This is a genomic window from Pseudomonas sp. P2S-1 (assembly GCF_057197725.1).
This window is the reverse complement of sequence record NZ_CM170068.1, coordinates 1196097-1253087: the sequence shown is the minus strand read 5'-3', so window position 1 is coordinate 1253087 and position 56991 is coordinate 1196097. Positions and strand designations below refer to the sequence as shown.

General features: G+C 64.3%; 50 protein-coding genes and 2 pseudogenes (2 of these 52 running past the window's edge). 32 read left to right on the top strand and 20 right to left on the bottom strand.

Annotation, left to right across the window (positions count from 1 at the left end):
- Positions 1-715, top strand: the 3' portion of a protein-coding gene (locus AC2CQI_RS05700) for a LysR family transcriptional regulator (protein ID WP_484579469.1). Its footprint begins 206 nt before the window's first position; only the last 715 of its 921 coding nucleotides appear in the window; the start codon falls outside the window, past its left edge; the stop codon is at positions 713-715.
- Positions 716-718: 3 nt separating this feature from the next.
- Here the strand turns inward: AC2CQI_RS05700 and AC2CQI_RS05695 are convergent, their stop codons facing one another.
- Together AC2CQI_RS05695 and AC2CQI_RS05690 are read right to left on the bottom strand one after the other, a co-directional pair.
- Positions 719-2044 carry an ATP-binding protein gene (locus AC2CQI_RS05695; RefSeq protein WP_075803337.1) on the bottom strand — a complete coding sequence of 442 codons (1326 nt, stop codon included), beginning with the start codon at positions 2042-2044 and terminating at the stop codon, positions 719-721.
- Positions 2041-2709 (bottom strand): response regulator, encoded by a 669-nt coding sequence (locus tag AC2CQI_RS05690; RefSeq protein ID WP_075803336.1) that lies wholly within the window; start codon positions 2707-2709, stop codon positions 2041-2043. The genes AC2CQI_RS05695 and AC2CQI_RS05690 overlap by 4 nt, the downstream gene beginning before the upstream one ends.
- Positions 2710-3004: 295 nt before the next feature.
- Between AC2CQI_RS05690 and AC2CQI_RS05685 the strand changes: the two genes are divergently transcribed.
- Both AC2CQI_RS05685 and AC2CQI_RS05680 read left to right on the top strand, forming a co-directional pair.
- Positions 3005-5137, top strand: coding sequence for a c-type cytochrome (locus tag AC2CQI_RS05685; RefSeq protein WP_218641239.1), 2133 nt, complete (start codon positions 3005-3007; stop codon positions 5135-5137).
- A gap of 45 nt (positions 5138-5182) precedes the next feature.
- Positions 5183-5632, top strand: a complete 450-nt coding sequence (locus AC2CQI_RS05680) for a GNAT family N-acetyltransferase (RefSeq protein ID WP_075803334.1) — start codon at positions 5183-5185, stop codon at positions 5630-5632.
- A gap of 118 nt (positions 5633-5750) precedes the next feature.
- On the opposite strand, the gene AC2CQI_RS05675 is transcribed toward AC2CQI_RS05680, so the two are convergent.
- On the bottom strand, positions 5751-6362 hold the full coding sequence (locus AC2CQI_RS05675) for a dTMP kinase (protein WP_075803398.1): 612 nt from the start codon (positions 6360-6362) through the stop codon (positions 5751-5753).
- A 136-nt stretch (positions 6363-6498) separates the two neighbouring features.
- On the opposite strand from AC2CQI_RS05675, the gene AC2CQI_RS05670 reads away from it, so the two are divergent.
- Both AC2CQI_RS05670 and AC2CQI_RS05665 read left to right on the top strand, forming a co-directional pair.
- Positions 6499-7701 carry a zinc-dependent alcohol dehydrogenase gene (locus tag AC2CQI_RS05670; RefSeq protein WP_075803333.1) on the top strand — a complete coding sequence of 401 codons (1203 nt, stop codon included), beginning with the start codon at positions 6499-6501 and terminating at the stop codon, positions 7699-7701.
- A 14-nt stretch (positions 7702-7715) separates the two neighbouring features.
- A pseudogene (locus AC2CQI_RS05665) lies at positions 7716-8009 on the top strand (short chain dehydrogenase); the annotation flags it as partial.
- Between the two features lie 176 nt (positions 8010-8185).
- On the opposite strand, the gene AC2CQI_RS05660 reads toward AC2CQI_RS05665, so the two are convergent.
- Complete coding sequence (locus AC2CQI_RS05660) at positions 8186-8710, bottom strand: hypothetical protein (RefSeq protein ID WP_075803332.1); 525 nt, start codon at positions 8708-8710, stop codon at positions 8186-8188.
- Positions 8711-8881: 171 nt separating this feature from the next.
- Between AC2CQI_RS05660 and AC2CQI_RS05655 the strand changes: the two genes are divergently transcribed.
- From AC2CQI_RS05655 to AC2CQI_RS05590, 14 genes are all read left to right on the top strand, one after another.
- Positions 8882-9739: an SDR family oxidoreductase gene (locus tag AC2CQI_RS05655; protein WP_075803331.1), complete on the top strand. Its 858-nt coding sequence runs from the start codon at positions 8882-8884 to the stop codon at positions 9737-9739.
- A gap of 109 nt (positions 9740-9848) precedes the next feature.
- A complete protein-coding gene (locus AC2CQI_RS05650) occupies positions 9849-10313 on the top strand; it encodes a PA2171 family ribosome-binding persister protein (RefSeq protein ID WP_075803330.1) in 465 nt (154 codons plus the stop codon).
- Between the two features lie 3 nt (positions 10314-10316).
- On the top strand, positions 10317-10589 hold the full coding sequence (locus tag AC2CQI_RS05645; protein WP_484579468.1) for a hypothetical protein: 273 nt from the start codon (positions 10317-10319) through the stop codon (positions 10587-10589).
- 187 nt (positions 10590-10776) lie between these two features.
- Positions 10777-12651, top strand: a complete 1875-nt coding sequence (locus AC2CQI_RS05640; protein WP_484579467.1) for a 3-dehydroquinate synthase — start codon at positions 10777-10779, stop codon at positions 12649-12651.
- Entirely contained in the window at positions 12648-13538 is an 891-nt protein-coding gene (locus AC2CQI_RS05635; protein WP_484579466.1) for a UbiA family prenyltransferase, read from the top strand. Before AC2CQI_RS05640 ends, AC2CQI_RS05635 begins: the two co-directional genes overlap by 4 nt.
- Positions 13535-14272 (top strand): EboA domain-containing protein, encoded by a 738-nt coding sequence (locus tag AC2CQI_RS05630; protein WP_484579465.1) that lies wholly within the window; start codon positions 13535-13537, stop codon positions 14270-14272. Before AC2CQI_RS05635 ends, AC2CQI_RS05630 begins: the two co-directional genes overlap by 4 nt.
- 71 nt (positions 14273-14343) lie before the next feature.
- Positions 14344-15228 carry a TatD family hydrolase gene (locus AC2CQI_RS05625; protein WP_075803325.1) on the top strand — a complete coding sequence of 295 codons (885 nt, stop codon included), beginning with the start codon at positions 14344-14346 and terminating at the stop codon, positions 15226-15228.
- Positions 15225-16460 carry a metabolite traffic protein EboE gene (gene eboE / locus AC2CQI_RS05620; RefSeq protein WP_484579464.1) on the top strand — a complete coding sequence of 412 codons (1236 nt, stop codon included), beginning with the start codon at positions 15225-15227 and terminating at the stop codon, positions 16458-16460. Before AC2CQI_RS05625 ends, eboE begins: the two co-directional genes overlap by 4 nt.
- Positions 16447-17883, top strand: a complete 1437-nt coding sequence (locus AC2CQI_RS05615) for an alkaline phosphatase family protein (RefSeq protein WP_484579463.1) — start codon at positions 16447-16449, stop codon at positions 17881-17883. The genes eboE and AC2CQI_RS05615 overlap by 14 nt, the downstream gene beginning before the upstream one ends.
- Positions 17862-19025: a hypothetical protein gene (locus tag AC2CQI_RS05610; protein WP_484579462.1), complete on the top strand. Its 1164-nt coding sequence runs from the start codon at positions 17862-17864 to the stop codon at positions 19023-19025. The genes AC2CQI_RS05615 and AC2CQI_RS05610 overlap by 22 nt, the downstream gene beginning before the upstream one ends.
- 10 nt (positions 19026-19035) lie before the next feature.
- Positions 19036-21402, top strand: coding sequence for a hypothetical protein (locus AC2CQI_RS05605; protein ID WP_484579461.1), 2367 nt, complete (start codon positions 19036-19038; stop codon positions 21400-21402).
- Between the two features lie 155 nt (positions 21403-21557).
- The gene (locus tag AC2CQI_RS05600; protein WP_484579460.1) at positions 21558-22619 is read left to right on the top strand and encodes a hypothetical protein; all 1062 of its coding nucleotides are present in this window, start codon (positions 21558-21560) and stop codon (positions 22617-22619) included.
- 179 nt (positions 22620-22798) lie between these two features.
- Positions 22799-24331 carry a sensor domain-containing diguanylate cyclase gene (locus tag AC2CQI_RS05595; protein WP_484579459.1) on the top strand — a complete coding sequence of 511 codons (1533 nt, stop codon included), beginning with the start codon at positions 22799-22801 and terminating at the stop codon, positions 24329-24331.
- 4 nt (positions 24332-24335) lie between these two features.
- The gene (locus AC2CQI_RS05590) at positions 24336-25589 is read left to right on the top strand and encodes an arsenic transporter (RefSeq protein WP_484579458.1); all 1254 of its coding nucleotides are present in this window, start codon (positions 24336-24338) and stop codon (positions 25587-25589) included.
- 116 nt (positions 25590-25705) lie between these two features.
- Here AC2CQI_RS05590 and AC2CQI_RS05585 read toward each other — a convergent pair whose 3' ends face one another.
- The 11 genes and pseudogenes from AC2CQI_RS05585 to AC2CQI_RS05535 form a co-directional block, all read right to left on the bottom strand.
- Positions 25706-29023, bottom strand: coding sequence for an ImcF-related family protein (locus tag AC2CQI_RS05585; protein WP_484579457.1), 3318 nt, complete (start codon positions 29021-29023; stop codon positions 25706-25708).
- Complete coding sequence (locus AC2CQI_RS05580) at positions 29007-30122, bottom strand: hypothetical protein (RefSeq protein WP_484579456.1); 1116 nt, start codon at positions 30120-30122, stop codon at positions 29007-29009. Before AC2CQI_RS05580 ends, AC2CQI_RS05585 begins: the two co-directional genes overlap by 17 nt.
- On the bottom strand, positions 30119-30376 hold the full coding sequence (locus AC2CQI_RS05575) for a PAAR domain-containing protein (RefSeq protein WP_484579455.1): 258 nt from the start codon (positions 30374-30376) through the stop codon (positions 30119-30121). Before AC2CQI_RS05575 ends, AC2CQI_RS05580 begins: the two co-directional genes overlap by 4 nt.
- Positions 30373-30933, bottom strand: coding sequence for a Tli1a family immunity protein (tli1a, locus tag AC2CQI_RS05570; RefSeq protein ID WP_484579454.1), 561 nt, complete (start codon positions 30931-30933; stop codon positions 30373-30375). Before tli1a (AC2CQI_RS05570) ends, AC2CQI_RS05575 begins: the two co-directional genes overlap by 4 nt.
- Positions 30930-31475, bottom strand: a complete 546-nt coding sequence (gene tli1a, locus AC2CQI_RS05565; protein ID WP_484579453.1) for a Tli1a family immunity protein — start codon at positions 31473-31475, stop codon at positions 30930-30932. The genes tli1a (AC2CQI_RS05570) and tli1a (AC2CQI_RS05565) overlap by 4 nt, the downstream gene beginning before the upstream one ends.
- Positions 31462-33747, bottom strand: a complete 2286-nt coding sequence (locus tag AC2CQI_RS05560; protein WP_484579452.1) for a T6SS phospholipase effector Tle1-like catalytic domain-containing protein — start codon at positions 33745-33747, stop codon at positions 31462-31464. The genes tli1a (AC2CQI_RS05565) and AC2CQI_RS05560 overlap by 14 nt, the downstream gene beginning before the upstream one ends.
- A pseudogene (gene tli1a, locus AC2CQI_RS05555) lies at positions 33735-34210 on the bottom strand (Tli1a family immunity protein). The gene AC2CQI_RS05560 and the pseudogene tli1a (AC2CQI_RS05555) overlap by 13 nt, the downstream one beginning before the upstream one ends.
- Before the next feature lie 41 nt (positions 34211-34251).
- Complete coding sequence (gene tli1a / locus AC2CQI_RS05550; protein WP_484579451.1) at positions 34252-34791, bottom strand: Tli1a family immunity protein; 540 nt, start codon at positions 34789-34791, stop codon at positions 34252-34254.
- Positions 34788-35342 carry a Tli1a family immunity protein gene (tli1a, locus tag AC2CQI_RS05545; RefSeq protein ID WP_484579450.1) on the bottom strand — a complete coding sequence of 185 codons (555 nt, stop codon included), beginning with the start codon at positions 35340-35342 and terminating at the stop codon, positions 34788-34790. The genes tli1a (AC2CQI_RS05550) and tli1a (AC2CQI_RS05545) overlap by 4 nt, the downstream gene beginning before the upstream one ends.
- Positions 35339-36139 (bottom strand): toxin Tle1 chaperone Tla1, encoded by an 801-nt coding sequence (gene tla1, locus AC2CQI_RS05540; RefSeq protein WP_484579449.1) that lies wholly within the window; start codon positions 36137-36139, stop codon positions 35339-35341. Before tla1 ends, tli1a (AC2CQI_RS05545) begins: the two co-directional genes overlap by 4 nt.
- Positions 36136-38613 (bottom strand): type VI secretion system Vgr family protein, encoded by a 2478-nt coding sequence (locus tag AC2CQI_RS05535; RefSeq protein WP_484579448.1) that lies wholly within the window; start codon positions 38611-38613, stop codon positions 36136-36138. Before AC2CQI_RS05535 ends, tla1 begins: the two co-directional genes overlap by 4 nt.
- A 644-nt stretch (positions 38614-39257) precedes the next feature.
- Here AC2CQI_RS05535 and AC2CQI_RS05530 point away from each other — a divergent pair.
- From AC2CQI_RS05530 to AC2CQI_RS05515, 4 genes are all read left to right on the top strand, one after another.
- Complete coding sequence (locus AC2CQI_RS05530; protein WP_484579447.1) at positions 39258-40544, top strand: glycosyltransferase family protein; 1287 nt, start codon at positions 39258-39260, stop codon at positions 40542-40544.
- Entirely contained in the window at positions 40541-41293 is a 753-nt protein-coding gene (locus tag AC2CQI_RS05525; protein ID WP_484579446.1) for a glycosyltransferase family 32 protein, read from the top strand. Before AC2CQI_RS05530 ends, AC2CQI_RS05525 begins: the two co-directional genes overlap by 4 nt.
- Positions 41290-42258: a polysaccharide pyruvyl transferase family protein gene (locus AC2CQI_RS05520; RefSeq protein ID WP_484579445.1), complete on the top strand. Its 969-nt coding sequence runs from the start codon at positions 41290-41292 to the stop codon at positions 42256-42258. Before AC2CQI_RS05525 ends, AC2CQI_RS05520 begins: the two co-directional genes overlap by 4 nt.
- A gap of 97 nt (positions 42259-42355) precedes the next feature.
- On the top strand, positions 42356-44107 hold the full coding sequence (locus tag AC2CQI_RS05515; RefSeq protein ID WP_484579444.1) for a phosphoethanolamine transferase CptA: 1752 nt from the start codon (positions 42356-42358) through the stop codon (positions 44105-44107).
- Between the two features lie 93 nt (positions 44108-44200).
- On the opposite strand, the gene AC2CQI_RS05510 is transcribed toward AC2CQI_RS05515, so the two are convergent.
- Together AC2CQI_RS05510 and AC2CQI_RS05505 are read right to left on the bottom strand one after the other, a co-directional pair.
- On the bottom strand, positions 44201-45562 hold the full coding sequence (locus AC2CQI_RS05510; RefSeq protein WP_484579443.1) for an ATP-binding protein: 1362 nt from the start codon (positions 45560-45562) through the stop codon (positions 44201-44203).
- Positions 45559-46224, bottom strand: coding sequence for a response regulator (locus tag AC2CQI_RS05505; protein ID WP_075805626.1), 666 nt, complete (start codon positions 46222-46224; stop codon positions 45559-45561). Before AC2CQI_RS05505 ends, AC2CQI_RS05510 begins: the two co-directional genes overlap by 4 nt.
- A 148-nt stretch (positions 46225-46372) precedes the next feature.
- On the opposite strand from AC2CQI_RS05505, the gene AC2CQI_RS05500 reads away from it, so the two are divergent.
- The 6 genes from AC2CQI_RS05500 (at position 46373) to AC2CQI_RS05475 (ending at position 50790) form a co-directional block, all read left to right on the top strand.
- Positions 46373-46639 (top strand): PepSY domain-containing protein, encoded by a 267-nt coding sequence (locus AC2CQI_RS05500; protein WP_075805627.1) that lies wholly within the window; start codon positions 46373-46375, stop codon positions 46637-46639.
- Positions 46639-47175, top strand: coding sequence for a cytochrome b/b6 domain-containing protein (locus AC2CQI_RS05495; RefSeq protein ID WP_484579442.1), 537 nt, complete (start codon positions 46639-46641; stop codon positions 47173-47175). Before AC2CQI_RS05500 ends, AC2CQI_RS05495 begins: the two co-directional genes overlap by 1 nt.
- Before the next feature lie 15 nt (positions 47176-47190).
- Positions 47191-48873, top strand: coding sequence for a phosphoethanolamine transferase (locus tag AC2CQI_RS05490; protein ID WP_484579441.1), 1683 nt, complete (start codon positions 47191-47193; stop codon positions 48871-48873).
- Between the two features lie 141 nt (positions 48874-49014).
- Entirely contained in the window at positions 49015-49674 is a 660-nt protein-coding gene (locus AC2CQI_RS05485) for an ABC transporter ATP-binding protein (protein WP_484579440.1), read from the top strand.
- Entirely contained in the window at positions 49671-50462 is a 792-nt protein-coding gene (locus AC2CQI_RS05480; protein ID WP_075805631.1) for an ABC transporter permease, read from the top strand. Before AC2CQI_RS05485 ends, AC2CQI_RS05480 begins: the two co-directional genes overlap by 4 nt.
- Positions 50463-50565: 103 nt before the next feature.
- Positions 50566-50790 (top strand): FecR/PupR family sigma factor regulator, encoded by a 225-nt coding sequence (locus AC2CQI_RS05475; protein ID WP_075805632.1) that lies wholly within the window; start codon positions 50566-50568, stop codon positions 50788-50790.
- A gap of 51 nt (positions 50791-50841) precedes the next feature.
- Here AC2CQI_RS05475 and AC2CQI_RS05470 read toward each other — a convergent pair whose 3' ends face one another.
- On the bottom strand, positions 50842-51066 hold the full coding sequence (locus AC2CQI_RS05470; RefSeq protein WP_484579439.1) for a hypothetical protein: 225 nt from the start codon (positions 51064-51066) through the stop codon (positions 50842-50844).
- Between the two features lie 686 nt (positions 51067-51752).
- Between AC2CQI_RS05470 and AC2CQI_RS05465 the strand changes: the two genes are divergently transcribed.
- A complete protein-coding gene (locus tag AC2CQI_RS05465) occupies positions 51753-52658 on the top strand; it encodes a PPC domain-containing protein (protein WP_484579438.1) in 906 nt (301 codons plus the stop codon).
- A 187-nt stretch (positions 52659-52845) separates the two neighbouring features.
- Positions 52846-53178 carry a hypothetical protein gene (locus AC2CQI_RS05460; RefSeq protein ID WP_484579437.1) on the top strand — a complete coding sequence of 111 codons (333 nt, stop codon included), beginning with the start codon at positions 52846-52848 and terminating at the stop codon, positions 53176-53178.
- A 194-nt stretch (positions 53179-53372) separates the two neighbouring features.
- On the opposite strand, the gene dksA is transcribed toward AC2CQI_RS05460, so the two are convergent.
- Positions 53373-53780, bottom strand: coding sequence for an RNA polymerase-binding protein DksA (gene dksA, locus AC2CQI_RS05455; RefSeq protein WP_075805635.1), 408 nt, complete (start codon positions 53778-53780; stop codon positions 53373-53375).
- 2 nt (positions 53781-53782) lie between these two features.
- The gene (locus tag AC2CQI_RS05450; RefSeq protein WP_484579436.1) at positions 53783-55120 is read right to left on the bottom strand and encodes a dihydroorotase; all 1338 of its coding nucleotides are present in this window, start codon (positions 55118-55120) and stop codon (positions 53783-53785) included.
- Positions 55121-55294: 174 nt separating this feature from the next.
- Here AC2CQI_RS05450 and AC2CQI_RS05445 point away from each other — a divergent pair, with 174 nt between their 5' ends.
- Positions 55295-56991, top strand: the 5' portion of a protein-coding gene (locus AC2CQI_RS05445; protein WP_484579435.1) for an ABC transporter ATP-binding protein/permease. 97 nt of this gene lie beyond the right edge of the window; the window shows 1697 of its 1794 coding nt (coding positions 1-1697); the start codon lies at positions 55295-55297; its stop codon lies off the right edge, out of view.

The window sequence follows — 56991 nt, the reverse complement described above, 5'->3', positions numbered from 1 at the left end:
CGAACAGGCCAGCGCGCTGTACCGCCAGGCCGAGGAGATGGAAAGCGCCGCCCAGGAACTGTCGGTGCAACCTCGCGGCCTGGTGCGCCTGGCAGTGCCGATGTCCTTCGGACTGCGTTGGGTCGCACCCTTGCTGCCGGAACTGCTGGCCCGCTATCCGGGCCTGGAGCTGGACCTGCACCTTTCCGACTCTACGGTAGACCTGGTGGCCGACGGCTTCGATGCGGCGTTGCGCATTGCGGCCCTGCCGGACTCTTCCCTGGTGGCGCGGCGTATCTGTGCGGTCACTCAGTATCTGCTCGCCGCGCCCAGCTACTTCGAACAACGAGGCCGACCCGCCCACCCCCGCGAACTCGCTGAACATGCCTGCATGAGCTACGCCTACCGTGCCCGCAGCCAGGTCTGGCGGTTCACCCACGGCGACGGCAGCGAGCACGACGTCACGCCCCGCGGGCCACTGCGCGTCACCAACTCGGATGCCCTGGTCGCGCCCTTGCTGGCGGGCATGGCGATCGCCGAGCTGCCGGAGTTCATCGCCGCCGAGTACCTGGCCGATGGCCGTCTCGAACGCGTACTGCCCGACTGGCACATGACCCAGGGCGGGCTGTATTTCGTGACGCCGTCGGCAAGAACCCGGCCGAGGAAGGTCCAGGCGCTCTCGGACTTCTTCGCCGAGCATCTGGCGAGCCCGGCCTGGCGGCATGAAGCGAAGTGATCGCTATCCGGCCGTGCAGGTAAAACTCACCGTCAAACCACCGCCCTCGCGAGGCTCGAGCGCCAGCACGGCGTCGAAGCGAACGGCGATGGCCTGGACGATCGAGAGGCCCAGCCCGGCCCCATCGGTGCGCCGCCGTCCATGATCCCCGCGCCAGAAACGCCGGCCCATTTGCGCCACGGAGGCTGCGCTCAAGCCCGGTCCACGGTCAGCAACCGTCAAGGTGCACTGGCCGTTGGCAAATGCCACCTGCACCTCCACCGACGAGGCGCCCGGCGAATAGCGCAAGGCGTTGTCCAGCAGGTTGCGCAGCACGGTATCCAGCATCGATGCCGGCACCGCGCTGCCCCGGTCGTCCCCGCGACTGCTGACCTGCACACGCCCCTGCTCCTGCACATCCAGCCTGACCAGTACGCTGCTCACCACGTCCATTAGCGATTCGCAGCGGTCCTCGCTGGCCACCGGCACCTCGGTGCGGGCCAGGGTCATCATCTGGTCCAGGGTCCGGCGCAGTCGGCGCACGCCCTCTTCCGCACTGCCCAGGGACTTGCGCGCATCGTCGCCCCCGGCCTCGCGGATGATCTGCAGATGGGTGTCGATCACCGTCAGCGGCGTGCGCAACTCGTGGGCGGCGGCGTCGGTGAAGGCGCGCTGGCCGGCGATGACCTGGGTCAGGCGGTCGAGCAAGGCGTTCATGGCGTCGAGCACGGGCCGCAGTTCCTTGGGCGGGCGAATGAGCTGGATGGGCATGGTGTCATCCGCCTGGCGATTGCGCAGTTGCCCGCACAAGACCTCCAGCGGTTGCAGGCCACGACCGATACCGATCCACAAGGCGGCCAGGCTGCCCAGCACCGCGATCAGGAACGGGACCCCGGCAGCACAGAGCATCTCGCCGATCAGCCGCTCGCGGTTGTCCAGGCGGTCGGCGGTGCTGACCTGGTAACCCGCCTCGGTGCGCAGCACGTAGATGCGCCAGAAATGCCCGTCGATCTCACGGGTGCTCAGCCCGGGCGGCAGGTCGTGGAAGATCGAGGGCGAGCCGCTGGAACTGCGTGCGAGGATTTCCCCTTGCAGCAAACGAATCTCGCAGGCGATGCCTTCCTTGCCGGTGACCCGTATGCCTTCGCGAAAATCCGGACTGGTCGCCTCGGCGCCGAGTGCGGCGCGCTCCAGCAACCCGGCGACCATGCGCGCCGACATCGCCAGACGCCCGTCCAGAGTGCGGTCAAGATTGCCCTGCACCCCGCGCATCATCCAGCCCGCCGCCAGCCCCCAGAGCACCATCAACGACAGCCCGGCCACCAGCACCGCACGCAAACGCAGGCTCACCCGTCATGCCTCCAGCCCAGGCGGAAACCCAGGCCCCGGGCGGTCTCGATCGCCTCCGCGCCCAGTTTGCGGCGCACGTTATGGATATGCACGTTCAGGGCATTGCCGCCGACATCATCGGCCAGACCGAAGAGCCGCTCGTTGAGCTGCGTGGAAGGCACCCAGCCGCCACGGCTGTCGGCCAGATGGGCAAGCAGGTCGATTTCCCGGCGTGACAACACCACGGGGTGGCCATCCAGCCAGGCTTGTCCGGCGGACGGGTCCAGGCGCAAAGGACCGGCCAGGATCATCGGTGCCACCCGCCCCTGGGCGCGACGGATCAGGGCATGCAGCCGGGCCGCGAGTTCGCGCAGATCGAAGGGTTTCACCAGGTAGTCATCGGCGCCGCGGTTCAGCCCCTCCAGGCGATGTTCGAGCGAGTCCCGGGCCGACAGGATCAATACCGGCAAACCGGGCTCGAAGTTGCGCAACACACCGAGCAGTTCGATGCCGTCCCGATCCGGCAAACCGAGATCGAGTACCAGCGCATGAAAACTTTCATCGACCTGTGCCGCTTCCGCCTCGGCGGCGGTAAAAACATGCCTGACGTCGATGCCATGTGTGCGTAAGCCCGTGCGAATACCGTCACCGATCAGTTCGTCGTCTTCCACCAGCAATACCCGCATTGCAGCTCCGTCCGTGCCTGAAAACAATCATGCTAAACCCGAAAAACCAGTGAATTCAGCTACTTCCTAAAAAATGATGGAATTTTAGTTTCGCTTAATTTTCGCCGGTTATAACGACGTGTTTTGCCTTGAGGACAAATTAAGAAGTGACCGGCAGAAAATAAAGAACTATTGCCCGGCGAGTCGCTTTATAAGCAACTTGTTTGATCAACATCATGATCCGGGCAAAACAAAGAAAGGACGTTAAAGGCGTCGAATATCGACACCTTGCAATCAATGGATCGGGTTCCTGATGATGAAAAAGATATTCCGCTCGCTCGCCACGCTGCTCCTGCTGGCAGGCAGCGCCCACGCGCTCGGTGCAGCGCCACGGGATAACGCCAGCGCACCGCAGGTCATCGACGACCTGCCCGCCGACTACGCCGATGACCTCGACCCGGCCACCCGCACCCTGGTCGAGCGCGGCCGCTATGTCGCCCGCCTGGGCGACTGCGTGGCCTGTCACACCGGCAGCGACAAGCGCCAGCCCATGGCCGGTGGCCTCGCCCTGGAAACCCCGTTCGGCGTGCTCTACTCGACCAACATCACCCCGGATGCCGAGACCGGTATCGGCGGTTACTCCTTCGAACAGTTCGACCGCGCCATGCGCCAGGGCGTGGCCGCCGATGGCCACAACCTCTACCCGGCGATGCCCTACCCGTCCTATACGCGGATCAGCACCGAGGACATGCAGGCGCTGTATGCCTACCTGATGCAGGGCGTGAATCCCGTGCGCCAGCCGAACCGCGAGCCGGACATGGGTTTCCCCTTCAACCAGCGCTGGGGCCTGGCGGTGTGGAACTGGCTGTTCCTCGATGACCAGCCGTTCAGTGCCGACCCGGCCCGGGACGCAGCCTGGAACCGCGGTGCCTATATCGTCCAGGGCCTCGGCCATTGCGGTGCCTGCCATACCCCGCGGGGCATCGGCTTCCAGGAAAAGACCCTGTCCGAGGCCGGCAAGCACGGCAGCTACTTCCTCGCCGGTGAAACCGTGGAAGGCTGGCGGGCCCTGAGCCTGCGCAACCTGTGGACGCCCGAGCAGACGGCGGAAATGCTCAAGACCGGGCGCAACAGCCATGGCAGCGTGTCCGGCAACATGGTCGATGTGGTCCAGCACAGCACCCAGTACATGACCGATAGCGACCTGCAGGCCGTGGGCCTGTACCTGAAGTCGTTGCCGTCCTCCGAATACGACAAGCCCATGCAGGTTGCCCAGGGGCCGGCACCGAGCATCACTGCGCCGGGCGGCGGCGAGACGAGCGGCCCGCCCGCCACGCTACTGACCTCCCGGGGTGGCCTGGGCTACCAGCAGTTCTGCGCCGACTGTCACCGCGCCGACGGTGCCGGGGTCAAGGGTGTGTTCCCGCCGCTGGCGGGGAATCCGGTGCTGATGTCGGAAGACCCGTCCACGCTGGTGCATATCACCCTGACCGGCTGGCGTTCAGCGCAGACCGAGCGCAATGCCCGGGTGCTGACCATGCCCTCGTTTGCCCGGCTCAGCGACAACGAGATCGCCGAGATCCTCGACTTTACCCGCCACGCCTGGGGCAACCCGACGGCGAAGCCCATTCGCCCCTCGGTGGTGGCCGACATGCGCAAACGCCTGGATGTACGCCAACTGGACAACCGTCCCTTCGTCACCCCGCGCCTGGCCGACCTGCTCAAGGAGCCCAATGCCGAGCAACTGGTGCTCGGGGCCCGGCTCAACACCAACACCCACGAACTGCTGCCAGGCAATGTCGGCAACGCCCTCAACTGCGCCAGTTGCCATCTCAACGCCGGCACCGTGGCCGATGGCTCGCCTTACATCGGGGTCTCGGCCTTCTTCCCCAGCTATGCACCGCGGGCCGGTCGGGTGATCAGCCTGGAGGACCGCATCAACGGTTGCTTCCTGCGCTCCATGAACGGCAAGCCGCTGGCGCTGGAGTCCACGGAAATGAAGGCCATGGTCGCCTATTTCGACTGGATGAAGCGCGAAACCACCCCGGCCGACAAGGTCGAGGGGCGCGGGGTCGGCAAGATCGATCCGGGCATCGTGCCCGACCTGGAAAACGGCGAGAAGCTTTACGCCGTGCAGTGCGCGCTGTGCCATGGCGATGACGGCGAAGGGGTGAAGAACGCCGACGGCAAATGGGTCTACCCGCCGTTGTGGGGCGACGACTCGTTCAATATCGGCGCCGGCATGGCCCGTACCTACACCGCTGCGGCCTTCGTCAAACAGAACATGCCGATCGCCTTCCATGATCGATTCCCGCTGGGCCAGGGTGGCCTTACCGACCAGGAAGCGGTGGATGTCGCGGCGTACTTCAGCCACAAGCCACGGCCGGACTTCGCCGGCAAGGTGAAGGACTGGCCCAAGGACAAGAAGCCGGTGGATGCACGCTATTGATTGGCGCCGGGGCTGGCGGCACACTCCGCCTTTTCGGAGCGCCCCATGCAGATCATCGAATGCAGCCTCAAGGATGTGGACCCGGCCGCGGTGCTGTTCAACCAGTACCGGGTCTTCTATGAACTGGCGGATGATCTGCCGGCTTCCCGGGAATTCCTGCGCATCAACCTGCAGGAACGCCGTTCGCGGATTTTCCTGGTGCTGGACGGCGAAGGCAACGCTGTTGCTTTCGCCCAGCTTTATCCGGCGCTGTGTTCACTGGCGATGAAGCGCTTTTACTGGCTGTATGACCTGTTCGTCGCGCCGCAGGCAAGAAAGGCGGGGTATGCGCGACAGTTGATGAACCATCTGACCGCGCTGCTCACGGCCGAGGGTGCGGACCGTATCAGCCTCGATACCGCGGCCTCGAACAAGGCCGCCCAAGCGCTGTACGAGTCCCTGGGTTATCAACGGGAAAGCGAGTTCCTGACTTACCACAAGTATCTGGCCGACTAGAGCAACTATCCGAAGAGCGCCGCGTACCCTGTGGGAGCTGGCTTGCCAGCGATGACGATGGTGAGTTCACTACCGCTATCGCTGGCAAGCCAGCTCCCACAGGGTACGCGGTGCATCATCAGGGAGTCACCCCGCGGATCGCATCAACCACCGCGAAGGTAGCCTCCTCCACCGTCCCCTCATTCCGACACAGGAACCACCCCTGCTGCAGCGCCGCCTGCTCGAACGCCCGGGTCGCCGCGACATGCTCGTCCAGTTCACGGATGACGGTGCTGCCCAGCCCGCGTGTGCGCGACGCTGCCCTTGCCCAGGAAACCTGCGGATCGGTCACCACCCCGACCGCCAGGTCCGGCACCTGTACTCCATGCTCGAGGTTGATCCGCAACACCTCGGCAAACGGCACCAGCCGCCGAAAAGCCGCCTCGGAGGGGTACCAGCGGTCCATCAGAATGATGCTGCCTGCGGGCTGTTCGGGCAGCACCTGCCGGGAGATCCAGGCACGGCTGTCTGCAAGACGTTCACACACCTCCCGTTCCAGCTCCGGGTCTGGATGTCGGGCAAGCTGGTTGACCAGGGCCATGGTGTCGGCCCGGTGGGGATCGTTGTTTCGTTCGCTGAGGCGGATCACCTTGCGGCCATCGGCCCTGAGCACCTGGGTGACGGCCTCCAGCAACGTGGTCTTGCCGGTCCCCTTGGGGCCATCCAGGCAAACGAACAACGGACGATCGATCGACATGCTGACTCTCGCAACGCACAAGCGGCGGATTGTACAGGGCCCGGCGCTCCTCCGATCAATCCGGCTGAACTTTGCCCCGCTTGCCGGCTTCCCCTGAATAGACCGTACAACCACCAGGGAGTGACAGCAGATGCGAGCATTGACCTACCACGGCGCCAACGACGTCAGAGTGGATACCGTCCCGGACCCGGAGATCCAGGAGGCGGACGACATCATCCTGCGGGTCACCGCCACCGCGATCTGCGGCTCGGACCTGCACCTGTACCGCGGCAAGATACCCGAGACCGAGCACGGTGATATCTTCGGCCACGAGTTCATGGGCATCGTCGAGGACACCGGCAGCGCGGTGACCAACCTGCAGGTCGGCGACCGGGTGGTGATTCCCTTCGTGATCGCCTGCGGCAGTTGCTTCTTCTGCCAGCTCGAGCAGTTTGCGGCCTGCGAAACCACCAACAGCGGACGCGGTTCGATCCTCAACAAGAAAGGCATTCCGCCCGGTGCGGCGCTGTTCGGCTACAGCCATTTGTACGGCGGCGTGCCCGGTGGCCAGGCCGACTATGTGCGCGTGCCCAAGGGCAATGTCGGGCCATTCAAGGTGCCGACCGAGCTGTCCGACGACAAGGTGCTGTTCCTTTCCGACATCCTGCCCACCGCCTGGCAGGCCGTGCTCAATGCCGAGGTGAAACCGGGCTCCACCGTCGCGATCTACGGCGCCGGCCCGGTCGGCCTGCTCAGCGCCGCCTGCGCACGAATGCTCGGCGCGCAGACGATCTTCATGGTCGACGACAACGACTACCGCCTGGCCTACGCCGGGGCCGCCTACGGGGTGATCCCGATCAACTTCGAACAGGACGACGATCCGGCCGACAGCATCATCCGCCAGACCTCGGGCATGCGCGGCGTGGATGCGGTGATCGATGCGGTAGGCTTCGAAGCCAAGGGCAGCACAACGGAAACCGTGCTCACCGCGCTCAAGATCGAGACCAGCAGCGGCAAGGCCCTGCGCCAGTGCATCGCTGCCGTGCGTCGCGGTGGCGTGGTCAGCGTGCCCGGGGTATACGCCGGATTCATCCACGGCTTCATGTTCGGCGATGCCTTCGACAAGGGCTTGACCTTCAAGATGGGCCAGACCCATGTGCAGAAATACCTGCCGGAACTGCTCGAGCATATCGAGGCCGGGCGCCTGCAGCCGGAAATGATCGTCACCCACCGCCTGGCGCTGGAGGAGGCGGCGCTGGGCTACAGGATGTTCGACCAGAAGGAAGACGACTGCCGCAAGGTCATCCTCGTCCCTGGTGCGGCGGCCGGGACTCTCGGCACGGATTACCTATGAAGGAGCGCGCGACCATGATCGATCCAGCAACCGGCATGAAGGCCGGAGAACGCTACCAGGTGGAAAGCATCGAGCGAGCCCACCAGTTCCCGGGATTCTTCCTCGATGGCAAGTATTACCTCGGTCCCGAGCTACTCACCGCCGTGGGCTGGCTGGAGGGCACCCGGTTCATCTACGACAGTCTGGACCCCACAGGCGAGCCGGTCTTCCCCGACCGTATCGCCGGGGAAATCCATGACCTGTCACTGGCTCTGGTGGACGGCGCGGTGTTGCCGGTGACGCTTGTCGAGGCGTCCGCTTTCGTCGAGCCGGAAGATGGCTGGGAGCCAGTCCAACGGGCCCCTCGCGCCGTCAACAAGACCCCGGGACTGGTAATGGCGGCGGCGATGGTGCTGATCGGCGGCCTCGCCCTGGCTACCCTGAAACGCCGCCGACACTAAGCTGCAGCAGCCAATACGGGGCCCAGGCAAGGCCCCGTACTCGCTCACATCATCTGGATATACACCGAGTAACTGCCCAGCACGATCCAGAACACCAGGAAGATCCACGGCGTACGCAGGGAAAACAGCAGCGACTTGCGATGCCCCGCCCGCGAGGTTTCTGCCTCGCTGAACAGCGGCGACTCGTCATAGGCCAGGCCCATCATCGGCTCGCTGCGCAGCAGATGGCTTTGCTTGAGCTGCCAGTGCTCGATGATGCGAAACGCCGCGCGGATCCCCGGCCAGGCATTCAGCGAACTCAACACGCCCAGCAGCGCCAGGAAGGGCGCAACCATCAGGGTGAAGCTCGGGCCCCAGCCCGGATTGAGGTTGCCCATGCACGAAACGAAGGCAATCACCAGGAACGACTGCGCGGTGAGGTAGGCGTCGGTACGGTTGGCGAGGATGCTGGTTTCGTACTGGATCTCGCGGCGGTAGAAATCCAGGCGCTCCTTGGGCGAGCCGAACATCCTGGCATTGCGCGCGTCGATCTCGTGTTCGGGGGTGGACGGGGTGATGATGCGTGGCACTGGAGGCACCCGTAGGGAAGTGGGACATCCCCGATAGAGCCGGCCCGGCCGCAAAGATTCACTGAAATACGCCGTCCACACCGCTCGTCGCCCAAGTTGTCGATCCAGTCCAACCCAGGCGCGTCCTGCCTTTCGAACCCATATCAGCCAACGACGACAGGAGCGTCCAGCATGCGTGACTACCCTACTCCACCCTTTCCCGCCCAACCGCAAAGCGTCCCCGGTTCGCAACGGCAGATGGAGCCCTATCCGGATTGCGGTGAGCAAAGCTATACCGGTAGCGGCCGGCTGCAGGACAAGGTTGCCCTGATCACCGGCGGCGACAGCGGCATCGGCCGCGCCGTGGCGATTGCCTATGCCCGCGAAGGCGCTGACGTGGCCATCGCTTATCTCGACGAGCACGACGACGCCCGGGAAACCGCGCGCTGGGTCGAGGCCGCCGGGCGCCAGTGCCTGCTGCTGCCCGGTGACCTGGCCAGCAAGGCCCACTGCCAGGACCTTGTCGCCAGGACGGTCGAGCAGTTCGGGCGCATCGACATCCTGGTCAACAACGCTGCCTTCCAGATGACCCGGGAAAGCCTCGACGAGATCGACGACGAGGAATGGCTGCGCACCTTCGATGTGAACATCACCGCAATGTTCCGGATCTGCAAGGCAGCGCTGCCTTCCATGGCGCCGGGCAGTTCGATCATCAACACCAGTTCGGTGAACTCGGATGACCCCACGCCGACCCTTCTCGCCTATGCCACCACCAAGGGCGCCATCGCCAACTTCACCGCCGGCCTGGCGCAACTGCTGGGCAGCAAGGGCATCCGGGTCAACAGCGTGGCGCCAGGGCCGATCTGGACGCCATTGATTCCGGCCACCATGCCGGACGAAGCGGTGAAGACATTCGGTTCGAAGACCCCGCTGGGGCGGCCCGGCCAGCCGGTCGAGGTGGCGCCGATCTATGTGCTGCTGGGCTCGGACGAAGGCAGCTACATCTCCGGCTCGCGCTATGCCGTGACCGGCGGCAAGCCGATTCTTTGAACGCACACCGGGTACCGCGCCAACCATCGTCGTCGTGGAACCCTTGCCCTTGAACCCGGCTCAACCCACTGCAACACCGTGTTTATCCAGCCCCCGAAGAGGTGAAACCATGAACGCCATCGAACTGCTGACCGAAGACCACAAGCTCGTGAAGAAGCTCCTGGAAGAACTCTCCGCCACCACCGAACGCGCGGTGAAGAAACGTGCGGAACTGCTGCAGCGCATCGAGCAGGAACTGCACATCCACACCCAGCTGGAGGAAGACATCCTCTACCCGGCGATCAAGCAGGCCGGCGGCAAGGAGGAGGCGAAGATGTACTACGAGGCCAAGGAAGAACACCGCACCGTCGATTCCCTGGTGATCCCCGATCTGCTGCATACCGAGACCGGTACCGTCGAGTTCGCCGGGCGGGTCAAGGTGATGAAGGAGCTGCTGGAGCACCATATCGAGGAGGAGGAAAGCGAGCTGTTCCCGACCGCAGAGAAGTTGCTGGGCAAGGACCTGCTCGAGCAACTGGGCCAGACCATGGAAACCCAGAAGAAACTGCTCAAGGACGAACAGCGCGCGGCCTGACCCATGGCGCTGTGGATCGACCTGCTGGAATGGCCGGCCATGGCCCTGACCGTGCTGGCGGCGTGGTGCATCGGCTCACGCCGCCCGGGTAGGCGCAAGGCCGGCTTCTGCTGTTTCATCGCCAGCAACCTGCTCTGGGCCGTCTGGGGTTGGCAGGCCGAGGCCTGGGCGTTGATCGTGCTGCAGGTCTGCCTGTGCGCCATGAACCTGCGCGGGTGGAAGAAAAACACCCGCATGCATGTGCGGGCCAGCGCCGCAAACCCCACCGACAACTGACCTGAAAAATCGTTCATCCCCCGCCTTGCAAAAGCCTCGCGAGCGTCTAAGTTTGAGGCAACCGTCGAATTAGCCATCAAAACAATATCACCCACTCCGGAACCTTTTTTATTCCACCCAAGCATTAACGCTCTGCCGACAAAGCTGAAACGGAAATCAGTCATAAAAATATCAAGAGGGATGCTTGATGAAACGCGGTCTTTGGCCTCGTGCGCTCGCAAAACGGGTGCATGCCGATCATTTTTGGGTGTCTGTATTTTGCTTTTCGCTGCTGGTTATCGCCAGCTTCCTGTTGTTCGAACAGCAGATCCAGGACTTCCTGAACCATCTTGAGGCGTACCTGCCCGCCCCCCCCGCCCAGCAAGCCAACCTGGCCCTGCTGCTGATCGCCCTGCTCGCCCTGGATGTGGTGTTGCCGGTGCCATCGAGCGTGGTGGCGTTGCTCGCCGTGGCGGCATTGGGCGGTGTGGGCGGTTACCTGGTGATCTTCATCGGCCTGTGCCTCGGTGCCTGGCTGGGCTATGCCCTGGGCGCCGGCTATTTCCGCGTGCTTTCCGGGCGCCTTGGCCTGCACCAGCGCAAGCCGGGGCAACTGGCCTACAAGCTCGGCACGCTGTCGCTGGTGTGCCTGCGCGGTGTTCCCGCGCTGGCGGAAACCTCGGTGGTCGCCGCCGGCATGCAGCGGTATCCGTTGCGCACCTTCGTTATCGTCACGACCCTGGCCAATGCCGGGCTGGCCCTGGCCTACAGCGCCATCGGCAGCTTCCTGATCGCGGAAAACGCACTGCTGGTGACGATCCTTGCCAGCATGGTCCTGCCCGGGCTGTCCATCGCCGGCTACGGCCTGGTGCGCAAACTGCGCAGGCCAACAGGCGAACCTGCCCTGCACGGCCGCTTCGAGGTCAGCTACGACTACCCGGTGCTGTTCACCGATCATCTGTTCGCCCCGCACAACGACTGTCTGCACCAGCAACTCACCGCCACACAGCACGGCCGGGTGACGGTGCTGATCTTTGCCGACGAACAACTGCTGCATTGCAACCCGCAGTTGCCGGGGCAGATCGACGCCTGGTTCGCCGCCCGCAGCACCGACCTGCACCTGCAGGCCGCGCCGATCGCCGTACCGGCCGGCGAACTGAGCAAGACCGCCGATGTCCTGCAACAGCTCTATGCCGACATGCTGCACCACGGCCTGGACCGTCACTGCTATGTGCTGGCCATGGGCGGCGGCGCGCTGCTGGATTCGGTGGGCTATGCCTGCGCCACGTTCCACCGCGGCATGCGCCTGATCCGTATCCCGACCACCGTCCTGGCACAGAACGACGCCGGTATCGGGGTAAAGAACGGCATCAATGCCTTCGGCCAGAAGAACCTGCTGGGCGCCTTCTATCCGGCCAGCGCGGTGATCAACGACTTTCAGCTGCTGACCAGCCTGAGCCGCCGCGACCAGCTCGCCGGCCTGGCCGAGGCGGTGAAGGTTGCGCTGATCAAGGACGAGGCCTTCTTCAATTGGATGGAGGCGCAGGCCGATGCCCTCGCCCGCTTCGAGCCTGCCGCCAGCCGCCATGCCATCCGCCGCTGCGCGGAACTGCACCTGGGCCACATCACCGGCGCCGGGGATCCTTTCGAGCGCGGCAACGGCCGGCCGCTGGACTACGGGCACTGGGCCGCGCACCGAATGGAAAACCTCGGTCATCATCGCCTGCGTCATGGCGAGGCGGTGGCCGTGGGCATGGCTCTCGATGCGCTCTATGCCAATGCCCTTGGGCTGCTGGGGGATTCCGACAGCGAACGGGTGCTGAACCTGCTGCAAAGGCTCGGCTTCGACCTGTGCCCACCGGAACTGAGCCTGAAAGATGCCCACGGACGCTCCCTGGTGCTGCTCGGGCTGGAAGAGTTCCGCCAGCATCTGGGCGGCCAGTTGTCGATCCCCATGCTCAATCGCATCGGCGCCTCCATCGACCTGCATGAAATCGACGACCAGTTGATGGAACAGGCCCTGCTCCGGCTTGCCGGTCGCGGCGCCGCGCTCTTCGGCCTGACCCAGGGTTGCGCGCAATGAACCAGAGCCCAACAAGCCTCAAGACCTGGATGACCCTGGGCCGGGTCTCCAACCTGCCCACGGTGTGGACCAACTCCCTCGCCGCGGCCCTGCTGGCCAGCAGCGCCGGGGCCCTGGCGCCGCCGTCCTCGCTGGTGTGGATCCTGCTGCTGGTCACCCTGTCGTTGCTGTACCTCGCCGGCATGTTGCTGAACGACCTGCTAGACGCCGATTGGGACCAGCAGCACGACAATCCGCGCCCCATCACCCTGGGCCTGGTCAGCCGCCAGCAGGTGCGTATCGCCACCTTGCTCCTGCTGGCCCTGGCCGGCGCCTCGGCACTCGTGCTGAGCCAGTTGATCGAGCAGCCGCACTGGCTGCTGGGCAGCGTGGTCCTGCTGGTCGGCTGCATCCTCGGCTACAACCTGCTGCACAAGAAATACGTGCACAGCGTGTGGCTGATGGGCGCCTGCCGCTCGGCGCTGTACCTCACCGCCGCGGCCAGCCTGGCGGTACCGCCCGAGCCGATCTGGCTGTGCGCGATCCTCCTCGGCGTCTATATCAGCGGCCTGACCTACCTGGCCAGCCAGGAACACCGCAACCAGCTGATCAGCCGCCTGCCCCTGCTGTTGATGCTCAGCCCGCTGGCCCTGGCGATCTACGCCGACACCCTGTGGTTCTGGCCGGTGCTGGCGCTGTGGCTGGGCTGGCTCGGCCGGCATTACTGGCTGCACCTGGCCAACCCGCAGCGCCTGAAGGTGCGGGCCTTCATCGGCGCCGGCCTGGCCGCCCTGCCGCTATTCGACGCCCTGGTCATGGCCGTGGCCAACCAGCCGCTGGGCAGCCTGTTCTGCGTTCTGGTGTTCTTCCTGCTTCCACACTTCCAGCGCTGGATCAAACCGACATGAACATGGACGTCACGCTGCGCCACGATCAATTGGCCGAACGGACCCAGGCCCTGAACGCACTGCTCGACGCCACCGAACGGGCCTGGTGGCAGCAGGCCCGGGAACGCCTCGAACAGTTCCCGGACGCCAATACCGCCGCGATCCTCGGCAGCCAGTGCAAGCGCCACCTGCGCGAACAGGCGCCGGGCGATTCAGGCTGGAGTTCGGTGCAACTGGCACGCGCGCTGCTGCTCGCCACGGTGCTCGAACACCAGCCCGGCGACGCTCGCCGGCCCTTGCTGGAGCAGCTGTTCCAGTGGGGCGACGATCAGGAAAAGATCGCCCTGCTCAAAGCCCTCGACGACCTCGACAGCCATGGCGCCTGCCTGGAACTGGCCTTGCTGGCCGGCCGCACCAGCAACCCCCAGGTGTTCGCCGCCCTGGCGCTCGACACGCCCTACCCGTCCCGCCATTACGCCGAGCGGGCCTTTCACCAGCTTGTGCTGAAGGCATTGGGCATGGGCCTCGACGCCGGACGCGTGCACGGCCTGGCGCAGCGCCAGGGCGTCACCCTCAACCAGTTGGCCCTCGACCTGATGGACGAACAGCTCGCCGCCGAACGCCCCGTGTCGCCCAGCCTGCCCCGGCTGATCGCCTTCGACCTGCTCAGCCCGGCCCAGCGCCAGCGGCTGGCGGGGTTGTACCGGCAGCAGCGCTTGCCTGCGGAGTGGCGCGACTACTTGCCCGACACCTGATTACCCACGCAACTGATTACCCATGCAACACCCGCCTACCCGATCACGTCTTCCCTTGATGAGGATTCACCATGCCCAAGTATTTCGATCCGCACATCCATATGGTCAGCCGTACCACCGACGACTACCAGAACATGGCGGCCGCCGGCATCACCGGGGTGATCGAGCCCGCGTTCTGGCAAGGCCAGGCACGCACCAGCGTCGGCAGCTTCGCCGACTACTTCGACACCCTGGTGGGCTGGGAGCGCTTCCGCGCCAGCATGTTCGGCATCCATCACTTCTGCACCATCGGCATCAACCCCAAGGAAGCCAACAACCTGTTCCTGGCCCAGGAGGTGCTGGACATCCTGCCGCGCTACCTGGTCAAGGACGGCGTGGTCGCCGTCGGCGAGATCGGCTATGACGACATCACCCCCGAGGAAGACCGCTTCCTGGCCCTGCAACTGGAAATGGCCATGCAGTTCAAGCTGCCGGTACTGGTGCATACCCCGCACCGCGACAAGATCGGCGGCACCAAGCGCACCCTGGCGGTGATCCGCGAAGTGGGCATCCCGGAGCACATGGTGGTGATCGACCACCTCAACGAACTGACCCTGCCCCTGGTGTTGGACAGCAACTGCTGGCGTGGCCACTCGGTCTACCCGAATACCAAGATGTCCGAGCAGCGCATGGTGGCCCTGCTGCAGCAGTACGGCACCGAAAAGATGATCGTCAACAGCGCCGCCGACTGGGGCGTGAGCGACCCGCTCAAGGTGCCGAAGACCGGTGAAGCCATGCGCGCCGCCGGGTTCAGCGAAGCCCAGGTCGAGCAGGTGCTGTTCCACAACCCGGTGGACTTCTTCGCCCAGAGCGGCCAGTTGGACAAGACCCTGGTCAGCACGCCGCTGCCCATCGACCAGCGCAAGACCTGGCAGGACAACTCCGCCCTGCGCGGCCAGGACCCGGTGGTCAAATGAGTGCCGCCGTGGGCTGGACGCCCGCCCAGGTCGGGTACTGCAGCAATGTCCACCCGACCCGCGACCTGGCCGGGTTGCGGGCCTCCATCGAGCGGCACTTCCAGGGCGTGCGCCAGCTCCGCGGCCTGCAAGAGCAGGACAGCGGCCTGTGGATCTGCGCCCGGGCCGCGGGCGAGTTGCAAGAGCAATCGGCACGCACGCAGTTTCTCGAACTGCTGCGCGAAACCGGCCTGCGCCTGACCTCGCTGAATGGCTTTCCCTATGGCGAATTCCATGAAGGCGCGGTGAAGGCCGAGGTCTACCTGCCCGACTGGTCCATGCCCGAGCGCCTGACCTACAGCCTGAACCTGGCGCGGATCCTGGTGCAGGCCATGCCGGAGGACTGCGCCCAGGGGGTGATTTCCACCGTACCCCTGGGCTACGCCGCCAGCTGGAGCCCGGCCTTGCAGCAACGTGCGGAAAACCAGCTGCGCCAGCTCACCGCCGGGCTGGCCCGGCTGCACCGGGAGACCGGGCGCAAGGTGGTGTTCTGCCTGGAGATGGAGCCGGACTGCGTACTGGAAAACACCGGCCAGGCCATCGACTTCTTCCGCCATTGGCGCACCAGCGACCCGCACCATGAGTACCTGGCGCTGTGCTTCGACGTCTGCCACCAGGCCGTGATGTTCGAAGACTGCTACCGCGCCCTTGACCGGCTGCACCAGGCCGGGGTACCGATCGGCAAGATCCAGCTGTCCAACGCCATGATCTGTCGCCTGCCGGCCGAGGACCACCAGCGCTACCGGCAGGTCCTTGGGGTGCTGGGTGACTTCTGCGAAGCGACCTACCTGCATCAGGTCAAGGCGAGGGATAGCGCAGGCCGCCTGAACGCCTGGGCAGACCTGCCGGCGGCGCTGGATGACTGCGCTACCCACCCGGGGCGCTATCCCGAGTTGCGCATCCATTTCCATGTGCCGCTGTTCAGCGAGCACCTGCTGCTACCCGAACTCAGCGGCAGCCTGGTCGCCCTCGGGCAGACCTTCGACTACCTCGCGGCCCACGACGAACTGCGCCCCGTGCTCGAGGTGGAAACCTACAGCTGGGGTGTCCTGCCCGCACCGCTGCGCCCCACCGACGAACAGGCCCAACTGCGCGGCATCAGCGCCGAACTGGACTGGGTCGAAGCGCAACTGCGCCAGCGCCGCCTGCTGCAACAACCGGTGCACGAGGTCCATGCCGATGCCTGCCCGTAAACCCCTGCTGCTGATCAATGTGGTCGGCCTGACGCCCTCGCTGCTGGGACCGAACACGCCGCACATCAACGAACTGTTGAAAACCGCACGGATGGCCAGCCTGCAACCGTCGTTCCCGGCGGTCACCTCCACGGTGCAGGCGTCGATGCTCACCGGCGAGCCGCCGTCCCGGCACGGCATCGTCGGTAACGGATGGTACTTCCGTGACCAGGGCGAAGTGCGTTTCTGGCTGCAACCCAATGCGCTGATCCAGGGCGAGAAGGTCTGGGACACCCTCAAGCGCGAGCTGCCCGGGTTCCGCTGCAGCCAGTTGTTCTGGTGGTACAACATGTACGCCAACGTCGATGCCTCGATCACCCCGCGTCCGCACTACCCGGCAGACGGGCGCAAGCTGTTCGGCCTGTATTCGTCGCCGCCGGGGTTGCACGAGCAGATCGAGGCACAGATCGGCGAGTTTCCGTTCCCCGGTTTCTGGGGACCGGCCGCCGGCATTGCGTCGAGCCGCTGGATCGTCGATTGCGCCCTGCTGGAGTTCCAGATCAACCGGCCCGACCTGCAGCTGGTCTACCTGCCCCACCTCGACTACAGCCTGCAGAAGGTCGGCCCCGATCACCCGTCGATCGCCGATGAGGTGCGGGCCATCGACCACGAGGTCGGGCGCCTGCTGAGCCACGCCCGCAACGAGGGCGTGGCGGTGATGCTGCTGTCCGAGTACGGCATCGAAGCGGTCAAGCAGTCGGTGTCGATCAACCGTGTGCTGCGCGCCGAAGGCCTGTTGCAGGTACGCCAGTCGCTGACCTGGGAGCTGCTCGATCCCGGTGCCAGCGCCGCCTTTGCCGTGGCCGACCACCAGATCGCGCATCTCTACATCAAGGACCCCCGGGATATCCCGCGGGTCAAGGCCCTGCTGCAGGAGCAGCCGGGTATCGAGCAGGTGCTGGACAAGCATGAGCAGCGCACCTGGCAACTCGATCACCCACGCAGCGGCGAGCTGGTGGCGGTGGCCGCGCCCGGGTTCTGGTTCGATTACTACTACTGGTTCGACGACGCCAGGGCGCCGGATTTCGCCCGCACCGTGGATATCCACCGCAAGCCCGGCTACGACCCGGTGGAACTGTTCGTCGACCCCGCCATCCGCTTCCCGAAATTGAAGGTGGCGCGCCGGCTGCTGCAGAAAAAACTCAGCTTTCGCTACTACATGGACCTGATCCCGCTGGACAGCGGGCTGGTCCGTGGCAGTCACGGCCGTCCGCCTGCCAGCGCCCAGGCCGGCCCCCTGCTCATCACCGATTGCGACGTACCGTTGCCGCAGAGTATCGCGGCGACGGCGGTCAAACACCTGCTCCTTCAGCATTTCCTGGGGCAGAACCTTACCGACCTGGCCAATGCCAAGGAGCACACATGCGGCGAGCCATCTCAATAACCGTTCTCAGTACACTGGCCGGACTGGCCCAGGCTGATAACACCAACCCCTTCAGTTGCAGCAACTTCCTGACCTTCAACGGCAATGCGGCCCAGGCCCAGGCCGAGCTCAAGCAGAGCCCGGAAACCCTGAGCTGGAACTGGTTCAACTGCCTCAACCAGCCGGCCGCGAACGGACTCGACCGGGTCTGGGAAACCCTGAAACCGTCGGACCAGGTGTACCTGGCCGACGGCTCCAAGCCTACGCCCTACGGCACCCCGGTGGCGCCGCCGAAAGTGGTGCTCCAGGCCGCCGCGAAGATCCCGGGGATGAACCCGCAGCGCGCCTTCCACAACCTCAACGCCACGCAACAGGTCGATGGCCTGATCCTCGAAATGGGCGGCTCGGTGCCGGAATCGCAACGGGGCAAGCCGGTGCGTTTCCAGTTGCTGATGAGCGAGTCCACCTTCAACTACATCGTTGGCCAGGGCGTGTACAACATGAATGGCCAGGCCAAGCTGACCAGCAACCTGGACTTCCCCGACAGTGCCTGGGAAGTCAAGGCCGGCTGGCTGTGGATCGGCAACGACTCGAGCTACCAGGCCGCCCTGCAAAAGGACGGTTACTACATCGCCCAGGCCTACTACCAGAACGATGACGGCAGCTACGAGGTCGGTTATGCCGCGCTCAGTGCCCTGCACGTGATCAACAAGCTGGTCGAGGGTTGGGTCTGGACCACCTTCGAGAACGTCAACAACCCCAGCTACACCGTGACCAACGACATTCCGCCCAAGCCGATGACCAACAGCACCGGGCCGACCGAGGCGGCCCAGCCGGTCAACAAGCAGTTCCAGGGCTGGTACACGAACCTGGCGAGCTACGAGCTGATCGGCACCCAGCTGCAGACCAACCCCACCCTGCTCGCCAACTCCCAGCTGGAATCGGCGTTCCAGAGCCAGTCCTCGTGCTTCGCCTGCCACGGCACGGCGGCCTACTCGACGCAGAAGGGCTATTTCAACTTCTCGTTGAGCGGCAAGGACGGCAAGGACGGCAAGGACGGCATCGTCTATCCGGTTGCCCCGCTGCCGGAGTCTGCATTCGCTGGCTACAACAAACTGGATTTTGTCTGGTCGCTGAAGCGCGCCCAGTGGCAGCGCCCTTAAGGAGCACGACATGAGCGTATTGAACTTCCCCCGCATCTACTTCAAGGGCCACATGTTCTGGAACCCGCCCACGGGTAACAACAACGACATGATGCCGCTGTACGACGCGGTGAACATGCAGATGAACTGGGACTTCCTCAAGCAGTACGACATCACCCCGGAGAATGCCCCGCAAACCCTGATCCCGTGGATGATCCAGTACCAGAAGCTGAGCAGCGCGCCAGAGAGCGTCATCCAGGCGCCGCCCAACGCCGGAGCCGACGGGATCGTGCCCGCCGAGTGGGATCTGTTCGGTGACAACGGCTGCGGTACGGTTTCCTACGGCGATACCGTCTCCACCATCATCGGTGGCGAACTGCCCGGCGGCGGCTATGTCGACAACGATCCGCTGATCGCCACGCCCTACAACCTGTACGGCAACCCGTTCGGCAGCAACACTCCGACCCCGGCACGCTTCGTCGACGTCAGCCCCTGGCAGAACACCTTCACCGCGCTGTACTTCGACCGCCTGGTGCTGGGCAACGACAAATGCGGCCTGACCGCCACCCGGCAATACCGCATGCTCGATCGCTTCCTCAACTTCAACTGGGCTTCGTTCGGCGGCTTGATCTACGTCACCGCCACCTGGCAGACCTGCTTCCCGAAAGCCAACCTGAACTGGCTGATCGGCGATTCGCTGCTGTTGAAGAACCTGCATGACCAGATGGAACAGCAGAATGCCCAGGGCCTGATGTTCCGCTTCTGCAGCTACCTGACCAGCTACGACATGAACGGCGTGTTCAACGACCAGCCTGAGGTCAGCGCGAAAAACGACCCGGACCTGCTGCAACAGCTGTACAAGAAAGGCCTGGAAAACCCCGCCGACATCTTCTTCAACCCGGCCTATGGCTGCTCGTCCGGGGTCCTGGGCCTGTGGCACGAGAACGAGTACCCAACCGCGCCCGCCGACCGCCGCCTGGTGGCTGAAACGGCAGTCGCAGTGCCACCTTCCTACAACCTCAGGCCCAAGAGCGTAGAGCTGGGTGTCATCTCGGCACAGGTCCATGACAATGTCCTGTCCCTCGACCTGATGAACAGCTTCCCGTTCATTCCCGGCCCTGCGCAACCGGGTATCGACCCACGCATTCCCCAGCCGCAACGGCTGGACCTGGGGGCCTTCGATTTTGGCACCTACCAGGGCAGCACCTTCGTCCCGGTGGTGCCGTTCGACTACAGCAACTATCAACAAAGTGCCTTCGACCACCAGTCCGGCATCCTCGACCTGCCCCTGACGCCGGCCCAGGTGACCCAACTGACCGGCACGGCGCCACTGGCAGTGCGCCAACAGGGCGCGCAACTGCCGACCTCGCTCCAGCAAACCTGGACCGCCGAAGTGATCGAAAGTGGCAGCTTCGTCGACGTCGGCGAGACCAAGACCCTGACCATCATGGTGCAGAAGAACGGCAAGCCGGCGGCGAACCTCGACCTGCTGGTGGCGGAGTACAACAACCCCTACCTGCTGGGCACCTCCAGCTACTACCTGGGCACCCGCGACGACCCGAACTTCGTCCTGTTCAACGACTACCCGGACAATCGCGCGCAGAACACCGAGAACTTCCCGCAGTTCGAAGACTCGCCCGACGTCATGGCCCTGGCAACCGAAGGTGCAGGTCGCAAGCTGATGGCGTTCGTGGAAACGCAAGCGAAGGTTGCACCACTCCCGGTGTATTACCACGACTACAGGACAACCTGCTCGGGCGTGAACCTGGGCGCGTGCCTGCGCTTCGAGGACCGCGAGCCCTCGGTCATCAGGACGCTCAAGCCCGATGGCCAGCCGGTGGAGTACGACTACAAGCGCATCACCACCGACAGCAACGGCATCGCCAAGGTGACGGTCACCGGGGTCAATCCGGGCTTCCCGACCCTGCGCTTCTACCCCGATGAAGACGGCACCGCCGACATCGTCTTCAGCTTCAACTACCTGACCGCCTACGTGGACTTCCTCGCTCCGATTCGCGTGCTGCCGAGCGAGGACAACCTCAAGCAGCAGTTCGTCGACCAGTGGAACAAGGTCTACCAGCAGAAGGATTCCGGGCAGGCGATCTGGGACAGCTTCATCTACCCGCAGATCTTCGAGATCTACTACTACCTGTACCCGATCATGAACAAGTACATGCCGCTGAATAACCTGACGCGGATCGAGGGCGCAGTGGACCAGCTGATTCGCCTGGTCAGCAAGGCGTACCAGGAGGAAAGCACCCTGGCCATGCCGATCACCCGCGACATGCCGCAAGGCCGCCGCGCGGTGCTGGAGCTCTGGGCGCAGAAGCTGGTGCAGCAGAAGTACCCACCGATGCCGCTGAGCATGGCGGACTACGACAACCTGAACATCCAGTAACCCGGAAATGCCGGGCGGCAGTGATGTCGCCCGGCGTTCTCATTAAAAGACGCGGTCCCTGTGGGAGCTGGCTTGCCAGCGATAGCTATGGTGAATTCACTACAGCAATCGCTGGCAAGCCAGCTCCCACAGGGACCGCGCTACAGGGAAGATTTATGCCACTGCCCATACATGTTCCACTCCATCCTCGTGAAAACCTTCACCCGTCGACCCTCATCGCTCACGGCCTGCTCAACCCGCGCGGCGTGCATGTCGAGGAGGACGGCAGCCTGCTGCTGACCGAAGCCGGCAGCGGCTTGCCGGGCGAACCGTTCAGCGGCCGGATCAGCCGGTTGCCGGCCGACCCGCACGATCCCGCCGCCTGGCAGGCACCGCAAATCCTCGCCGACGGCTTCCGCTCCATGAACATGCAGGCACGCATGCTGCGTGACGAAATCATGGGGCTGTCGGACATTGCCTTCGGCGACGGACGTTGCCTGGCCAGCCTGACCGACTATGTCCAGGGTTCGAAACTGATCGACCTGCAATACAGCCCACCAGAACCGCTGTTCCACAGCCGTGGCAACCTCAACGCCCTGTGCTATCACCCCACCCTGCGCAGTTGGCTTGCGGTCAAGCCCGATACCAATGAGCTGGTGGCGTTCGGGCCGGGTGACGGCGAGCGGGTGCTGGTCCACCTGCCGGACCTTGCCCAAGGCCAGGAAGCCGTACCGGTCACCCTGGTGTACGAGCCGGCAACGGACGCGGTGCTGATCAGCCTGTTCTCCGGCGAACTGCATTGCGCCCCCGAGCGCAAGGGCGTGGACTTCGCCGACAAGGCCGGCCAGGTGATCCGGGTATGGCCGGACAGCGGCAAGCTCGAGGTGCTGATCGAAGGCCTGCAACTGCCCACCGGGCTGGCCCTGGATGCCCAGGGCAACGTGCTGGTCCTGGAACTCTGCGAAAGCCTGCAGCAGCCCCTGACCGACGCCTGGCAGGGTGAAACCCTGCATGGCGGCTTCACCCGCTTCAGCGGGCGACTGCTGCACTGCGACCTGGGCAGCGGCGCGATCAGCGTGCTGGCCCGTGGCCTGGATACCCCGTCCAACCTGTGCCTGGTGCCGGGTGCGGTGGTAGTCAGCGAGGGCATGGGCATGCTGGGGCGGTCGTTGCCCGCGCCGGACGGCAGCGTGGTGCCGCTGGAAGGCCGCTTGCGCCGGGTGCAACTTCCCGGCTGAACCTTGGTTCGCGTCATGTTTCTACGCCGGCCTGGCGTCAGGGACGTGACGCCTTCCCGCGCGCCGTACTATTGCTTCGCCATCACCCACGGTATTCTTGCACCTGGCCACGAATGCGCCCCTCGCTGCGGTTGCTGACAACCGACTGCCCAGGAATACGGACTCTCTCAGGTGCTGACGTGAAGCGTGATATCCACCTCGTTGTTCTGCTGCTCTCCTTGATCGGTTGCTCCCTCGCGTCGCTGACCCTGTGGAAGGTAATGGCCTCCCGGGACCGCACGCTGGCGGAAATCGATGTTCACGGCCTCAACCTGACCCAGGCCCTGGTCACCTACTCCGAAGGCATCGTGCGGCAGAGTTCGCTGATCCTGCTCGGCCTGGTCGAACGCCTGGAGACCGAGGGCAGCGGCCCGACCCAGATCGCCCGGATGAACCAGTTGGTCGCCCGCCAGCAGCCGCTGATGCCGCAATTGAGCGGCATTACCGTGTATGACCGCGCCGGGCGCTGGCTGATGTCCTCCAACCGGCCGATTCCGGTGGGCGCCAACAGCAGTGATCGCGCCTACTTCATCCATCACCGTGACGACCCCTCCCGCGAGCCCTTCATCGGCCCGCCGATCCGCAGCCGGGCCAACCAGGAATGGGTGATCACCATCAGCCGGCGTTTCAACGACGCCGATGGCAACTTCGCCGGCGTGGTGGCAGTGACCCTGGGGATCGAGAACTTCCTGCACCTGTTCGGCACCCTGGACATCGGCCAGGACGGGGCGATCGGCCTGTCCTATACCGACGGCAGGCTGCTGGTGCGCTACCCCTTCCGCGAACAGGACATGGGCCGCAACTTCTCGCAATCGCCGATCTACGCCAAGTACCTGGTGGACAAAAGCGTCGGTACCGCCTCCTTCACTTCCAGCCTGGACGGGGTCGAGCGCCTTTATGCGTTTCGCAAGAGCGACCGCCTGCCCCTGGTGACCACCGTAGCCCTGGGCAAGCGCGAGGCCCTGGCGGCCTGGCGCCTCGAAGCGATGCTGTCGATGCTGGTGGTTTCCCTCCTGCTGCTGGTGACCGGCATCATCGGCTGGTTGCTGATCCGTGCCCTGCGCCGGCGAATCGTGGTCGAAGGCGATTTGCGCGTGGCGCAGCAACAGTTGCTCGACAGCAATCGCCAGCTCGAACGCCTGGCGCTGGACGATGCCCTGACCGGCCTGGCCAACCGCCGGTGCTTCGACCAGACCCTGGCCATGGAGCTGCGCCGCGCGCAACGGGATGCCACGTCCCTGGCCCTGCTGATGCTCGATATCGATTTCTTCAAACGCTACAACGACTGCTATGGTCACCTCGCTGGCGATGCCTGCCTGCGCGAGGTGGCCCAGGCCCTGACGGCCTGCATCCGCCGGCCGCCGGACCTGGTGGCCCGCTACGGCGGGGAGGAAATGGCGGTCATCCTGCCCAATACCGATGCCGAAGGCGCCAGGGTGGTTGCCCGGTCGATGCTGGACACGCTGCATACTCTGGATATCCGGCACCAGGACAGCCCCTTCGGCCGGATCAGCGTGAGCATCGGCCTGGCCTGCGCCGCGGATGCCCTGCTCGCGTCGCCCCAGGCCCTGATCGATGCGGCCGACCAGGCCCTGTACGCGGCCAAGGAAGGCGGACGCAACCGTCTCGCACTAGCCGGGTCCAAGACCGCGAACACCGCGCAAACCGAGTGAAGCCATGCCCGTAACCGATCCCGCCTTGATGATCTGGATCATCGCCGCCCTCGCCACCTGCGGCGTGCTCCTGCGGCCGTGGCGGGTGCCCGAATATGCCTGGGCCATGGGTGGCGCGCTGCTGCTGACCCTGAGCGGCCTGCTGCCGCTGCCGGCAGCACTGGCGGCGGTGGCCAAGGGCGTGGATGTCTACCTGTTCCTGATCGGCATGATGGTGCTGGCCGAACTGGCCCGCCAGGAGGGCCTGTTCGACTGGCTGGCCAGGTACGCGGTGGCCCATGCCCGGGGCTCCGGACAGCGCCTGTTCGACCTGGTGTTCCTGGTCGGGACGCTGGTCACGGTGTTTCTCTCCAACGACGCCACCGCCGTGGTCCTGACCCCGGCGGTGTACGCCGCCTGCCGCGCGGCCAGGGCCGAGCCGCTGCCGTATCTGTTCATCTGCGCCTTTATCGCCAATGCCGCGAGTTTCGTCCTGCCCATTTCCAACCCGGCCAACCTGGTGGTCTTCGGCAAGCACATGCCGCCGTTGCTGGAATGGCTGCGGCACTTCAGCCTGCCGTCGCTGGCGGCGATCGGCCTGACCTACCTGATGCTGCGCCTCACCCAGCGCCGGCGGATCCGCCAACCGCTGGCGCTGCAGATCGAGGCGCAGCCATTGTCCAGCGGCGCACGCCTGTGCGCGGTGGGCATCGTGCTGACCGCGGCGGTGCTCCTGGCGACCTCGGCCCTGGGCGGCGACCTCGGCCTGCCGACCTTCTGCGCCGGCCTGGCGACCCTTGGCCTGGTCCACCTGCGCGAGCGGCGCAGCCCGTGGCCGGTGCTGCGGCAGGTCGCCTGGGGCGTGCTGCCGCTGGTGGCGGGGTTGTTCGTACTGGTCGAGGGAATGGCGCGCACCGGGGTGATCGAACAGCTCGCCCAGGGTCTCGCCGGCCTGGCCCGGGAAGCGCCGGTGCAGGCCAGCTGGACGGCGGGCGTCACTGTCGCCCTTGCCAGCAACCTGCTCAACAACCTGCCCACCGGGCTGATTGCCGGGTCGATCGGCCAGCTCGCCGACCTGCCGACCCAGACCACCGCGGCACTGCTGATTGGCGTAGACCTTGGGCCGAACCTGTCGATCACCGGCTCCTTGGCTACCTTGCTCTGGCTGGTGGCAATCCGCCGCGAGGGCGAACATGTCGGTGCCCTGGACTTCCTGCGCCTGGGCGTACTGGTGATGCCGCCTGCGCTGGTTGGGGCGTTGTTGGCGCTGCATCTGTAGATCACCTGCACGACGCGTGCTCCTGTGGGCGAGCTTGTCGGAGCGCCGAACCGTCGCAAAGGGCCGCACAGCGGCCCCAAAAACCATCCGCCTCCGGTCCGGTGTCAAGTACACCGCTAACCCGCTTTCCTGTCCCCCTCCAGGAAGATTTGCGCCGGTAACTTGAACCCCCGCAACCGCAACAACGCCAAAGGTCCCTCGCCCAACTCCGTGCGCAGATGCCAGGTCAGCGCCTTGCCATCCGGTGCCCGCACCTCCAGGTGGTAACGGCTGGCGCCATCGTCCAGCAGGGTGACCTTGGCGTTCTCCAGGAAGCGGATCAGCCCCCAGGTGCCCTGGTAATCCCCGTACATGCGCAGGTCACTGCCGACGCTGGTCCACAGCACCCGCGTTCCCGGGTGGCTGCCCTGCCCCGGCCAGTAAAAGCGCTGCCAGCGTTCCTTCTGGTTGAAGTAGTGATGCTTCTCGCCATTGAGGATCAACTGGGTATCGATCACGTTGCTGACCGGTTTGCCCCGCAGTTCGAAGCTCATGCCCAGCCCGCCATCGGGCGTGTAGAGCACGTCCGAAAGGTGGCTGAGCTGGTTGACCGCCTCCAGGAAACGCGGGTTGAAGCGCAGGCCCTGGCTGTGTTGCGGGTCGGCCACCCAGCGGCTGCCTTCCTTGCGCATCACGCCATTGAGCTGGGCGCTGAGGAACTGGTCGATACGCCCGGAATCGCTGCGGATCATCTGGCCGAGCATCGGCAGCGAGACATCGCTGTCGGTTGCCGCGAAGGGGTAACGACCGTCGAAGGAACTGCGCCACTCACTCACGATGGCGCGCTGCCATTGGTTGTTCAGGCTTGCGGCCGCAGGCTGCAGCACGCGCTGCCAGGCCTCGTCCAGCGGTTGCACGAACAGGGTTTCGCCCATCGAGCCCCATTCGGCGCCGAGGCTGGCGGACAGCAGGCTGCCGTAGGCGCGGGTGTCGCTGAGGTCCACGCTCTTGCCCTGGAACACGGTCTGGGCCAGGGCCTGGGTGGATTCGCGGGGGTCGGCGGCGTTGCTGATCTGCTGGAGCTTCAGGCGCACCCGGGTGACGCGGGTGAGGAAGGCTTGCAGGGTCAGGCGCTCTTCGCCGCTTTGCGCTTCTTCCTTGCCAAGCACCGCCAGCAGCGGGCCGAAGGTGTCGTCCAGCGGGCTGTCGAGGTGGGCGGCGACGCGCTCGACCAGTTGAGACTTGTCCTTGCCCAGCAATTCCTGGGCGGATTGCAGCAGCGAATCGGCAAGCGCCTGTTCACGGGTGCCGGCACGGCCCTGCCAGGCCAGGGTGTCCATCAGCGCCAGCAGCGGCGACAGGCGCACATCGCTCATTACCGTCAGTTGGTCGATCACCTCCGACAGGCTTCCCGCCCGCTGCCAGCGCAGGCTGTTGAGGAAGGCCAGCCAGGCGCTGCTGTAGTCGCGGAAATAGCGGGTGGTGAGGCGTTGCTTGAGGACCTCGGGGGTCAGGTCGCTGGCGACTTCGCCATGGTTGTCGCTGAGCACCCAGTCGATCTCTTCGCGGCGGGCTTCGGCAATGTCGTCGATGGCCTTGCGGATCTCGCCTTCCCAGGCCTCGCGGGTGAAGACCCCGGGGACGCTCTTTGGGGTGGTGAACAGCGTGGCCTCGGTGTCGCCGAGCATCTGGTTCAGGTGCAGGTCCGGGTAGTGGCTGGTGGCGCGTTCGAGGACCTGTTGGTAGAGGGTGGCTTCGGCATTGCGTTGACCGAGTTGGCCGAGCAGGACCTGGCGCGCCTGGCCCAGCAGAAGAGGATCGAGGTTTGCCGTCGGGTGGGCTTCAAGGTGCTCGGCGTAGAACTTCCATAACCCTGGCGCCAAGGTGTCCCAGGCTCCGGGCGATATGCCCTCGCGCTCAGGCTCCAGCTCGCCCATCACCCGCACCAGATAGCCCGGATCGACCTTTTCCGGCCGGGCCATCATCAGCCAGGCTTTGAGTTGCTCATAGGATTGACTGGCACGCCGGGCGCGCTCGGGGCTGTCCGGTGGCAGGCGCACCAGCGCGTCGAGCCTGGCTTGCAGCAGCGCTACGGCGGGGTCGCGCAGCAGCCGGGCATTGAGCTCGACATAGCGCGGCCACAGGGTGTCGAGCAGGTCCTGGTTCTGGCTGAGGCCGAAACGCAGGTACCACGGCGGGCCTTCCTGGGAGCGGTAGTCGAGACGATCCAGTTGGCGGACCAGTTCGTGCAACGCCAGCAACTGGGCATCGCCCTGCCCGGCCTGGTCCAGCGTGGTCAACAGGGTTTGCACGTCGAGAATCTGCTGGCGGTTGGTGGTGAAGGACAAGGCCATTCCGGCGCCCCACACCAGCGCGAAAACCATGAACGCCGCATAGGCGATGCGCGGCGCCTGCCAGCCGAAACGGCGCGGGCGGGTCTTGTCGTCGATCAGGTCCTGCCAGGGTTTCTCGGTGATCCAGAGATGCCCGAGCTTGTCGTCGGTGCGGGGCGCGAAGACCGGGCCGAACCACAGGCCGCGCAGGTCCACGCCACGAATCCCGGAGACCAGCCATGGGCGCAGTACCGTCAGCCAACGAGGGATGCCGTTGTGGTGCAGGTCGTTGGACAGGCGCAGGAGGAAGTCGTGGTTCATGTTCTTGCGCATCTGGGCCAGGCCGGTAACGCGCAGCGGTTCGACCAGGGCGGTTAGTTGGTCTTCCAGGCTGGCGGTAGTGGCCTTCGCCGGCAGCAGGCAACCGACGGGCTGGGTTTCGCGGCCGTCCTGCGACCACTTGCTGGTGCGGACTTCCCAGAGGTACAGCGGCAGGTGCCAGTGCAGCGCCTTGGCCAAGGCGCCCAGGCCCTTCTGGCACACGCCCATGCCGTCCGGATCCAGGCTCTGCTCGCGGGTCAGGGCCCAGACCATCCCGTCCAGCCCGCGCCAGCGACTGAGCTCGCGCCACAGGGCAAGATCGGCAGGCGCGGGGTCGTTGCGCAGGCTACCGGCCCACAGCAGCACGGTGTGTTCACCCACCAGCCAGCGCTGCTCGGCCAAGCCCGGGGCGATGGCCTCGATCTCGGCGGGTTCGCCGGCGATCAGCAGCAGGCGGGTCTTGCGCCGCCAGAACGGGCCATACAGGTCGCGCAGGGTCTGCACCAGGTTGACCTTGGGGTTTTCCGGCTTTTTCAGCGGGGGCGGCGGCGGTGCCACCGGGTCGTGGTTGACCAGCCGGCGCACGCCGTCATGCAGGGTCTGCCAGATCAGCAGCACCACGATGAACAGCAGGATCCAGGCCAGTCCGGCCATCAGCAGCAGTTCATGCCATGGCGTGCGTTGCGGATCGGCCAGATACCAGCCACCGGCGACCACGGCAACGATCAGCGTCAGGGCGGCGGCCAGCAGCAGCACGGTGTGCAGCGGCGAGAATGTCGGGGTTTCAGCAGCTTGGGTCATCAGGTGTCACCACTCCCAGGGCCAGGGTGCAGGAAGGATCGCGGGCCAGCCAGGCAACGGGCTGCGCGTCGAGTTGGGCATGGGCGGCGGCCAGGCTCAGGGCCAGCATCGCCTCCAGTCTTTTGGGTTCGCCGAAGTTGAGGGCCGGCGCGGGTTGCAGAGGGCTCCAGTCGAATTCCGCCGGGGCCGGGGCAAAGCTGGCGCAGGCCTTGGCCGGGTGCTCCAGGCCACTCTGGCGCAAGGCCCGAGCAGCCACCTCGGGCAAGCTGTCCTTGCCCTCGACAAAGGCTTCGCCCCGGGCGATGCGCACACCGCCGGTCTTGCCCAGCAGCCACAGCAACGCCGCTTCTCCGGCGGGCAACGGGCTGTCCTTGCGCCCCGGCCGGGACTCGCAGCCGGCGCACAGCACCAGGGCGTCGGCCTCGGCCTGGTGCAGGTGGTCGATTGCCTCGTCCAGGCTGTCCAGCCCGTTCCAGGGCAAGGGCTGCGGCGGCAGGGTGATGTTGAATGCGCGCTGCATTTCCTCGGCGAACACCTGCCAGGCCTCGGTCGAACCTTGCCAGTAGCAGCTCAGCAAAGGTCCGGCGAACGGCTCGGCACGCTGGGCCTGCAATTGCAGCACCAGGCGTTTGGCCAACTGCCGCTCGCGCTCGCCCTGCCCCTTGGCCAGCACCGACGGAAAGCGCAGCACCTGGCCGCCGTCGCTGTCCTGGGCCTGGGGCGGCTTGTTCTCTGCGTTGAACAGGCCAGCGCGATGCGCGGGAAGAATGCAGGCAGGGCCCAGCAGGACCATTTCCACCAGCGCCGCCTGTTGCCGGTGACGGCTCCACCAGCGCTCTTCCACCTGGCGGGCGGCGGTGCCGTAGCACTCGGCGTTGTGCCGGTTGAAGCGGAAGAACAGCACCCGCAGCAACAGCGCCAGCAGCCACGTCACCAGGGCCAGGGCACCGAGCAGCGGCAGCCAGCGCTCCATCCACGGGCGCAGCAGCACGCCGGCACAGCCCACTGCGGCCAGCAACACCAGCCCGCCGACCAGCCAGCGCAAATACTGCGGCGGCGGGCGCAACGGCCAGGGCTTGAAATACGGCGCCGGCTTCATAGGCTCACCTGGGTGTCGGGCAAGGAACTGACCAGGGTGCAGCCGCAGGCGCAGCGATGGCCGTCGAGGGCCACCGGCAGCTCGTCCATGGTCATCAGCGCGCTGCCTTCGGCGATGACGGTCAGGCCATGGAGGTTGCAGCGCACCGCATCGCCCTCGCAGGCCACGGGCTTGCCGTCGCAGTCGTAACGGCCGTGCAGGACTTCACCACCGTAGGGATGCAGGGTATCGCCGAGGCGGACAACGGGTTTCATAACGGGGCTCCTTGTGCCGGGGCACTTTCGGATGAGACGGGACAGGATTGCGGCTCGGGGAGGCGCAGCGGGGTCTTGATCGGGTAGTCGGGGTGGCCGTAGCCATAGCAGGAGGTGGTGACCTGGATTTCGTCGCAGGGGAGGAAATGCACGGTGACACCGCAGACTTTCTGATCGCTGTAATCAGGGACCGAAGCAAATTTGGAATGGTGGCGCTTCTGAGCCTCTATCGACTCAAACCATTTCCTGTACTCAGCCCGATCTGCAAAACCGGGAAATCCTTCGGTGCTGTCAGACCCTGTTTCCCAATCAACCCGAACTGTCATTCCAGGCACCCACTCAGACGGAAGGCTGATATGTCCTCCCCCTCCACCCTGCCACGCCCCGATAACATCCAGCCCCGAATGCCCATCGACCGCGAAATGGTTGATCGCCCAATGGGTATGATTGATCCCCATGATCCGCGCCTGAACGCTCCCTGCCGCAGCAATACCCGCCAGACCAGCGAGCATCAGCACAAGCGCCCTCGCCCGCAGGCCAAGAATTCCCCACTTCATACCTTGCCTCCCTGTTTCGTACATGATTGTGGCTCCGGCAGGTTCAGCGGGGTCTTGATGGGGTAGTCAGGGTGGCCGTAGCCGTAGCAGGACGTGGTGACCTGGATTTCGTCGCAGGGGAGAAAATGGACGGTGATGCCGCAGACTTTTTGGTTGGTGTAGTCGGGGACGGGGGCGAACTTGCTGTGCTGCCGCCTCTGGGCCCGCATCTTTGCAGTCCACGCCTCATACTTGGCCTCATCAGCAAAGCCTGGGAAACCTTTGGACCCTCCGACTCCTGTCTCCCAGTCCACACGCACCATTAACCCCGGCACCCATTTGGAGGGTAAGCTGATATGTCCGCCTCCCCCTCCTTGCCAAGGCCCGATAACATCCACCCCTGACTGTCCATCGACAGAGAAATGGTTGATCGCCCAGTGGGTATGGTTGATCCCCATGATTCTCGCGTGAGCCGTCGCTGCCGGCAGCAATGCCAACAGGGCACAAATCGCTACGGGCAAGACACCGAAGAAAGCGCTTCCACTCCCATTACGCCGACGCATCGTTCACCTCCCCGAGGCTGGCGTAGAACGCCTGCCATTCGTCATCGATCTCCTGCTGCGCCTGGGCCAGTTGCTCGGCGTCCAGAACGTCGTCGTGACGCGCAGGACGTTGCGGCAGGGCAACACCGCTGTCGGCCACGGCCTGATTGCGTTCGAGGATTTGAGCAAGCGCCCGGCGATGGGTGGCGCCGAAGAACACCATGCGCTCGGTGAGGTAGTTGCCCAGAGGTTCGCGTCCTTGGCTGTACATGAACCAGGCACGGGAATCGTGGATCTGGTTATCGAACAGCGCACGCAGCATGCCCAGAGGCTGGTTTGCGTTGAAGTGCTCCCTGACATTGCCGCGGTTCGTCTCGCTCTTGTGGTTGAGCTCGCCCGAGGGTGGCGGAAACAGCTGGCTGACGCGCTGGCGACCGAGTTCCTTGAGGTGCTCCCATTCGCGACGGCGCGCACTCTTCAACTTATTCAGCAAGGTCAACGGTGTGTCCCTGGGGTAAACGATGGTCGGCATCCGATAGTCCGCTTCGAACTCGTCCGCCGCATCGGAGAGCTGGGTCTTGCCCATGTCGGCATCGAAGTACTTGACCCCGGGCTCCAGCGGCTTGGGCGGCAGGCGCAGCAGGTTTTCCCTGATCTGCTGCTCGCGACGCCGCGCTTCGACGGCGGACTGACGCTGGTTTCGTGCTGTCTCGGCTTGCGCTCTCTTGTCATCCGCCGCCTCGGTATCGGTGGCCTCGATCCAGAAGGTTTCGCCCTTCAGCGTCTTGAAGGCATAGCGGTCGATGCGCCAGGCCGTGATCCAGCCCAGTTGATCGCGCATGACGGCTTCCACCGGCTGCCCGGCCGGGATGGGCTGGTAGTTTTCCACTTGCTCGATGGGAAGGGGTTGAGGAGTTGGTGTCAGGCCCAAGGTTGCTTGGCGCCAGGCGTTGAAGCGGTCAACGAGTACAGGCTCAACTCGAAATAGGTCCAATACTTCGAAAGACAGCGCTGAATACAGCTCTGTCACCCGAGATACTGGAAGGGCGTGTTTGGGAACTTTCAGAGGAGCCCCGTTAGCAAATGCATCCGCGTACATGTCATGCAAAGCAATCTGAGATAGGAGCAAACCATCGTTCTCACCAATCCCTTTCCCCTGATCCCCCGGCGGATACCCTCCCCCCTGGTCCGAATGCACGCCTGGATGAACCACCTCGGTGCTGTTATCCGGATAACTACCATCCGCCCGCCGAATCGAATCCAGTGGAAAGCTCAGGCGCTGTTCGTGACCGGCAACGATATGCAGGCAACGCTTGACCAGCTTGCTGGTGGGCAGTTCCTGGGTTTCATCCGCCCAGCTCATATGACCGTCCGCACCGGGCACTGCATCGGCAAATCCCACGGAAGCCACGGTGTCTAGCAGGCCGAGGTACTGGATCTGCATGGGCAGCACCACCTCGCCAAACTTCAATACCGGCCGCGTATCGACGTCTTCCAGCAGCTCGTTCAGCCAGTGCACAAAGGCCCGCGCACTGGCCGCTCCACGGGAGAAGCCGTAGACATAAAGGCGCACACCCAACAACCGGGACTGACCGCCTCGATCACTCATGGCGGTACGAAGGGGCTTTTCGAGGGCTGCCAATTGCCTGAAAAACTCACGCCTGCGGTTGAGTCGCCCGTACCTGGCTTCAAGGCCCCGAAACGAATTCGTCGACATGGCCTCGATGGCTTCGCGCAACAACTGGTGGTCCAGCCACTCTCCACCAAGGGCACGCCCCAGTGCATCAACGAGCATCAGCAGCCCCCAGTTGATCCGCTCTTCACCAAGACTGGCGAAGACCAGGCCCCAATTGTCGTATTCGAGATCGCCTACCTCGGGAAATGGCGTCCCCACGCCTGGTATGTAGTACTTGAAGAACTGTCCGTGCCCGGTTCCGAACTGGTCGGTCAGGCCGCTGGCGCCACTACTGTGTGAGGTACCTCCGGCATAGCCATCGCCGATGGAGGCCCGGAACAGCCGTCCGATATTGGTCGGGGACGCCGGCTTGGCGATGTACAGGTCATGGTTGAGATTGTTTCCAGTGCCATCGAAAAACAGGCTGATATGTAGGCTCTTGCAGCAGGGAGGCATCACCCGTCGGCCGGCAGCCAGGTTCAAGGCCTCGCGATGCTCGCTCTCGGGTTCACGCTGGATACGCAGGTTGGCTTCAACCTGCTCCACCCTCGACGGCAAGCGTCCCTGGACGGGAAACTGCGGCGGATAACAGACAACAGCTTGATTCAGTTCGGACATGATTGTGGCTCCGGCAGGTTCAGCGGGGTCTTGATGGGATAGTTCGGATGGCCGAAGCCATAGCAGGACGTGGTGACCTGGATTTCGTCACAAGGGAGGAAATGCACGGTGACGCCGCAGACTTTTTGGTTGGTGTAGCGGGAACAGGCGCAAGTTTGCTGTGTTGGCGGTTCTGTGCAGTGACCCGTTTCTCCCAATCCAAGTACTTAGGCCAATCAGCGAACCCAGGAGAGTCGTCATAGGCGACGCCTGTTTCCCACTCAACGCTTACCGTCATCCCTGGCACCCACTGGGGCGGCAGACTGATATGCCCCCCTCCGCCCCCCTGCCAAGGCCCGATAACATCCAGCCCCGAATGCCCATCCACCGCGAAATGGTTGATGGCCCAATGGGTATGGTTGATCCCCATGATCCGGGCCTGAACGCTCCCTGCTGCGGCGATACCCGCCAGACCAGCGAGCATCAGTACAAGTGTCCTCACACACTGGCCAATAACCCCCCACCTCATAGCTCGCCTCCCTGTGCCGGACATGATTGCGGCTCCGGCAGGTTCAACGGGGTCTTGATGGGATAATTGGGATGGCCGAAGCCGTAGCAGGACGTGGTGACCTGGATTTCGTCGCAGGGGAGAAAGTGCACAGTGACCCCGCAGGTTTTCTGATTGCTGTAATCAGGAACCGAGACAGAGCGACTTCGCTGACGGCTTTGAGCTCTTATCTTCGATGCCCATTCGTCATATGCCTCAGAATTGTGGAAGCCAGGGAAACCATCGGGATAGGCAATGCCTCTCTCCCAATCAACCCGCACCGTCATTCCAGGCACCCACTGGGTCGGCAGACTGATATGCCCCCCTCCGCCCCCTTGCCAAGGCCCGATAACATCCAGCCCCGAATGCCCATCGACCGAAAAATGGTTGATCGCCCAATGGGTATGATTGATCCCCATGATCCGGGCCTGAGCGCTCCCTGCCGCGGCAATACCCGCCAGGCCAGCGAGCGTCAGCACAAGCGCCTTCGCCCGACGCCTGATAATCCCCCGCTTCATACCTTGCCTCCCTGTTTCGGACATGATTGTGGCTCCGGCAGGTTCAACGGGGTCTTGATGGGATAGTTGGGATGGCCGAAGCCGTAGCAGGACGTGGTGACCTGGATTTCGTCGCAAGGAAGAAAGTGAATTGTGATTCCGCAGAGCTCCCGGCTGGTGTATTCGGGAACAAGCACGTCCTTGGTGTGCTGACGCCGCGCGGCAACCACTTTGTCTCTCCAGGCGTCGTATTTGCTCTCATCCGCGAACCCAGGAAACTCGTCGGCCAGGTCGCTCATCCCGCTCACCCCGGTCTCCCAATCCACACGCACCGTTAACCCTGACCGCCATTTGGACGGCAAGCTGTAGTGCCCACCCCCTCCAAGCTGCCAAGGCCCAATGATGTCCAATCCCGATCGCCCATCGACACTGAACCAGTTGATTGCCCAATGGGTGTGGTTGACCCCCTCGATGATTCCGGCCTCGGCGGTACCGCTTGCAGTTCCTCCCACCAGCCCTGCAACCATAAGAGCAAGCACACTCTCCCTGTAGCGCAAAGTCCCCCGCCTCATACCTTGCCCCCCTTGGCAGCATCCGCTTTGCCAACCTGCATGCGCTCAAGAAGGAACGCGTGATACCGATCCTCCGCAAACACCCCAGCCTCGCTTGCTTCAAGCACCGCCCGATAACACGCCTGGAACCGCTGTTCGGCACTCCAGCCCTCCGTCAGCGCAGTGGGTATGTCGTCCAGGGCCGCCATGGCATCGGCGGCACAACACAACACATCGACCTGGCGGTCGCTGAGCTCGCACGGCGGCGGGTTGTCCAGGTTGCCGGGCGCCATCGCCGTGCCCATCAGGAGCCGGGGTATGCCGTCGCGGTCCAGCCAGCTCCAGCGCAGTGCCGGAGCCAGCAACACTTGCTGCTGTTCAGGCGCCAGGACATGGCTGAACAGCAGCGGGAACAGGCGCGGGTCGTAATAGCGCAGCAGCCCCGAACCACCACCGTTGCAGGCTTCCAGGCACTGCCCGAGGTAGTGGCCCAGGCGCCGTAACGGCCAGCGGGAAATCAGTGCCAGCAGCCGAGCTTCCCGGCCAAAGGCATCGATCAGCCCCTCCAGCCAGAAGCGCTGCGAGGGATCGGCCAGGTCGATGCGCACCAGCAGCGGCGACAGGTCGCCATGGGCTGACTCAGGCAATCCGTCGAACAACGCATGCCAAGGGATCGGCGGTGCCATCTGCTCGATGCCGGGGAACAGCGGCGGGTCGATATCGACCTGGTCGATGATGAAATTCACCTCGCGGCATTGCAGCTTCGCGCAGGCGCTGTCGAGCAGTGGCAGCCAGGTTTGGGCGATGCTTCCCGTCATGCTTGTGTCTCCCTTGTCGTGTAACCCACACCGAGCTTCCTGGCTTTTTCCAGGCACTCCCGGCACACCGCCCCCGGCAACTCCGAAGTCGGCAATATCGGCAACTCGAAACTCTCCCCCGCCGCCGGCCGCAGGCGATGCACGCCCTTGAGCTCCAGCAGCCCCGTGGACTGGATCAGCACCTCGCCCTCCGGCGTCAGGCGAATGCTCGCGCCGCCGCAGCCGAGGGTGATGCCGTTCTTGGCGATGATCTGCACATGCCCCTGCACCGACTGCACGTCGATATCGCGCTGGGCGATGAGCTTGAGCAGGTCGCCGTGGGATTCGATTTCCAGCGGGCCCTTGCCCGAGACCAGGCGCATGCCTTCCTGGCGGGCCAGCAGGGAGATGCTGTGCTCGGCCTGGGCAAACAGGCGCTGGGACGAGGCCAGGTTGAGTTCGCCCTGGGTCTGCACGTAGGCGGATTCACCGCATTGCAGAAGCAGGCTGGCCGGGGTGACCGCGGCGATGCCCTTGGGCGCGCTGAGGAGGATGGCCGGGTCCTGCAGGGCCGTGGCGCTGGTCTTGAGTTGCTCCAGGTCAGCGATGCCAGGTTGCAGGCTGTGGTGCTCGGCGCTGACCTTGCGCCAGTCGTTGACCTGGCGTTCGGCCTTGTCGAGCTGCTCGACGGCGGGGTCCATGGCGAGGACATCGCCCTGCGCCTTGGGTTGCGCATCGGCACTAATGAACACTCCCTTGCCCGCCCGTAGTGCGCCCCAGTGATCGGTACGCAGCTCATACCCTTCGCCGCGCTTCTGGCGCTTGTTGTCCACCAGATGCCCAAGGTTGAGCTGGCTCTTGCCGGCAAACTCGGTACTGAGCTTGACGTGCTCCTCACCCTCACGGTCGCCCATGCGCAGTTTGTTGTTGGCCGGCGTGCGCAGCACGTTGCGCTGATAGTTGTCGTCGTTGACGTGGTCCGGGTGCTTGCTGTCGTGCAGGGCATGGGCAATGTAGGGGCGGTCCGGGTCCCCCTGCTCGAAGGCGATCGCCACCTCGGTGCCGGCGATCAGCGGCAGGTGCAGGCCGTATTTTTCCCCGGCGTAGGGCCGCGCCAGGCGCAACCAGGCGCTTTCGAAACCGCGCTCGCGTTCGTCGCGGTCGAAGTGGAAACGCACCCGATAGCGGCCTTCCTGGTTGAGGTGGCCGTAGCGGTCATATTCCTTGCTGCTGCTGATCCGCGCAGGAATGGTCCCGGCAATGACCGGCTTGGGATGCAAGGCCGGTCGGAAGCCGACGAACTCGTCGAAGGGAATGCCCGTGAACGTGGCGGTAAACCCAATCCTTCGCCCGCCCTTGGTCGCCACGCTGTGGATCAGGACTTTCTTCGCGAAGTCCTGGGGGATGTCGCCTTCGGGCATCAGCAGGTGCGCCGGCATGAGGATCTGGCTGCTGCTGACGCCGGTCAGGCGGGTGCGCTGGTTCTGGTTGCGCTGGTGGGTGAGCCGGGCGTAGAAGTGCCCGGTCCCGGTGGCCGGGCCGGGAAGCTGGGAGCCCTTTACCCCCAGCTCGGTGTAGGGCATGGCGTATTCGTAGCGTTCGCCATGGGCGGTTTCGGTGGTGCCCGGGATTTCGGTCTGGTCATACAGGCCATGCGCCGCCTGGCGGGGGTCGTAGCTGCGGAAATACACGTCCTTTTCCACCACCTGGTGGTGGGTGGCGAGGTTCCAGAGGCTGTCGTGGCCGGAACTGTTCATGCCCTTGCCGGGTAGATAGGGCAACTGGATTTCGAGACCCTTGCGCAGCGGCACGTCGGCGCAATGCATGACATCGGTCAGGTGCCGGGAGTCGAAGCCGATGCGGTACCAGATGCCGACTTCCGCCAGCAGGCGCTGGACGAAGGCCAGGTCGCTCTCGCCGAACTGCATGACCTGCTCGCGCTTGGGGTATTCGCGGTCGAGGAGGAAGTCGATCTGGTGGGGGTACCAGCGGTGCCGTTGGATCAGGATCTGCTTGACGATTTCCGGCACGGACTGGTTTCGGTACAGGCGGTATTGCTTGCCCTGGCCAAGCAGGGCCAGGCGCGGTTCCAGGGTGATCTGGTAGTGCCCCTCCTCCAGCGAGCCGCCGGTGCGCTGGAAGGAGGTGATGAAGCCGAACAGCTCGCGCAAGGGTTCATGCTTGGGCGGCTGTTCTTCCCACGGGTATTTCTGTCGCGCCTCGCCGTAGATGGCGAAACGGGCGAAGCGCTTGAGCAGTTGATCCTTGTCCAGGTCCAGCGCCTTGGGCGCCTGCGGGTCAGGGCCGTGATAAATCGTGCCGGGCACATACCTGGGCTCGGCGCAGGTGAAGCGGATGGTGTAGCAGAACGGCTGGCTGAGGTGCTCCTCGCCGTCGAACGACAGCACATCAAGATGGGCGTCGAGGTCATTGACGTTCAGTTGGTAGGGATTACGAGTAACGGGCGAAGGGTAGCGGCTGACTATCTGTTCCATGCCAACTCCTGTTGTTTTCGGGATAGCCAACAGCAACGGCTTCAACCAGGTTGGGCCGGACCATTAACTGACTTACTTGAAGAAACAATTTCCTGCAGTTGCCCTGGAAAGCGCTGCAGGTCGAATCTCGTAACTTGGCTGTTGCAGAAATATGTTTCGAAAGTTCTCCGCCTCATTGGCAGCCATTGAGCGTCAGGCAGCCGGAACACGGGAGGCCGTGGAGTTATGGGCACTCTCGAATTAACGCGACAGATGGACGACAGAGAGGAGCAATTATTCGAGCGAGCATCTTTCCTGCGCGAAACAGTAAAGGATCTCAATACCTACTTCTACCGCTCAGGCGAGCGCTAGGAATATTCCACTAGTTAAAGGGAATATTCCTACAAGTCTCAGACTGAAACTTGTTCCAGCAAGTCCCGTTAGTTGCGATGGCAGCCGATGCTGACCTGCCCACAGAGGCCCGCAAGCCCCGGCCATTGCGAAATACCCCTCCAACCGCCCTCTTTTCCAGCCTTTGCCTCCCTCCTCACCCGTCTTTACTAAACCCTTACCCAAGGCTGACAAAGCGAGCCCCTCGGTACTGATAATCTTTTCCAACTAATTGCTTAGCTAAGCATCTTATTGCCCTCACTCGCTCCCTGCCGATGACCACTGAAGACCAAGACCTGCTGAATACCCGAACCCGTCAACTCGATGCCTATCGTTGGGCCTTGCTGCGGGAAAAGCACAACCTGCTCGGCTCGTTGCTGCGCACCCTGCGCGATACCGCCGCGGACCTGGCCCTGGGCATTGGCGCCCGGGCCCTGGCCGGCAAGGCCAGCAATGAGGGCGCTGAACGCATCCTGGTCCTGCACGGCTCACCCAAGCTGCTGGCGCAACGGCGCAAGAACGGCTTGATCAAGGCCCTGCGCCAGCGTGGACACCAGGTGGTCGAGGATGCCATCGAGCCGCTGGGCAGCGCCGTCCGGCACAAACGCCTGTATCGCCCGGCCCTGCGCGTGCCCCTGCGCTACTACGCCCATGCCGCCTATGCCGAATGGCTGGCCCGCCATCACAACCCGGGGCTGGTGCTCAACGAACGCCATGGCAGCCTGGTGATTCCGTTCCTGCGCCTGTCGCTGAACCACCAGGGCCGGCACCTGGCGCAACTGTCCCATGCCACCTCGGTCGACCCTTCCCGGCGCCTGAGCATGACCGACTACGACTACTACCTGCTGTTCGGCCAGAGTTCGCTGCAAGCCCTGCAACGCCGCGACCTGCGCTTCGGCAGTACCCGGGCGATCCTGGCCGGGTCGTACCTGGTCGACCAGCGCTACGCGATGCCGGCCCCGCAAGGCGAGCTGCGCGTGCTGGTCCTGGGCGTCGGCCCGGACAAGGAAGCCCGTCCCGGCTACGAGCGCACCTATGAACTGATCTGCGAGTGGGCCGCCCGTCATCCGCAGGTACCGGTGACCTTCAAGGCGCACCCGCGCAGCCGCATGCGGTTCTGGAAAGCCGCCGCCGCCAGTCTCGGCAATGTTCATCTGGCGGCGCCCGATGCCTCCCTGGCCGAAGCCCTGGCGCAGAGTTCGGTGGTGCTCAACATCATGTCCAACGCCGCCCTGGAGGCCAGCCTGGCCAATCGTGCAGTGGTCTATGTCAATGCCAGCGGCGAGGCCGATGTGCTGGAACAGGCGCGCTTTTTCGGCGCTTGCGTGAGTGACCTGGACAGTCTGGAAGAGCGCCTGGACTGGCTGCCCGCTCACTACCCGCAGGCCCTGAGCGGGGCCCGGGCCTTCGCCGAGTACCACCTGGCCCATGGGCTCCAGGGGCAGGACAAGACTGCCGAAGTGATCGACTGCCTGGTCCAGCGCCAAGCACTGCCAGCGACCGAATTGCACGAAACCCTCGGCGCAGCTACCCGCTCGCTGCCTTCGCGGAACACCCCATGATCGCCAAGAAGATTCACTACTGCTGGTTCGGCGGCAAGCCGCTGCCCTTGCTCGCTCGTCGCTGCCTGGCCTCCTGGGCCCGGCATCTGCCGGACTACGAGATCCTGCGCTGGGACGAGTCGAATATCGATGTCTATGCCCATCCGTTCACCGCAGCGGCGCATAACGCCGGACGCTACGCCTTCGTCGCCGACTACGTGCGCATGCAGGTGCTGGCCCGGGAAGGTGGCATCTACCTGGACACCGACGTCGAGGTGCTGGCGCCCTTCGCGCCGATGCTGGACAACCAGTTGTTCATTGGCCTGGAGTGGGACGCGCGCTTCGGCACCTCGGTGATCGGCGCCGTCCCGGGGCACTGGCTGCCCAAGGCCATGCTGGCCTGGTACGACCGGGTCCGCTTCGACACGGCACGCTTGTCCGAACTGGTGAACGTCAATGAAGTCAGCCGCCTGCTGCTGGTCAAGGGCTTTGCCGCCAGCCATCAGGAACAGGTGATCGGCTGGGACCGGGTGTACCCGGTCGGTGTGTTCGCCGATCCCCATCACCAGGCGCCGGACGGGGTCAGGCCGACGGCACGGCACCTGTATGCCGGCAGCTGGCGCAACCGCCCGCACAAAGGCCTGCTGAGCCGCGCCTGGCGCAGCCTGCGCAAGGCGCCGGGCAACCTCGGCCACGGTCTGCAGCTGTGTCGCTACCAGGCTGGGACCTGGGTCAGGCAGGCCCTCAAGGACAAGGGGAACACCCCATGAAGGCGGTATTTGCAGCCGGCAGCGATAACGTCGGCGATGAGCTCAACGAGTGGATCTGGCCGGCGCTGCTCGGCGATATCCAGCGCGACGGGGTGGCCCTGCTGGGCATCGGTACCCTGCTGAACGAAGCGTTTTGCCGTCGTCTGGAGTCGGCCGAACGCATCCTGGTACTGGGCAGCGGCGCAGGGTATGGCAAGCCGCCGACGCTCGACCCGCGCTGGCGCGTCCACGCCGTCCGTGGCCTGCGCACGGCCCGGGCCCTGGGCCTGGCCGACGACCGCGCGGTCGCCGACCCGGCCTATCTGCTGGCCAGCCTCGACTGGCGCAGCGCTCGCGCGCATGGCGAGGTGGTGGTGGTCCCGCACCATCGCTCCCTGCGCTACCTGGACTGGCAGCGGGTCTGTGCCGCCGCCGGACTGCGCTTCGTCTCGCCGCTGCTGCCCGCGGCCGACTTCATGCAGGCCATTGCCGGCGCCCGCCTGGTCCTCAGCGAAGCCATGCACGGTGCGATCCTCGCCGATGTCGCCCGGGTGCCCTGGCAGGGTTTCGGCTTCGGCGGCCAGTTCAACCAGGACAAGTGGCTGGACTGGGCGCAGATGTTCGACCTGAACCTGGACATCCGCCACCTGCCCGGTTTCTACGACCCCGCCCGTTTCAGCGAAGGCCGTCCGCTGCGCTACCACCTTGGCAAGGTGCTCAAGGTCAGCCTGAGCCGGGCCGGGCTTGGCCGGGAAAAATGGCAACGCATGACCCTGCCCTCCTTCCAGGTCGACCGGGCCGAGGCCGCCCTGGCCCGGCAACTGGGCGAACTGGCCGAACGGCCCGGCATGCTCAGCAGCGCCGCCCGGCTCCAGCTGCGCGTGACGCAGTTGTACCAGCGCATCGATGAGCTGCGCGCGGAGTTGCAGGCACCTCCAGGCAAACGCCTGCAAGGCGATGGCCTGGCGTTTCTCGCCAGGGCCTGAACGACACATCCACTTCGTTGACGGAATTTTCACTGTCGTCCGAATAGCGTGAGCCACCCGCCCATTCGGCGACAGCCAAAGGTTCAACGAGGTACCCGTGTCCGCGACTCCCGCCCCTGTTTCGAGAAAACCCCTGGCCTGGTCCGGCCTGCTCTGGCCGCTGCTGTTCTTCTGGTATTTCTCGGGTGTTACCCAGGCCCTGCTGTTCTTCAGCGGCACCACCGGTTTTTCCGGTTTTCGCGATGCCTTGTTCCTCAGTAGCCTGTGGCTGGTGCCGCTGCTGCTGATGCCGCACCTGGCGCGCAGTGCCAGCGCGGTCATTGGCGTGGTGCTGTGGGGGGCCTCGCTGGTCGGCCTGACCTACTTCGGCATCTATCGCCAGGAGTTCTCGCAGAGCGTGATCTTCGTCATGTTCGAATCGAACACGGCGGAAGCCGGCGAATACTTCAGCCAGTACTTCAACATCTGGCTGGCCTTTGCCCTGCTCCTCTACAGCCTGGTCGCGGTGCTGCTGTGGAAACGCATCCGTCCGTTCAGCCTGCCGCTGAAAACCCGGCTGCCGCTGGTGCTGTTGTTGCTGGCAGCGAACCTGGTCTACCCGTTCTACAAGCAGATGGTCACCCAGCAGCGCAACTTCGCCGATGCCCTGGAAAAGGTCGAGCAGCGCATGGAACCGGCGGTGCCCTGGCAGTTGCTGGTCGGCTACCGGCAATACCGCCAGCAACTGGACAACATGCAGGCGCTGCTGCAACAGAACGCCGCCCTGCCCCCGGTCAAGGGCCTGCTCGACAGCAGTGGCGACAGACCACGGACCCTGGTGCTGGTGCTGGGTGAGTCCACCACCCGCCAGCATATGCACCTGTATGGCTACAACCGTGACACCACGCCCAACCTGGATGCCCTGGCCGCCAGCGACAAGGGCCTGACGGTGTTCCGCAACGTGGTGTCGCCGCGCCCGTACACCATCGAAGTGATGCAGCAGATCCTGACGTTCGGTGACGAGCAGAACCCGGATCGCTTCCTCACCGACCCGTCGCTGATCAACCTGATGAAACAGGCGGGCTACAAGACCTTCTGGATCACCAACCAGCAGACCATGAGCAAGCGCAACACCATGCTCACCACCTTCTCCCAGCAGACGGACGAGCCGGTCTACCTGAACAACCAGCGCAACCAGAATGCCGCGCAATACGACGACGTGGTCTTTGCGCCGTTCGAAAAGGCCCTGCAGGACCCGGCGCCGAACAAGTTCATCATTGTCCATCTGCTCGGCACCCACATGGACTACGAATACCGCTACCCGCCCGAGTACCAGAAGTTCAACGACCGCCAGGGCGTCCCGGGCCAGTTGTCCAGCAGCCAGGTAGACACCTACAACGAGTATGACAATGCGGTGCTGTACAACGACTTCGTGGTGTCCGACCTGATCAAGCGCTACTCGGCGAGCACCCCCAACGGGTTTTTGCTGTACCTCTCCGACCATGGCGAGGATGTCTACAGCTCGGGTGCCCATGACCGGCTCGGGCGCAACGAAGCGGCGCCGACCCGGCCGATGTACACCATTCCGTTCATCCTCTGGACCTCACCGAGCTGGCAGGCCGCCCATCCCCGTGATCTTCAGGCGATGGCGAACAATGCCTACAGCAGCTCGCACCTGATCCACACCCTGTCGGACCTGGCAGGGCTGAGCTACGACCGCTTCGAGCCGGCGAAAAGCCTGGTCAGCACGCAGTTCGTCAAGGCGCCGCGCTGGATCGGCGATCCGTACGACAGGAATGGTCTGCATGAATTCGACCGCTTACCGCTGGATGGGGCGAGCGAAGCGCAGGCGACGGCGGGGAATCCATAAAAGCATCGCTGGCAAGCCAGCTCCCACAGGGTCCGCGTGCACCGCCGAACCTGTGGGAGCTGGCTTGCCAGCGATGAGGCCCTTGGCAACAACCTAGATCGCACATACCCCGGGGAGTCTCACCCTCACCCCAAAACCACCCCCAACCCGGTTGAAGCACTCCAGCCCGCCCCCCAACTGCCCCACCACCAGCGCCACGATCGCCAGCCCCAACCCGGCACCGCCCGGGTTGTTGGCGCTGTAGAAGCGATCACTCAGCCGCTCCAGTTGCGCCGCCTCCACCCCCGGCCCCTGATCCAGCACCTGCAACTCCAGCCCGCCCTCGCGCTGGCGCAATTCAACGGTGATCTCGCTCCCCGCCGGGCTGAACTGCAAGGCATTGCCCACCAGGTTCTGCAACATCACCGTCACCGCCGCAGGGTCGGCATACACATGGCATTCCCCCTGCTCATCCAGCACCAGGTCCACCTGCCGGCGCAGGGCCAGGGGCGTGAGCTGGGCCAGTTCCTCCCGGGCCAGGGCATCCAGGCGCACGCGCTGGCGGTTCTGGGTCAGGGGTTCCAGGCGAGCCATGGTCAGCAACTGGCTGGCCAGGCGAGTGGCCCGGGCCACGCCCTGTTCGAGAAAGGCCAGGGCCTCGTCACGTTCCTGTTCGTCACCGGCACGTCGCGCATTGCCGGCATGGATCGCCAGCACCGCCAGCGGCGTCCGCAACTCATGGGCGGCATCGGCGATAAATCGCCGCTCCCGCTCCAGCAGCCGGGTCATTTGCAACAGTTGATGGTTGAGCGCCTGGGCCATGGGCGCCAGCTCCGGTGGCAGCGTGTCCAGCGGTAACGCATCAAGGCTGTCCACCGGCCGCGCCCGCAGATGCCGGGCCATGCGCTGCAAGGGTTGCAGGCCCCAGCCCAGGAGCAGCCAGATGGCCGCCGCCAGCATTGGAATGCCGATCAGCGCCGGGGTCAGGGCCTGGTCGGCGATACGCTGGATCAGGTCCTGGCGCAGGTCGTCACGCTCGCCCACCCAGATCAGCAGCCCGCGCTGGCGGTCTTCGAGGAGCACGCCGCACCAGTCCTGACCCTCATACAGCAGGTCGTGAATACCGGAGGCCGGTGGCGCGTCGAGTAACGGCGCGTCCGCCGAGCGCATCAGCAGGCGGCCGTCGCTGCGCCAGACCTGGAAGGCCAGGTTGATCTCGTAGGGGTGGCTGAGGATATCGGCAGCGGACAGGTCCATGGCCTGTTCCAGCGCCGTGCGCACCTGCTGCCAGTCCTTGTCCTCGGGCATTTCCCGGAACAGCCCCTGCAGCACCCGCGCCGCCTGCACCAGTTGGGCGTCGTAGACATTCTCGATGTCCCGGTGGTTGTCACGCAGCACGCTGAGCACCAGGCCAAGGCTGCCCAGCAGCACCAGCAACAGGGTGGGCAAGAGGATGCGGGTGCGGATCGCCGTCATGGGGTGTCCTCGATCAGGTAACCGACCCCGCGCACGGTGCGGATCAGGCCGCTGTCAAGCTTGCGCCGCAGGTTGTGGATCAGCACTTCGAGGGTGTTGCCGGGGCCGCTTTCCTGCCAGCCGTAGAGCACGTCCGCCAGGCGTTCGCGGGTCAGCACCGTACCCGGGCGGGCCAGTAGCTGGTGGAGCAGCTGGAACTCCATCGGGGTCAGGCTCACCGGCTGGTCGCGATAGCGCACTTCGAAGCGTGCCGGATCGAGGCTGACCCCGGCATGCTCCAGCAACGGCTGGGCCCGCCCCTGGCTGCGGCGCAGCAAGGCGCGGATGCGGGCCTTGAGCTCATCCACATCGAACGGCTTGACCAGGTAATCGTCGGCGCCGGCATCCAGGCCTTCGATGCGGTCGCGGGTGGCGTCCCGGGCGGTCAGCACCAGCACCGGCACCCGGGCCTCGGGATCGGCGCGCAGGGTGCGCAGCAGCTGCAAGCCGTCACGACGCGGCAAGCCGAGATCGAGCAGCACCAGGTCGAAGGTTTCCACGCCCAGGGCGCGCTCTGCCTCCAGGCCATCGGCCAGCCAGTCGAGGGTATAGCCCTCGCCGCGCAGGGCGGTGCGAATGCCCTGGGCCAGGGCCTGATCATCTTCTACCAACAGTACGCGCATGGGCCGGCTTCTCCGTTCAAGGGCGCCATCATGGGCCCTGCGGGAAGGCTTTCACCGGGGAAAATGTAACCAGTAATGACTCGCTAAGCTGGCATTAAGACTGGCAGCGCATCGTGCGATTCCCTTATCCCGATCGGAGTCGATCCCCATGCGTACCCTCCTCGCCCTCGCCCTGCTGCTGGGCAGCTCCAGCGTGTTCGCCGCCACCGAATGCACCACCGCCGACAAGAGCACCTGGCAGGACCCCGACAAGTTCCAGGCCCAGCTCAAGGAGCAGGGCTACAAGATCAACAAGTTCAAGGTGACCAAGGGCAACTGCTACGAGATCTACGGTTTCGACAAGGACGGCCGCAAGGTCGAGATCTACCATGACCCGGTCAGCGGCAAGGCGGTCAAGACCGAGGTCGAAGGCTGATGCAGCCGGTCATGGTGCAGCTGTGGGACCCGCTGCTGCGCCTCTGTCACCTGTCGTTCGCCACGGTGTTCATCGCCAACTACTTCTTCAACGAAGAAGGCGGCGACTGGCACCAGTGGCTCGGCTACTACGCCGTCGGCTGCCTGGTGCTGCGGGTGTTCTGGGGCTTCGTCGGGCCGCGCAGTGCGCGCTGGACGGATTTCTGGCCGACGCCCTCGCGCCTCGCCCGCCATGCCCGCGCCCTGTGGCGCCGCGAGCCGTACCACCGCCTTGGCCATTCGCCCATCGGTGCACTGGTGATGGTGCTGATGCTGGCCTGCATCGGCGGCCTCGCCCTGACCGGCTGGCTGGCCGAGGAAGTGGACGCGCTGTGGGGCGCCGACTGGCCGATGGACCTGCACGCCTTGCTCGCCGACGCCCTGCTGGCCCTCGTCTGCCTGCATGTGCTCGCCGCGGTGGTGGAAAGCCTGCGCCTGCGCGAGAACCTGCCCTTGTCGATGCTTACCGGACGCCGCCGTCGGCGCATGCCTTCCTGATCGCGAGACCCTTCCATGCTGATGTCCCTGACCCTGCGGCCGCGTTCCGAGCGTGGCGCCGCCTGGTTGCGCCTGTGCGCCCTGGCCAGCCTGAGCTGCCTGTTGCTGCTGGCCGATGATTTTCTCCAACAACTGTTTACCGGCAACAACCGCGCCGAGCTGGAGGCGGGCTGGGTCGCGGGGCTCTGGGTGTTCTGCGTGGCCCTGTGGCTGTGCAACCTGCGAGCCGTGGTCGTGGCGATCCTAGGTGTGTTCGCCGGCATGCAACTGCTGCAACTGGGCAATATCAGCTTCTTTGGCGAACCGCTGAGCGCCATCGATATCCGCGGCCTGCTGCACGAACCCGGCGAAGTGGCGCAGACCGCCCGGCACAGCCTGGGCCAGCACTGGAGCGCAGCGCTCAGCGTCCTGCTGCCGTATTCGCTGCTGATCGCCCTGCACTGGCGCTTGCCCGGGCGGATGGAACTGCCGGCCAGCCGCTGGGCCCTGGTACTGATTGCCGTGGTACTGCTGGCCAAGCCGTATCGGGCCACCTACCGCAATCTCGACGCCTTCACCCCCGGGCCGACCCGCAGTGGCCTGCACAACAGCCTCAATGCCTTTTCCGCCTGGGCCGTGCGCCTGGCCTTCAAGAACGAGACCACATTGCCCACGGCGCCCTTTGCGCCGTATCGGCTCAGCGCCATCCCCAGCACGGCGAAGCACGTCTGGCTGGTGGTGGCCGACTCCCTGCGCAGCGAGCGCATGGGCGTCTACGGCTACGACCGGCAGACCACCCCGCGCCTGCAACGTTACCTGGCCGGCCACCCGGATGCCCTCGTGCGGCCGGGCGTTTCGGCGGGCGTGGCCACCGACGTCAGCCTGCCGTACCTGCTCAACCCGATCCGCGAGCCGGGCCAGGACCATCTGCTGCGTGAAGGCCAGGTCAACCTGTTCCGCTTCGCCCGTGAAGCCGGCATGCGCACCCACTGGATCTCCTCCCAGGAATCCCGGCTGCTGGCCCACCTGGGCAGTCGCTACCTGGACGTGTCGATCACCCGCGAGGATCATCCGCTGCGCTTTCTGCAGAACCAGGACCATGCCCTGCTGGATATCCTCGACCAGCAGCGTTTCGGCCAACGCAATTTCGTCGTGCTCAACCTGCGCACGGCGCACCTGCCCTATGCGCAGAACTATGTGCATCAGGACGGTGACCGGCCATGGCCGGACCAGGGCCCGCAGGGCCAGGCCAATGCCTACGACAACTCGATTCACTACCTCGACGGGTTGCTGGAGGAAGTCATCGCCCGTTTCGACCGGCTTGAGGGCGAACGCTACCTGGTGATCACCGGGGATCATGGCCAGCGCCTGGGCGAGGATGGCAAATGGGGGCACAACGACCTGGTGCCGGAGGTGAGTGATGTGCCGGTGATCGTGCTCAGCCGCGAGGCGCCGCGCCAGGCCATGGAGGCGCTGGTGCCGGAGCGCTGGATCAGTCACTACGAGATCGGCAAATGGCTGGCGGCGCGGCTGGGGACGCGGATCGACAACCCGAACCTGCGCAAGGACGAGCATTTCGTGCATGGGAAGCTGTTGTTCAGCGACAACTTCATCCAGCCGGTGTGCGAGACGGACCGGGGGTTGGTGCATCTGCAGCCGGTGCAGTTGAGTGAGTGGCTGGGGGTTGGTCGGGCGCGAGGGTGCGAGGCCAAGTTCTGAGGGTGACTGTTCCGGCCTCATCGCTGGCAAGCCAGCTCCCACAGGGTTCCGAGTCGCTGCAGAAGCCTGTGGCTTTCATGTGCCCGGTTCCTGTTGTAGTGTTTCCAGTACATAAAGTGTTACAGGCAACAAGGACTCTCCGTGGCCGCCCTGATCCAAGCCAGACAACTCAGCCGGACCGCCGCCACTGGCGCTCCCACCCTACTCGCCGCCACCGACTTCACCCTGCACAGCGGCGACCGCGTGACCATCATCGGCGCCTCGGGCTCGGGCAAGAGCGTGTTCCTGCGCGCCCTGGCACTGCTCGACCCGCCTGACAGCGGCGAGGTGATCTGGCAGGGAGCGCCGGTGAGCGCCCAGCAGATTACCCGCTATCGTGCCAGCGTCTGCTACCTGGCCCAGCGTCCGGCGATGGTGGATGGCACGGTGCGCGACAACCTCGGATTGCCCTTTACCCTGAAAGCCCAGCGCCAACGCCACTTCGGTGCCCAGGTCGCCGGAGCGCTGCTGGCCCAGGCCGGCAAGCCCGCCAGCTTTCTCGACAAATCCGCCGCCGACCTGTCCGGTGGCGAGGCACAGATCGTGGCGCTGATCCGGGTGCTGCAACTCAAGCCCGAGGTGATGCTGTTCGACGAACCCACTGCCGCTCTCGACCCGCAATCCGCAGCGGCGGTCGAGCGCCTGGTGCTCGAATGGTCCACGGCGCAGCGTGGCTTCATCTGGGTCACCCATGATCCCGAACAGGCCCGGCGCATGGGCAACCGGCACCTGAGCATGGAGCAAGGGGCATTACAGCCGTGAACTACCAAAGCCTGTCCTACCTCGACCTGGCCCTCGCCTCGGCGCTGATTCTCGTCAATGGCGTACTCTCGATACTCCTGCGCCTGCAATTGGAGCGGCAACTGCTGCTGGCCGGCATCCGCACCGTGGTCCAGCTCCTGGCGATCGGCTACGTGCTTGGTTGGGTGTTCCAGCACGCCTGGTGGTATGTGGTGCTGCCGTTGATGTGCGGCATGACCCTGATCGCCGGCATCTCCGCCAGCGGCCGTGGCGAGCGGCGCTATCGCGGGTTGCTGACCGACAGCGTGGTATCGGTGTGGCTGAGTTCATGGCTGGTCACCGCCATCGGCTTGTTCGTCATCCTGCGGGTCCGGCCGTGGTACGAGCCGCAATATGCCATTCCGATTCTCGGCATGATCCTCGGCAACAGCCTGACGGCGGTGTCCCTGGGCATGGAGCGCATGACCCGCGAGCTCAGCGCGCAGCGTGGGCAGATCGAGATGCTCCTGGCCCTCGGCGCCACCCGCTGGGAGGCTGCGCGCGGAGCTGCCGCGCAGGCGGTACGGGCCGGGATGATGCCGACGCTGAACCAGATGAGCGTGGTGGGGATCGTCAGCCTGCCGGGGATGATGACCGGGCAGATTCTGGCCGGGCAACGTCCGGACGAGGCGGTGCGCTATCAGATCGTGATCATGTTCCTGATTGCCGCGTCGTCGGCGCTGGGGACGGTGTGTGCGGTGTTGCTGGCATTCGGGCGGCTGTTTTCGCCGGGGCATCAGTTCCTCGCGGACAGATTGCAGCGGTCATAGGGAATGCCTGAAGGTCGCCAGGTTTCCCTCATGTTTTTTTGACGATTTTTTGCCAATCAACCGCTTAGGGTGGCATTCCCGGTCATGAGAGGAAGCCGTCCCGATGAAGCCCTATTTCCCCTATCCGCTGTGCGACGAGATTCTCAGCCAGGCTGCCGAATGGTGCCTGCGTCTTCAGGAGACTGCCTGCACCGCGGCCCAGCGCGAGGCGTTCGCGTTGTGGGTGCAGGCGGATCCCAGGCATGCGTTCGAGTATGCGCGGGTGCTGGAGACCTGGGAGCTGAGCAATGCGCTGCCGAAGCCGGCGTTGCCGGTGAAGCTGGACTGACTCCGACGATGTCTTTCGAGGCGCGGAGCACATTCGTACTCCGCGCCCATATCAATGCCGCTCCTTCTCTTCTACCTCAGCCAGGCGTCGCTCGATCTCCCTGGTCTGCTCCTCTGTTTCCTTGATCGACGTCGGTGTGATCACCTTGTCCACCGCCTCGGTGTCCGGATCCGGCTGTTCCAGTACCGGGTCAGGTGAAGGCTCGCCTTTTTGCGCGTCTTCGGAAGACAGCGGCTGCGGCGTCTTGTCGGCCGGTTTGCGGTCGTCGTGGTTCATGGCCTTCTCCTGATCAGGGCTGGATGTACTGCAGAAGAGTCATGCGCACACGAGAAAGTTTGATCGGATCGCTTGCCGGTTCGGCTCAGTGGACGGCTCGAAGCAATCCTTGTGGGCGCGTAATCTCGGCTAAAAAAATGTTGCATATAGCAACGAAACTCTGCCGATTTCCGGCTTTCTTGTAGGCAACTTCCCAAGCATACTTCTGCGCCCCATAACGCATTGCGCTCGTGGAAATGGCCCCCTAGTCTTCGGCGGTCGCTGCCAAATCAGCGATCAGGTCTGGTCACTTGGCGGTACCACGGCGCACATGCGCACCATCCGTTCAGCGGGCGTTTTTCCATGCCTGTCGATACGAGTTATGGCGGCTGTGCGCGGAGCGCCTTCGTGCGCCCCGGGGTCCGTGGTCCCGGTTGACCAGTCCGCGTACAGTCGCCAGCCCTCTCGTCAAGAAATGGCAACTGCATCTTACTCATTAGCTCAATGGAAGACGCTGTATTCAAACCCACACATTTGATCCGCGCAAACTCCTAGGCGTTACCGTCAAACACTTCCTTCCAGATATAAGACACCCAGAAAATTCATGTAGGAATTTTCTGAATTTTTAACCGAGCGACTCAACCAGCGAACTTTATCATTAAGCTAACGCCGACCCTTCTCAAAAAAAACTGCAGAGAAACAAGTTCTTGTCAAAAAAATTGAAAATCACAGTGGCTGTGTCAATCGTCGTCCTGAGCGGAATTTCGGCAGCCCTTATTCAAAAAAGCGCCAGACACCAGCTTCCAGAATCATCACTACCTGAAATCGATATAGGCCTGATTTACCCACTTAACATTACTTCATCCGACATGCCTAGCACTGCAGATAATGGATATCCAGACGGGTTTCAGCGAGATTTCCGGATACACCTCCAAGCAGGCAAAACTCTGATGTTTGAGGGAGCGGTGGGTTGGCAAAATTTCAGTACCACCCTCTATGATGAGGAACGTAATCAGCTCGGTGAAATGAACTGTGCTTACAATGCCCGTTGCAGGTTCTTTGCCGAGGTCGCCAAGGATGGGTGGGGTATTCTCCGCATCAAAGGGGTTGACATTCAGGAGGGGGAGCGAGCTTCTCTGGAAATTAGGCCTGTCATCGGTAGCTATTCGCTGGGTACTCCGACGAGTAAAATCGGAATACTAAAGCCAACGACAATTCATGAGATCAGTCTAGATACCCTTTACAACGGAAAGATGGAAAACTCAGCCCCCCCCGTTTTTTGGTCTGGCGAAGGTGCACTGAAGGACTATAGAGTTAACTTGCCAGAAGGAAAAATCGTGCAAATTGTAGCCAGCTCAGAAGATGTTGATCTCGCCACAATTGTTTACTCGGAGACGGGAAAGAGATTGAGCTTTGGATACAACAGGGAAAACAGCAATACCTCCTGTGTGAACTTCAAAGCCCCCAAAGATGGCGCCTACACACTACGTATACGAATGCGCGAAAGCAAGCACCACGGCACAGCTTCAGCCTCCTTCACCCTTAAAATCTCCGAGCTTGCAACCAATGATCAGCCTACATATTCAGTACACTGCAGCCGAGAGGCTACTTAAGACGCACGCTCGGTCATCTGCACAACCGGCATTTTCAAATGCTGGCTGCTCAGTGTTATGGCGGCTGTGCGCGGAGCGCCATCGTGCGCGCTGGGTTTCTCGAGTCCCGGTTGGACCAGTCCGCGTACAGTCGCCTCCCTTCGTCTGTCCACGAAGACGGCGGCTTCATTACTCGAGGAGTCGCATGATGAATAAACTTGTTCCCGATCCCCCTTCTACTCCCCGCCTCACCGCCCATACCAACTTCGCCACCTGCCGAGGCACCCACGCCCCTGTCTTCAGCGTGAACCCCGGCACCACCCTGGACGACGTCCTCGTCCACCTCTCCATGTCCCTCGCCGCCGCCACCGAAAGCAACCTGCAAGCCTGTCACATAGCGGCCGAGCCGCTGCAGCGGGTGACCTGGGCGACCCAGAGTTCGCTGGAGATCTGCAAGGCGCTGATGGAGCCGCTGCTCCGACACGGTCGAGGTGGGAGCGGATTCATCCGCGATCGGCGGCGGAGCCGTCGTAAAGCCTGAGTCCCGAGTTTGCCTGACACAACGGGGACTCAGGTTTTATGGCCGCTTCGCGCCCAATCGCGGCGGTCCGGCGCTCCGGTGAATCCGCTCCCACACTGACCGCGCCGCTCATCGCTGGCACACAGGGTCAGCGGTGCACGCGGTCACTGTGGGAGCTGGCTTGCCAGCGATGAAGCCCGCCCAGACAACCTCGATCACCGCATCTTCTGCGTATGCCGCTCCTTCATCTCCTGCCGCTCCTTGGCCTCCACCGACAACGACGCCGTCGGCCTTAGCAACAAGCGCTTCAAACCAATCGCCTCCCCCGTCTCCTCGCACCAGCCATATTCCCCACGGGCCAGCCGCTCCAGCGCCTCGTCGATCTTGTCCAGCAGCTTCTTCTCCCGCTCCAGCACCCGCAGCTGCCATTGCCGGGCTTCCTCGGTGCTGCCGATATCGGCAGGGTCGGAGTTGACTTCATGGCTCTTGAGCGACTCGAACTCCTCGGAGATCCGCTCCTGCAAGCCCTGCCGTTCGCTCAACAGCAGGGTGTGGAAGTACGCCAGTTGGCCGGCATTCATGTAGGCCTCTTCAGGCTGTTGCAGCAGTTCTTCTTCGGTCATGTTCATTTCCTGAAACTCAGCGGTAATCCTTGGCAACCCTCGACCAGCCGCCCCTGGTGCCAGGCCAGTTGCCCGGACACCAGGGTACTGCTGACCCGGTGGCGAAATGCGTGGTGCTGGAACGGTGTCCACTGGCAGTGCGACAGCAGCGGGTCGAGCGCTACCGGCCTGGCTTGCGCCAGCTTTTCCACCAGCACCAGGTCGGCCCAGTAGCCCTCGCGGACATAACCACGCTCGTGGATGCCGAACAGCTCGGCCACGGCATGGCTGGTCTTCTGCACCAACCGGGTCAACGGCAGCACGCCGTCGGCCACCAGTTCCAGCAGCGCCGGCAAGGCGTGCTGAACCAGGGGCAGGCCCGAGGGCGCCTGGGCATAGGGGCGGGATTTTTCTTCGAGTGTGTGTGGCGCATGGTCGGTGCCGATCACGTCAAGACGGTCGCACAGCAGCGCCTGGCGCAAGGCATCACGGTCGGCGCGGCTCTTGATCGCCGGGTTGCATTTGATCAGGTTGCCCAGGGTCGCGTAGTCGCGGTCGTCGAACAGCAGGTGGTGGGCGCAGACCTCGGCAGTGATGCGCTTGCCCGCCAGCGGTCCCGGCTCGAACAGCGCTAGCTCGCGGGCCGTGGTCAGGTGCAGGACGTGCAGGCGGGTGTTGAATTGCTTCGCTAGTTCCACCGCCAGCGACGAGGAGCGATAGCAGGCCTCGGCATTGCGGATCACCGGGTGCAGTTCCGGGCCGATGGCGTCTCCATAAAGCTCGCGCAGACCCGCCTCGTTGGCGAGGATCGACGGCGTGTGCTCGCAATGGGCCAGGAGGATGGTGGGCACACAGGCGAACAGCCGCTCCAGCACCTCCGGGTCGTCGACCAGCATGTCACCGGTGGACGCGCCCATGAACACCTTGACCCCGGCCACCTGCCGCGGATCGAGCGCGGCGACCACATCGAGGTTGTCCTTGCTGACCCCGAAGTGGAACGCGAAGTTGACCACCGAACCGCGCGCCGCCCGCTGTTTCTTGTCCGCCAGGGCCTCCAGCGACAGGGTCGCCGGGTGGGTGTTGGGCATGTCCATGAAGCTGGTGATGCCACCCGCCACTGCCGCCCGCGACTCGCTATGGATGCTGCCCTTGTGCGGCGCACCGGGTTCACGGAAATGCACCTGGTCGTCGATCATCCCCGGTAGCAACCATTGACCCCGGGCATCGATTTCCACCTCGGCGGACTGCCCGCTGATAAGGCCGGCGATCTTTTCGATACGGCCGTGGGCCACCAGGATATCGGCACAAAAGGTGCTGCCTTCGTTCACTACGTTGGCATTGCGGATCAGGATTCGGCTCATGATGCAGATCGGGTCTCGGGCGCAAAATGTTATGTTATAACACTTGCCATGCAGCAACGTCGAGGTGCCCCGGCAAACCACAAACCCGCCGCCAAAGGCCATTAAAGATTCCTTCACCCAGACGGCGGCATTCCTCATCTACGCTCAGCTCACCTCTCGCCCGGAAATCCGCCCATGGATATGGACTGGCATCAAGCCTTGCAGGAGAGCCTGCGCTGGCTCGCCCTGACCACCCTGATCAGTATCGCTGGCCTGGCACTCGCCACCCGGCTGGCCATCCGCTTCACCCGCTGGGGCCAGCAGTTCTGGCAGATCGCCGGACCGTACCTGAGCCCGAAACACAGCTGGCGCCCGCTGCTGGCCTTCGCCCTGCTGCTGGTGCTGACCCTGTTCGCCGTGCGCATGAACGTGCTGTTTTCGTTCTGGTACAACGGTTTCTACAGCGCCCTGCAGGCCCTGGACCAGACGGCGTTCTGGTATCTGCTCGGGGTTTTCGCGGTGCTGGCGGCCATCCATGTAATGCGCGCGCTGTTCACCTACTACGTGACCCAGGCTTTCAACATCCGCTGGCGCACCTGGCTGACCGAACGCCTGACCACCGACTGGATGGCGGGCGATGCCTATTACCGCAGCCAGTTCCTCGAACACCCGGTGGACAACCCGGACCAGCGTATCGAGCTGGATGTGAATGCCTTTGTCACCGGCTCGGTCAGCCTGTGCCTGGGGGCGATCGGCGCGCTGGTCTCACTGGTGGCCTTTACCGGGATTCTCTGGGGCTTGTCGGCGCCGCTGACCGTGGCCGGGGTCGAGGTGCCCAGGGCGATGGTGTTCGCCGTGTACATCTATGTGCTGATCGCCACCTGGATCGCCTTCAAGCTGGGTAAACCGCTGATCCGCCTGAACTTCCTGAATGAACAACTCACCGCGAACTTCCGTTATGCGCTGATGCGCCTGCGCGAGTACGCGGAGAACGTGGCCTTCTACCAGGGCTCGCGGATCGAGCGCGACACCCTGCTGGGCCGCTTCTCGGCCTTGATCCGCAACGTTTGGGCGATGGTCTACCGGAGCCTGAAGTTCGACGGTTTCAACCTTGCGGTCAGCCAGGTGGCGGTGGTGTTCCCTTTCATTCTCCAGGCTCCGCGTTTCTTCAGCGGGGCGATCAAGCTCGGGGATGTGATGCAGACGTCCCAAGCCTTCGGCCAGGTGCAGGATTCACTGTCGTTCTTCCGTGAGTCCTATGACACCTTCGCCCAGTACCGGGCGACTCTCGATCGTCTGACCGGCTTCATGGACGCCAACCAGCAGGCCCGGGAGCTGCCGCGGGTGGAGCGCATCGAGGAGGCCTCGGAACTGGACATCCAGGGCATGCAGGTCTCGCGGCCGGATGGCCAGAAGCTGCTGGGCGATCTGGACCTGCGACTGGTGCCGGGGCAATCGCTGCTGATCAAGGGGCCGTCGGGTTGCGGCAAGACCACCCTGCTGCGCGCCATAGCCGGGCTGTGGCCCTATGCCGAGGGCAAGGTGCGTTGTCCGGGTGGCGAGTCGGCGTTGTTTCTCTCGCAGCGGCCGTATCTGCCGCTGGGGATGTTGCGCACGGCGGTGGCGTATCCGGCGGTGGGTCTGCCGGGTGATGACGAGCGCCTGGCCCAGGCCCTGCGCGAGGTGAACCTCGGGCATCTGGCGGACAAGCTGGACCTGAGCAATGACTGGGGGCGGATCCTGTCGATCGGCGAACAGCAGCGCCTGGCATTTGCCCGGGTGCTGGTGAACCAGCCGAAGATCGTGTTCCTCGACGAGTCCACTTCGGCGATGGATGAAGGGCTGGAGCACGCGCTGTACGGGCTGCTGTGTGAGCGGATGCAGGGCAGCAT

Bases quoted from the DNA above. Each gene is read 5' to 3' on its own strand.
- AC2CQI_RS05690 (WP_075803336.1), bottom strand. From the start codon at position 2,709: ATGCGGGTATTGCTGGTGGAAGACGACGAACTGATCGGTGACGGTATT.
- AC2CQI_RS05685 (WP_218641239.1), top strand. From the start codon at position 3,005: ATGAAAAAGATATTCCGCTCGCTCGCCACGCTGCTCCTGCTGGCAGGC.
- AC2CQI_RS05680 (WP_075803334.1), top strand. From the start codon at position 5,183: ATGCAGATCATCGAATGCAGCCTCAAGGATGTGGACCCGGCCGCGGTG.
- AC2CQI_RS05670 (WP_075803333.1), top strand. From the start codon at position 6,499: ATGCGAGCATTGACCTACCACGGCGCCAACGACGTCAGAGTGGATACC.
- AC2CQI_RS05655 (WP_075803331.1), top strand. From the start codon at position 8,882: ATGCGTGACTACCCTACTCCACCCTTTCCCGCCCAACCGCAAAGCGTC.
- AC2CQI_RS05650 (WP_075803330.1), top strand. From the start codon at position 9,849: ATGAACGCCATCGAACTGCTGACCGAAGACCACAAGCTCGTGAAGAAG.
- AC2CQI_RS05645 (WP_484579468.1), top strand. From the start codon at position 10,317: ATGGCGCTGTGGATCGACCTGCTGGAATGGCCGGCCATGGCCCTGACC.
- AC2CQI_RS05640 (WP_484579467.1), top strand. From the start codon at position 10,777: ATGAAACGCGGTCTTTGGCCTCGTGCGCTCGCAAAACGGGTGCATGCC.
- AC2CQI_RS05635 (WP_484579466.1), top strand. From the start codon at position 12,648: ATGAACCAGAGCCCAACAAGCCTCAAGACCTGGATGACCCTGGGCCGG.
- AC2CQI_RS05630 (WP_484579465.1), top strand. From the start codon at position 13,535: ATGAACATGGACGTCACGCTGCGCCACGATCAATTGGCCGAACGGACC.
- AC2CQI_RS05625 (WP_075803325.1), top strand. From the start codon at position 14,344: ATGCCCAAGTATTTCGATCCGCACATCCATATGGTCAGCCGTACCACC.
- eboE (WP_484579464.1), top strand. From the start codon at position 15,225: ATGAGTGCCGCCGTGGGCTGGACGCCCGCCCAGGTCGGGTACTGCAGC.
- AC2CQI_RS05615 (WP_484579463.1), top strand. From the start codon at position 16,447: ATGCCTGCCCGTAAACCCCTGCTGCTGATCAATGTGGTCGGCCTGACG.
- AC2CQI_RS05610 (WP_484579462.1), top strand. From the start codon at position 17,862: ATGCGGCGAGCCATCTCAATAACCGTTCTCAGTACACTGGCCGGACTG.
- AC2CQI_RS05605 (WP_484579461.1), top strand. From the start codon at position 19,036: ATGAGCGTATTGAACTTCCCCCGCATCTACTTCAAGGGCCACATGTTC.
- AC2CQI_RS05600 (WP_484579460.1), top strand. From the start codon at position 21,558: ATGCCACTGCCCATACATGTTCCACTCCATCCTCGTGAAAACCTTCAC.
- AC2CQI_RS05590 (WP_484579458.1), top strand. From the start codon at position 24,336: ATGCCCGTAACCGATCCCGCCTTGATGATCTGGATCATCGCCGCCCTC.
- AC2CQI_RS05585 (WP_484579457.1), bottom strand. From the start codon at position 29,023: ATGACCCAAGCTGCTGAAACCCCGACATTCTCGCCGCTGCACACCGTG.
- AC2CQI_RS05580 (WP_484579456.1), bottom strand. From the start codon at position 30,122: ATGAAGCCGGCGCCGTATTTCAAGCCCTGGCCGTTGCGCCCGCCGCCG.
- AC2CQI_RS05575 (WP_484579455.1), bottom strand. From the start codon at position 30,376: ATGAAACCCGTTGTCCGCCTCGGCGATACCCTGCATCCCTACGGTGGT.
- tli1a (WP_484579454.1), bottom strand. From the start codon at position 30,933: ATGAAGTGGGGAATTCTTGGCCTGCGGGCGAGGGCGCTTGTGCTGATG.
- tli1a (WP_484579453.1), bottom strand. From the start codon at position 31,475: ATGCGTCGGCGTAATGGGAGTGGAAGCGCTTTCTTCGGTGTCTTGCCC.
- AC2CQI_RS05560 (WP_484579452.1), bottom strand. From the start codon at position 33,747: ATGTCCGAACTGAATCAAGCTGTTGTCTGTTATCCGCCGCAGTTTCCC.
- tli1a (WP_484579451.1), bottom strand. From the start codon at position 34,791: ATGAAGCGGGGGATTATCAGGCGTCGGGCGAAGGCGCTTGTGCTGACG.
- tli1a (WP_484579450.1), bottom strand. From the start codon at position 35,342: ATGAGGCGGGGGACTTTGCGCTACAGGGAGAGTGTGCTTGCTCTTATG.
- tla1 (WP_484579449.1), bottom strand. From the start codon at position 36,139: ATGACGGGAAGCATCGCCCAAACCTGGCTGCCACTGCTCGACAGCGCC.
- AC2CQI_RS05535 (WP_484579448.1), bottom strand. From the start codon at position 38,613: ATGGAACAGATAGTCAGCCGCTACCCTTCGCCCGTTACTCGTAATCCC.
- AC2CQI_RS05530 (WP_484579447.1), top strand. From the start codon at position 39,258: ATGACCACTGAAGACCAAGACCTGCTGAATACCCGAACCCGTCAACTC.
- AC2CQI_RS05525 (WP_484579446.1), top strand. From the start codon at position 40,541: ATGATCGCCAAGAAGATTCACTACTGCTGGTTCGGCGGCAAGCCGCTG.
- AC2CQI_RS05520 (WP_484579445.1), top strand. From the start codon at position 41,290: ATGAAGGCGGTATTTGCAGCCGGCAGCGATAACGTCGGCGATGAGCTC.
- AC2CQI_RS05510 (WP_484579443.1), bottom strand. From the start codon at position 45,562: ATGACGGCGATCCGCACCCGCATCCTCTTGCCCACCCTGTTGCTGGTG.
- AC2CQI_RS05505 (WP_075805626.1), bottom strand. From the start codon at position 46,224: ATGCGCGTACTGTTGGTAGAAGATGATCAGGCCCTGGCCCAGGGCATT.
- AC2CQI_RS05500 (WP_075805627.1), top strand. From the start codon at position 46,373: ATGCGTACCCTCCTCGCCCTCGCCCTGCTGCTGGGCAGCTCCAGCGTG.
- AC2CQI_RS05495 (WP_484579442.1), top strand. From the start codon at position 46,639: ATGCAGCCGGTCATGGTGCAGCTGTGGGACCCGCTGCTGCGCCTCTGT.
- AC2CQI_RS05490 (WP_484579441.1), top strand. From the start codon at position 47,191: ATGCTGATGTCCCTGACCCTGCGGCCGCGTTCCGAGCGTGGCGCCGCC.
- AC2CQI_RS05475 (WP_075805632.1), top strand. From the start codon at position 50,566: ATGAAGCCCTATTTCCCCTATCCGCTGTGCGACGAGATTCTCAGCCAG.
- AC2CQI_RS05470 (WP_484579439.1), bottom strand. From the start codon at position 51,066: ATGAACCACGACGACCGCAAACCGGCCGACAAGACGCCGCAGCCGCTG.
- AC2CQI_RS05460 (WP_484579437.1), top strand. From the start codon at position 52,846: ATGAATAAACTTGTTCCCGATCCCCCTTCTACTCCCCGCCTCACCGCC.
- dksA (WP_075805635.1), bottom strand. From the start codon at position 53,780: ATGACCGAAGAAGAACTGCTGCAACAGCCTGAAGAGGCCTACATGAAT.
- AC2CQI_RS05450 (WP_484579436.1), bottom strand. From the start codon at position 55,120: ATGAGCCGAATCCTGATCCGCAATGCCAACGTAGTGAACGAAGGCAGC.